This window comes from Paenibacillus sp. MDV22-iso6 (assembly GCF_058408365.1).
This window is the reverse complement of sequence record NZ_JBZVDZ010000008.1, coordinates 1-57,671: the sequence shown is the minus strand read 5'-3', so window position 1 is coordinate 57,671 and position 57,671 is coordinate 1. Positions and strand designations below refer to the sequence as shown.

Here is a 57,671-nt window from a genome sequence, read left to right as displayed (position 1 = left end):
ACTCGTGATCCGAGAGACTGAATTGAAAGCGCTTCAGGCACAGATTAATCCACATTTTCTATATAACACACTGGAATCGATCAACTGGCTTGCCAAAGTGCAGAAGCAGCATCAAATCTCCGAAATGGTTGAGGCCCTCGGATTTCTTCTGCGAAGCTCAGTGAACATGTCCGAGAAGTGGATTACTTTGGAAAGGGAACTGGACATCGTCCGCAGTTATGTGACGATCCAGCACACGCGATTCGAGGAAAGACTTGATTTTGACATGGACATTGCGCCCGAAGTGGGAACTGCACGCATTCCGAAGTTAACTCTGCAGCCATTGGTGGAGAACGCCATTCATTATGCATTGGAGCCAAGCATAGAACCTTGCCGTATTCGGATTAGGGCGAGAGCGGATGGAGACAACGTTGTAATTGAGGTGGAGGACGACGGTCCGGGTATGACTCCCGAATTTCTGGAGCAATTGCAAGAGGGACGCGTACAGACGAGGGGACAGGGGATCGGGCTGTCGAACATCAAAGAACGGATCAGATTGACCTTCGGCGAAGAAGGCGAAATGATCATGAGCAGCAATCCCGGATCAGGGACCGTAGTATCGATCAGAATACCTTGGGTTAGAGAGGACGATGACGATGTACAAAGTGATGCTCGTAGATGATGAACGTGTCATTCTGGAGGGGATTTCGCAAGTCGTGGATTGGGCTGCAGCGGGGACAGAACTCGTGGATACCGCGAGAAACGGGATTGAAGCGCTGGATAAAATCGGTCATTCCAGACCGGATATTATCATTACGGATATTTCGATGCCGGGCCTGGATGGTCTTGGACTCATTGAAAAAGCATCTGAGGCTTACCCTGGACTCCGCTTTATCATGTTGTCTGGCTACAAAGAGTTCGAATACGCTCGCCGGGCGATGCAATATGGAGTGAAGCATTATCTGCTCAAACCATGTAACGAGAACCAGATTCACGATGCCTTGTCTGAGTTGCTTCAGGAACACCAGGATGCCCAGGTAAAGGAACATGTGGCCGGAGAGATGAAGCAGCGTCTGCAGCGGGTGCTGCCACATGTGAAGGAGCAGTTCCTGCTGGAATTTATGACGAACCAAACCTATGGTCCAGTCGATCTGGAGTATTATCAGGAGCTGTTTGACCTGGAGCTGGAGGATAATGAAGTTCGGCTGCTGCTGTTCCGAATCGCAGATGAACATGATTATAGTCATTTATTTGCGATCAAAAATATTGCCAGTGATCTGCTGCCCCATGTTCTGTTAAGCACAACCATTGAAGGTAAACTGTTAATTCTGTTGGGGGACTCTGCCGATTCGGTCGGTCTAAAGGAGAGCATCGAGGAAGTGCGGACTGCTTTCACCAGACTATATAAACTGGAAGTTACGGCTGCCCTCAGTGAAGCAGATCGAATGATCCAGTCCCGGCGTTTGTTCCGTGAGGCGCTGCAATGCCTGAACCATCGCTTTTTTATCGGCGAAGGCAAGCTGATTACCAAAAGTGATCTGGAGCTGGCCGGGGAATGTGATGGTGTACATGTTGAACAAGATGCAGAGCAGTTATGTCAGTTGATTAAGTCAGGCAATACGGAAGAAGCGGGCGCTGAAGTGGATCGCCTGTTCGAGCTTTTGTCTGGTCAGCAGCTTGAAATCGGGATTACTCGGTCGTATGTGGTGCAGTTGTACTCCGCAATGATTCATGTTTGTCCTCCTGAGGAGGCAACGGAATTTACTCAGCGTATGGCAGAGCTGCCCCATATCGACACATTATCTGGCTTAAAATCCTTTGTTGCCAGCAGCGCAGCCCGGTTAACCTCCGGTTATTACAAAAACCATATTAGCCGTCAGTCTTCTGCTGTGGAGAAGATGATGGATATTGTGGATCGCCATTATGGCGAGGCTGATCTCTCGCTTAACGGGGTTGCCCATCAGATGTTATATATGAATCCGGATTATCTCGGCAAAATTTTCAAAAAAGTGACGGGTGAAAACTTCTCCAACTATGTGAATCGTTTGCGCATTGAGCGTGCCTGCGACCATATTCGCAGAGGTGGAGATGTGAAGGTCTTTGAGCTTGCCGAATTGTTTGGCTTCGGGGGGAACTCACAATATTTCAGTCAGGTGTTCAAAAAGTGGACCGGCATGACACCTACCGAATTTCGCAGAACTGGCTTATAACAATTGACTGACGATTATGGAATCGAAATATGAGGGGGACGAACAGCGCCGATAGAGGTGCAGTTGTCCTCCTCTGTTTTTTGAACCAACAAGACGGTTTTGTGTATTCAACTATGGCCACACATTTGCGAAAATGACAATATAAAGTTCGTGAAAGCGTTATCAGAAAGTGGGAGATAACTCGTTCACACAACCATTTCAACATAAAAGGGGAGATTGGCATGGTGAAAAAGGCAATATTCCTGATGATGGCGGCATTGCTGGTATTAACAACGGCATGCAGCAGCAGCGGAGAATCGGGCGGAACATCTGGGGATGGTTCGGTAACACTTCGTATCGCATGGTGGGGATCAGATGCACGTCATGAATACACACAGAAGGTCATTGACCTGTACAAAACGAAAAACCCGAATGTCAAAATTGACGTGGAATACGCCTCATTCGATGACTACTGGAAAAAGCTCGCTCCACAAGCTGCAGCGAATCAACTGCCGGACATTGTTCAGATGGATATTTCCTACATCAGCCAATATGCAAAGAACGGACAGCTCGAAGATCTGTCCCCGTATCTCGGAAACCAGATTAAAGTAGACGACGTATCCGAGAACGTAATCAGCACAGGCGTTATCAACGACAAACAATATGGAGTACCTGCTGGTGTTAACGTACTGGGTTTCCAATATGATCCGGCTTTGCTCAAAAAAGCGGGTGTGGATGCCATTCCCGAAAATATGACTTGGGAATCGTATGAAGAGCTTGGCAAGCAAACGGCTACCAAAGGACTCTTTTTGGATGGGGGCGTAGCGCCGGATATCTTCTTCCACTATTTCCTGCGGACCAAAGGACTGTCCCTCTACAATGCTGAAGGAACGGGTCTTGGCTATGATGACGACAAACTATTCGTTGAGTTCTTCGGACTCATGCGGCGGATGATTGAGCAGGGAGCTGCACCTTCACCGGATCTGGTTAACCAGACGAAAGGCATTATTGAGGAATCCGATCTGGTCAAGGAAAAAGGAATTGGCGTATGGCAATGGTCCAACCAGTTTGTGGCCTTGCAACAGGTAGCTAATCGTCCTTTGGAAATTGCACCAATGCCAGGACCGGATATGGAAAAAGGACTTTATATGCAGCCAAGTATGTACTGGGCTGTAACATCGAACTCGAAAGTGAAGGAAGAAGCGGCCAAATTCATTGATTTCTGGGTGAACGATGTGGAAGCTAACAAACTGATCAAAGGCGAGCGCGGTGTGCCGATTTCGGGCAAAATCAAAGAAGCTATCGCTCCTGAGTTGAGTGATGCAACGAAACAGGTATTTGACTTCGTAGCGTCCATGGAGCCTAAGGCTTCGCCAATGAGCTCACCACCACCGGTAGGTTCGCCGGAAGTCATTGCTTCTCTGGCGGATGTTGTAGAGGAACTGAACTTTGGTAAGGTTACACCGGAACAAGCAGCAGCGACATTCCGCAAAAATGCCGAAGCCGTTCTTGCCAACAATAAATAACAGTTGAATGATCGCTTGCTCATCCCATTACCGGGATGGACGGGAACAGGGCTACTCGCATACCGCGAGGGCCTTTCCCCGTCCAGTAGCTCGAAGCAAGGTTGCGGAAAGCAAGCAGATCAATAAAGGAGGTTCGTTCCGTTGAGGCAATATTCGTCGTTGCGTAGAAACCTAACCGGGTATGCTTTTATTAGTCCTTTTATCATCGGCTTTCTGGGCTTTACGCTTATTCCGATGTTTGTATCCCTATACATGTCGTTTACGAGTTATAACCTGTTCACTTCCCCACGGTGGATCGGGATGGACAACTATACCAAAATGTTCTTTGATGATCCGAAGTACTGGAATTCGGTTAAAGTAACGTTTCTGTACGTGTTCATTGGTGTACCTCTAAGGCTGGTCTTCGCACTTTTCGTAGCCATGATCCTGAATACGGGATCCCGTATGGTCGGAACGTATCGTACCTTGTACTACCTGCCATCCATTATCGGTGGTAGTGTGGCTGTGTCGATTATGTGGCGTAACCTTTTCAGTAATGAAGGTGTCATCAACAGTGCATTAACGGCAATCGGAATTGGGCCAATTAGCTGGTTTGGTGATCCGAATGCGTCTCTGGTTATGCTGATCTCGTTATCTGTTTGGCAGTTTGGATCTTCCATGCTCATCTTCCTGGCCGGTCTGAAAAATATATCTCCCGAGATGTACGAAGCAGCAGGTGTGGATGGTGCCAACCCGGTACGTAAATTTTTTGGTATTACCTTACCGTTACTCAGTCCAATCATTCTGTTCAACCTTATTATGCAAACGATCGGTGCATTTATGACCTTCGTACCTGCATATATCATCTCTAAAGGCGAGGGCGGTCCAATGGACGGTACGATGCTTTACTCGCTGTATCTGTTCCGTCAGGCCTTTATGTTTAACAACATGGGTTATGCTTCGGCCATGGCCTGGATCATGCTTATTATGATCGGTATACTCACAGTCGCGGTGTTCCTGACATCCAAGTTCTGGGTGTTTTATGAATCCGAAGGAGGGAAGTAACGATGGTTTGGAGAAATGTGAAATGGCCCATCTATCACCTGTTCGTTGCAGCTTTGGCCCTCCTGATGCTTTATCCCGTTCTGTGGATGCTTTTCAGCTCATTCAAAGAAAGTCGTACCATCTTCGTAACTGCCGAGTCCTTGTTCCCTACGGAATGGATCTGGAGTAACTACGCGGATGGCTGGAAAGGCGCAGGCGGAAGACCGTTTATGGATTACATCACCAACTCACTCGTTATTGTGGTCATCTCTACGATAGGTGCCGTGTTATCCTCATCGTTGATTGCCTTTGGTTTTGCCAGACTCAACTTCAAAGGACGTAACTTTTGGTTCTCCCTGATGATGTTAACACTTATGTTGCCGCATGACGTTGTACTCGTACCCCAATATATTATCTTCACGAAGCTTGGTTGGTTGAATACCATTCTACCGATAGTTGTACCTACGTTCTTCGGGATGCCGTTCTTTATCTTCCTGATGGTACAGTTCATTCGTACGATTCCGAAAGAGCTGGATGAGGCGGCTACCATTGATGGATGTAACAAGTTCAGACTGTATGTACAGATTATTATGCCGCTCATCAAGTCATCACTTGCAACGGCTGCGATCTTCTCCTTCTACTGGAGATGGGAGGATCTGCTCGGTCCAGTACTGTATCTCAACTCGCCGGATAAATATACGGTCTCCATGGCACTGAAAATGTTCCTGGACAGTGAGTCTGCCTCCAACTGGGGAGCGATGTTCGCGATGTCCATTGTGAGTCTCGTACCCGTTGTAGCCGTGTTCTTTATTTTCCAAAAACAAATTGTACAGGGCATGAGCACCAGCGGACTGAAAGGATAAACGATATTCACTGGATCCAAACCTGGATTAGCATATTGAACAAGGGGGTTGTTCCTATTGAATAAGGCCCAGGGTAGTCAGGCTGTTGCCACGGAGGTAACGGCAGAGGGCGGTGAAGAGGCCGTTACCCACTGGAAGTTCAATTTTGGACCGGACTCTGGCAGTGCAGGTGAGGTTGAGGGTTATTTGAAAGTGTCTGCCAGCACTGCATATGAAGAACAGGGAGAATACGGTTTTGAATCCGGCTCCCTTGTGTATGAGAAACAACGGATAAGTGAAGACGAAGTATCGAATTCCAGTAGGGCAAACAACGGCAAACAAGGGCAGACCAATGTGTCTGCCCGATTGCGTTCAAGCTTTTGTATTCCGCTCAAGGCATCTTTCATCGTTGATGTACCTGATGGAACCTATCAAGTCTTGTTAATTGCAGGGGATGAATTGGCGGAGACGATCACCAGAATCAAAGCCGGAGAGGGCAGGCTGATGCTGCCAACCATTCGTACAGTTCCTGGGCAATGTGCAGAGGTTCGATTCTCGGTTGTGGTTCGTGGCGGAAAGCTCCGACTATCCTTCTCCGGTCCTGCGCCGCGGATTAATGCATTGGAGATCACGCTTGCCAATCAGACGATGACTGTATTTATCGCTGGTGATTCTACCGTGACGGATCAGCCGGAAAGTGGATATCCATACTGTGGCTGGGGCCAGCTGTTGCCTGCACAGTTCAAACATGATGTTGCTGTGGATAACCATGCCCAGTCTGGACGCAGCTCCCGCAGTTTCATCAATGAAGGCAGATTGGATGCCATTCTGGAGAAAATTAAGCCGGAAGACTTTCTGTTTATTCAATTTGGACATAACGATGAGAAGCCGGGCCCTGACCGGGGAACGGAGCCTTTCACAACATATAAGGAATATCTGAAAAAGTATATCGATGCCGCCCGCGAAGCTAAGGCGCGTCCGGTGCTCGTGACACCGGTGCATCGGCGTTACTTCGCTGATGACGACACATTGACCGACACCCATGGCGATTATATCGTCGCTGTGCGTGAGCTGGCGGAAGAGGAAGGTGTACCGCTGATCGATCTGGCTGAGCGAAGCCGTATCCTGTTCGAGCAAGCGGGCGTTGAAGGGAGCAAGGAGGATTTCATGTGGGTGCTGCCGGGTGAGTACGTGAACTTCCCAACAGGCGTGGAGGATAACACGCATTTTCAGGAGCGCGGTGCCCGTCGCCTCGCCATGCAGGTGGCGGAAGCCATCCGCGAGCTGCGACTGCAGCCGCTGCAAATGTATTTGAGGTAAGCAGCGGAGGAGGGCGGAATCGGAGCAGAGGGAGCGAAGCGTCCGCCTTTGGAGCGGGATTTCCCCTGCTGAGGGAAATGATAAGAAATCCCGAGCCAACAGCGGCCCACAGCCCGATCCGCCCACCGAAGCGTCCGCCCCGCAAACAGCCTTTTTATTCAGCGAGTTAACGAAGTAACGAGCATCCCAAAAAGTTGCCCAGCGAACATAGCGAAGGCAAAAAGCCTTTAAAAAGCCATGGCGAGCGTTGCAGCGGAGGAGGGCGGAATCGGAGCAGAGGGAGCGAAGCGTCCGCCTTTGGAGCGGGATTTCCCCTGCTGAGGGGATAAAAAAGAAATCCCGAGCCAACAGCGGCCCACAGCCCGATCCGTCCACCGAAGCGCCTGCCCCGCAAGCAGCCTTTTTATTAAGCGAGTTAACGAAGTAACGAGCAAGGTTGCTCTTAGGTTGCCCAGCGAACATAGCGAAGGCAAAAAGCCTTTAAAAAGCCATGGCGAGCGTTGCAGCGGAGGAGGGCGGAATCGGAGCAGAGGGAGCGAAGCGTCCGCCTTTGGAGCGGGATTTCCCCTGCTGAGGGGATAAAAAAGAAATCCCGAGCCAACAGCGGCCCACAGCCCGATCCGTCCACCGAAGCGCCTGCCCCGCAAGCAGCCTTTTTATTAAGCGAGTTAACGAAGTAACGAGCAAGGTTGCTCTTAGGTTGCCCAGCGAACATAGCGAAGGCAAAAAGCCTTTAAAAAGCCATGGCGAGCGTTGCAGCGGAGGAGGGCGGAATCGGAGCAGAGGGAGCGAAGCGTCCGCCTTTGGAGCGGGATTTCCCCTGCTGAGGGAAATGATAAGAAATCCCGAGCCAACAGCGGCCCACAGCCCGATCCGCCCACCGAAGCGTCCGCCCCGCAAACAGCCTTTTTATTCAGCGAGTTAACGAAGTAACGAGCATCCCAAAAAGTTGCCCAGCGAACATAGCGAAGGCAAAAAGCCTTTAAAAAGCCATGGCGAGCGTTGCAGCGGAGGAGGGCGGAATCGGAGCAGAGGGAGCGAAGCGTCCGCCTTTGGAGCGGGATTTCCCCTGCTGAGGGGATAAAAAAGAAATCCCGAGCCAACAGCGGCCCACAGCCCGATCCGTCCACCGAAGCGCCCGCACCGCGAGCCTTACGCGCGTTTAACTAATTATTGCATTAGCAAAGGAGGAATTATTAATGGCACAGGATCAGACGAACACTTCAGCGCATAAAACATCTTCCACTGCGACAGGTCACACCTACTGGGTGATCCCCGATGGTTACATTCCACCGGACAGCTCGGGCTCACTGGAGAGTCACGAGAGCATTTGTGTATTAAATACAGGCACAGTGGATGCACAGCTGCAAATAACGATCTATTTTGAAGATAGGGAACCGCTCGAAGACATCGTGGCTGAGGTGCCTGCGCGGAGAACAAAGCATATTCGGACAGCGTCGTTGAGATCGGGTGAACAACTCATCCCTCCTGGAGTACCCTATGCAATTACCGTCTCCAGCGATGTTCCTGTTATCATACAGTACAGTCGTCTGGATACCACTCAGCCTGAATTGGCACTCATGAGTGTTATGGCGTTTCCACTGGGATAAGACGTTAAGTTAATTATGAAATGAAAAGACGACCCGTAACCTTGCATGGACTGCAGGCTGCTGATCGTCTTTTTGCGTTACTCATCGTATTTATACGTACTGGCATTGAGGATTTTCACATGAACCTCGACCTTACCGAGTTTAAACCCCTCAAGTGGGTTGGCCCGTTTATATACCGCCTGTCTCCATAGGGGGAGATCATGCCGATATAGATGTTCCACAAAACCGTAGGAATCAATCTTGCGTGATTTGGTTTTCTCAAACGTATTGCGAATTTCGGACTCAATCTGTTTCTCCGCTTCCTTTTCCATAACATGGGGAGAGCGATGAGAGTTATGATCCTCGATGATGGCGCTTTTAACCGACGTAACCAGGTCGAATGTTACACCGTTTCCTTCTTTCCTCGCCTTAATCGTGGTCTTTGGGTGATTAAGCCTAAGCGTCAGCTCCGGCGTTTTGCTCCCGTTGCTGTATACATACAGCGGATATTGAAAGACGCGGTCATAATTCACGTATCGTGTGCCATCAGCGTCTTTACCCGTTAACCTGCCTTGACTTTTACCATTTGAAATGACGTAAAACCCATCCATCCTAATAAGCGGGGGGGCTTTTTCTCCGTTAAACCAGGTCTCATTCTGATTGGTAATGGAAGGCAAAAGAATAACTGAAGCAGGCTCCCGAAATCCGTCAAGGAGCTGATGAAGCCGGATGGGTTCATAACCGGAATGTTGCTTATACAGCTTCATCGGTTCAAACAGTTCTATGGTCTGGGCGGATTGGTTCAGCAGTGCAGAGGGAGCGAGTACATCTGTAATGTTACGCTCTGTACCGTAGAGCCATGGGGTATATCTCAGTTGGCCTGAATGCAACAGTGTATTAAAGACATCTTCCAGCCGTCCATTCAACACATTTTTGGATAAGACAATCGCTTTTACATGGGTCCATAACGTTTGTTGCTGAGAAGTTTGATATAGATCATCAATAGCCATACTCAGCGTAGAACCCTCACCCCGTCCGATCCAGATATCACTTGCTTGCCTTGAAGTTGGCCCTTCCTGCTTGGCAATACTGGAGAAATCAATGAGTTGGGCGTAAGCAACATATTGGTTGTCTACATAATCTATTCCTACAGCCGTGATAAAGTTAATGCTCTGAACCTCTTTGGAATCCCAGCACCCGGTCAGCAGGATAAAGCAGCTTATTAACAAGCTAATTTTAGCCATCCATCTTGTCACGAGCCTTTCCTCCGGCGAGTGGAATCCTGTGTATGGAGTACAGCTGGGCGCTTGGTCCGTTTCATAGAAGGGGGCATGGATACGGCTTGGGTGAAGTCGCCGGGAATATAAGGAGAGACAGGTGACAGGTATGAGACGCCATAACACTCCAAGGATACGAGGTGCACCAGCAGACCCAGTAGTCCAATCATGAAACCGAATAATCCAAGAATGGAAGAAATGACTAGCATCCCAATCCGGACTTGAGCAGTAGCCCCACTAAGCACGGTATTCACCAAGATATAGCTGGAGATTACTGAAATAGCCACCGTGACAATGATCGTGGGGGAAGTAATTCCTGCTCGAATAGCTGCATCTCCGATAATAAGCCCACCTACGACGCTGACGGTTTGTCCCAAGGCTCGTGGGAGTCGGCGGCCGGCTTCATTAAATAGCTCAAACATAAATATCATTAAAAATGCTTCCAGCGTTACTGGCATAGGTAGACCCATCCGTGTACCCGAAATGGTTGCAAGCAGAGGCAAGGGGATCTGCTCCACATTAAAACTAGTCAGGCCGATATAGAAGGCAGGAAAGAAGCAGGCAATCAGTAATCCGGAAATGCGCAAAATTCGCTCAAAAGTAACAATGAAAAATGGGGTACTCTCGTCTTCCGGCGATTTTAACTGATTAAACAGAGTGGTTGGAGCGATAATGGCTACTGGTGAACCTTCAATGAGAACCGCAAATCGCCCATTTAAAAGGGAGTCCACGACATAATCGGGTCGCTCCGTATTATCCGTGAGTGGGAAGATGCTGCGAATTCCCCCCATAATGGCACGTTCCATAATAGAGGTACCAAGAATGCCATCGATTTCAATTTGGTCGAGATTTTGGCGTGCTTCTTTCAGAATATCCGGGTTAATGATGTCTTTGACGTACAACAGACCAATAGCGGTCTGGGTACGACCACCTTTAACATATTTCTCATAACACATGGAAGAGGTTTTCATTCGTTTGCGAATGAGGCCAATATTCACGGATAACTCCTCAGTGAACCCATCCCGAGGTCCTTTAATCGATGACTCGATCGCCGACTCCTCAGGGGTTCTTCCTGGTATACTCGCGATATCTAGACTGCAGGATTGATCACCATTTCCGAAAATGAGCAGTAATTGTCCGCTGAAAATCAGCAGATTTAAATTCTCTGTATCTGAGAGATCATCCACCGGATTCAATGTTAACCCCAATTCTTTGGGATGTGCTTCTTCTTCATGTAGAGAATGCTGTTCCAGCCGTGGGATAATAAACTGATTGATTTGTTTACCATCGACCAAACCGTCGCAATAGAGCATAATCACCGACATATCGGTTTCATCTTTGGCAGGAAAGCTTTGAATAACAACATCTGCGCAGGGACTGAACTGCTCTTCGAAAGAGGCAAGCAGCGTTTCATGGGACGTGGTGTCAATCGTTTGGTGCTCCATGATGTTTCCTCCTCTGATGGCGTGAACTGATGTATGCAACTGCTGTTGCAACCACCGCTAGTCCGCTCAGATACACGAGATTGAACGGGAATATGTATTGGACAAGCAGTTTTTCGAATGTCATATCATCCAGAGGATACAGCATGGTAAGAATAAAAAAGACGCCAAGAGTGGCACAACATATGATCCTTCTGGAGGCGCTCTTAATATTCCAAATTTCTACTACAATATACATGGCCAGACTAATCCGGGTAAAAGAACCGGCGAGCCACTGATAAATGGAAAAGAAATCAGTCTGGGCAATATATTTGCCCAAGGACGCAATTCGCCATTCTTCAAAGGCGGGATATCGCATTTTGGCAGCTTCAAAAGGGTCAAATTCCACGATCGCCCCAATGAGCGGACCGAGTGTCAGCCCAAGGATAATGATCGCGAGCATCAGGTACTGCCATACACGTATCCGTTTGGAGAGGTGGGGCTGCAAGTACCAGATGAACAGCAACTCAAACATGCCTGCAAGACTGTAGACTGTGCCATGAAGCACGGGATGCCAGCCATGTTCAAGCACAGGCAGCAGACGACTGTAATCCTTGTATTGTGTATTGACGATAGCTACATAGAAGCCAAGCAGCACAACCAGGGGCAGGATTAATCCTGCTGTAAATGCCAGAGAGCGTATTCCTTTATAGGCCGCATAGGCACAGAGAGACATCAGAGCAATGCTTGTAACCAATATTGGCGTCTCCGTCAGGTAATTGGTTTTGGCCCAAGTGGTGGTATCATGCAGAGTGAAGTAGATCACGGACAGAAAAAAGAGGCTGTTTCCCACCCGAAACAGCATGCCAAGAGGCTTGCCAAGATGGGAAGTCAGCCATTCATGCAAGGTTTGGTGCTGGAGAAAACGAGAGACATAGGCAAGCATTAGAGTGAATAAAAGATAAGGCCCTGCAGACAACAGAACGGATATCCATGCATCTCTTTTTGCCGAAGACAAAAGGGCAGGGATGATCAGGACGTGACTGATCAGGCCGACAGATAACATCATTAACATCATGGCTTGCAAAAAGGAAGGCTGTGTTGGTTTCATGCTGAGGGGACCTCTTTTCCCAATATACTGTTCTCAGCAGTGTTAACGTGATCAAGCCTTCTCATACCGTCAGTCGAAATAACGTATCCCCATCGCTTCACGAACCTCAAGCATCGTCTCACGTGCAGCCTGACGGGCCTGGCGTGTGCCTTCCACGAGGATTTCTTTCACTTCATGTCCACGTTGTTCATAGTAATTTCGCCGTTCACGGAAAGGGGAGAGCAGTTCGTTAATTGCAGTGCCTGCAATCATCTTGCAATCCTTACAACCAATGGTGCCGTCACTACAGCTCGCATGAATCTCAGCGGCCTGATCCTTTCGAAACAGCTGGTGATAGGCAAATACCGGACAAATATCCGGATGTCCCGGGTCAGAACGATGAATGCGGGCAGGATCGGTTTTTGCCCTGGCCAGCTTGGCATACACATCATCAGGATGAGCATTCAACGAGATGGCATTGCCCATGCTTTTGCTCATTTTGCCCACGCCATCCAGTCCGCCCAGCCGTTCTCCGGTCAGAATACGTGGTTCAGGCAGAACGGGCGAATATAATTCATTGAACCGCCGGACCAGTTTCCGCGCTGTTTCGATATGTGGGATCTGGTCTTCCCCCGCCGGAACAAGGGTTGCTTTGCAGAACGCAATATCCGCAGCCTGACTGACAGGATAACCGAGAAATCCGTAATAGAGATCCTTATAGCCACGATCACGCGCTTCGTTTTTAATCGTGGGATTATGCCGAAGACTGTTCACCGTGATAAACATGGAGAATATGACTGTCAGCTCGGCAATTTCCGGAATCATCGACTGGATGAACAGAGTGGCTTTATTGGGATCGATACCTACGGCAAGATAATCAAGTGTCACTTGATGCACGCTGTCTGCAATCAGTCCCGGTTGATCATAGTGGGTCGTAAGCGCCTGTACATCAGCCAGTAAAATATACGTTTTGTACTCATCCTGCAATTGCACCCGACTGCGCAGGCTGCCAACGTAATGGCCGAGATGAAGCTGTCCGGTTGTCCGGTCTCCGGTTAAAATAATGTCTTTGTTCTTGTTCATGGTTCATTCTCCTTTGATGTTGTGATTTTTCAATCCTTAATTGCTGACGCCACCAGCCGTCTTCCACGACCATCACCTCCTTTCAGCCTGCAACAGTTTTGGGTACATACATAAATTAAAAAAGCCTCGTCCTTCATCCTGTTTCCCAGACGGGAACAGAATAGAAGGACGAGGCTTATGCTTCGCGGTGCCACCTTAATTGGCCGCTGGTTGCGGCCCACTTGAGGGATACGGATAAATATATGCAGGAAGCCCACATAATCCTTATCGATATCCTGTCCATGGATAACGGCTGAACATGCCGCCTTGCCTACTGACGATCCGCGCTCCTGAGTACAGGTGGCAGAAAGGGTTCAACTCGGAACTCCGAAGCCCATTTCCACATGACCGATACACCTGCTCACACCATCCGCCGGCTCTCTGAGGTATCCTGTCCTGTGTACTTCTCTTCATCATTGTTGATAACATCCGTTTATAATTTTTCACATTGTATCATGCTTTATCTGGATTGACCAGCTTGTATTTTCTTCCGCTCATATTGGTGCCAAGTACACCTGCGATGATCAGCAAGGCTCCAACAAAGTGGTATCCATGGACAGGTTCATGCAATATCCAGGCTCCGCCAGCAATCGAAATGAGTGTGGACAAATTACTGAATACACTCATTTTGGAAGCTTCCAGATGAGTCAGGGCATAACTCGCCAGCAGCGTGGAGAACATGGTGGAGAGGACAGCCAGATAGGCCAGTGCTCCTAGGTAAGATGCATCTAAGAGTGGCTTCACATAATCCATCATGGTTCCGCTAGACGCATGACGAATCAGAGAAGCTGCGTTGAAGACGATAAATCCAACCATCAGGGTCACCCAGGTCAATTCCATCGGTTTATATTTCTGCGCTAAGGGTCTTGCCAATACACCATAACCTGCAAAACACACCGTGGAGAGCAGCAGTAAAGCAATACCTTTAAAGTTGCCTGCCGACATCCCGCTCCCTTTCATCAAGAAAATAAAGATTACACCTGCCACGGACAACAGCAGGAACAGTTTTTGCAAAAGGGATGTACGTTCTTTTAGAAAGATAGAGGCCAACACAAGTGTGAATACGGGGGCCATCGCCTGGATAATTCCTGCTTCCGATGAGTTGGACGAGACTAGCCCGAATGCCTGAAAGGCAAAGAACAAAACAGGAGAGAGCAGCCCTAACGGAATGATACGCCACAGATCACGAAGGGTTAGCTTGATCTTGATCCATCCGAAAATGACAGGGATGCTGACTACGAGTAATGACAAAGCAAAACGATGTGCAAGTACATCAATTGGATGTGCAACACTCACCGTCATTTTGACAAATAAAAAGGATAAACCAATAATGGCTGCATATAAAATAGCTGCTACATATGCGTATGTTCTAGTTTGAGTATTGTTCATGGGTTTCCTCCAATAATACGGTTTTTCTTTACTACTACAACGGCGCATATGTTGCTGCGTACGCTGTCTGACCTTATTCAATATACTGCCAGACCAATAGTGGTACAATAGACAAAAATGTTTATTGTACCGGTACACTTAAGGTAATGCTGAAGTCGGAGGAGTTGCAGAATCCAATGAGAAAATACGAAATCATCGCCGAATCACTTAAGCAATGGATTCAGGACCAATTGCGGCAGCAGAATAGTGGACAATGGCAGGACAAAGGAATCAAACTGCCGGCTGTGCGTGTTCTGGCTGAGCAGTATCAATGTAGTGTGAGTACAGCCATACGTGCGTATGAGTGGCTGGAAGAGCGGCATCTGGTCTACGCCGTGCCTCAGTCCGGGTATTATGCGGTACAGAATGGAGCCGAAGTGGAGGATGGAGAGTGGCAGGGACCACTGGATTTTGCCTCCGCAGCTCCTGATCCGCGAGTATTCCCTTATTCCGATTTTCGCCATTGTGTGGACCAGGCAATGGAGAAGAAACAGGCGGATTTGTTTTTATATGGAACCGAGAGAGGCTTGCCTTCCTTGATTGAATTGCTGCAGAAGCAATTCGCCGATTATCAGGTGTTTGCCCGGAAGGAGCAGTTCTTTATCACTTCAGGGGTGCAGCAAGCTCTAGCTGTGCTGGCGTTAATGCCTTTTCCAAATGGGAAAAAGCAGGTGATGCTGGAACTGCCGGGTTATCATAATATGCCTTCTCTTTTACAAGGTCTAAATGTACCTATTGCAGGTGTCAGACGCTCTCTGGAGGGCCTGGATTGGGACGCGCTCGAACGACAGTTCCGCGAAGGAGACATCAAATTTTTTTATGTTATGCCACGGTTTCACAACCCGATTGGGACTTCCTTGACGGCAGCTGAGAAGAAAAAATTGATCCGCCTGGCGCAGCGTTACGATGTCTATCTGGTAGAGGATGATTTCTTGGCTGATTTGGAAGAGAACACGAAGCAGGACCCATTATGGTCCTATGATACAGAAGGGCGAGTCATTTATCTGAAAAGTTACTCCAAAATCCTGTTTCCCGGCCTGCGGATTGGCGTGGCTATTCTGCCTGCAAGTCTTACTGCATCGTTTAGTAAATACAAAAAAATGCTCGATATTGACACTGCAGTACTATCCCAGGCAGCACTTGAAGTCTACATCCGTAACGGGATGTTTGCCCACCATGGCAAAGTCATCCGCAGTCGTTATGCTGCCCGGATGAACAAGCTGTATCAACAGCTTAATGCTTACCCGGACTTTGCTCCGTTTGTGAATGCACCACGCACAGGAGGGGAGCATACGGTTCTGCCACTGCCTAAGGATATGCCACTCAAGGTCTTGCTGTCCCGGTTGGAGCAACGGGGAGTGATTGCCGATACAACAGAACGATATTTTCCGGAGGGTGCACAGGAGGTACATCAGGATAAAATGCTGCGGTTAAACATATCCAATGTACCTAAGCAACGGATCAAGGAAGGGCTGAGGATTATCCGTGAGGAGATAATGAAACTGCAAAAGGCGTCCACACAAGCGGAATAATCGCTTGTGGGACGCCTTTATTTCATGTGATTAATTTAATTTCAGTGACATGCTATGCTGCGACTTGTGAATTGTTAGATAACGGTTTACGCCTGAGCCATAGCTTTGAAGGAAGCTTCTGCGGCTTCCAATGTTTCTTGAATATCCTTGTCCGTATGTGCAGTGGTCAGGAACCAGGCTTCATATTTGGAAGGAGCCAGATTAATGCCACGATTCAGCATATGACGGAAGAAGGAAGCGAACAGTTCCCCATCGGTATCCTGGGCTTGATCATAGTTCGTAATCGGATGGTCACAGAAGTGGGTGGAAAAGGCACCACGAATTCGGTTAATGGTTAACGCAATGCCATGACGATCCGCAGAAGCCTGAAGGCCTGTTGTCAGATCAATCGCAAGACGTTCCATCTCCGCATATACACCTTCGCCTTGCAGAACCTCCAGACAAGCGATACCCGCAGAGATAGACGCAGGGTTACCAGCCATCGTTCCGGCTTGATAGGCCGGGCCGAGTGGAGCAACCTGCTCCATAACCTGTTTACGACCGCCGTATGCACCGATGGGCAGACCGCCGCCGATGATTTTGCCAAGTGCAGTCAGATCGGGTTCGATCTCCGCATGATTGTCCAGTCCCGCGTACGTCTGTGTGGAGCCATAGTGGAAACGGAAGGCTGTAATGACCTCGTCGTAAATAACGAGTGAGCCGTTATCCCGAGTCATGGCACAGAGTCCTTCCAGGAAGCCAGGTTCTGGCATAACCATACCGAAGTTGCCGACAATCGGTTCAACCATGACTGCGGCGACATCATCGCCCCAACGCTCCAGAGCTGCTTTCAGGCTGTCCAGATCGTTGAAAGGTACCGTGATGACTTCATGCGCAATGCTCGTTGGAATACCTGCACTATCCGGAATACCCAGCGTGGAAGGCCCCGAACCTGCTGCCACAAGGACCAGATCGGAGTGACCGTGATAACATCCGGCGAATTTCACGATTTTATTACGTTTGGTGTAGGCGCGGGCAACCCGGATGGTGGTCATGACCGCTTCTGTACCGGAGTTTACAAAACGAACCTTGTCCATTGAAGGAATGGCTTCCTTCAGCATTTTGGCGAGCTTGATCTCAAGTTCCGTAGGCGTACCGTACAGTACACCATTGGCTGCTGCCTCGGTAATCGCTTGGGTAATATGAGGGTGAGCATGTCCTGTAACAATTGGGCCGTACGCTGCGAGATAATCGATATAACGGTTGTCGTCGACATCCCAGAAGTGCGCACCTTGCGCCTTTTTCATAAAGACAGGTGCACCGCCACCCACCGCTTTGAATGAGCGGGAGGGACTGTTCACACCTCCTACAATATGTTGAAGTGCTTCTTCGTATAAAAGCTCGGAACGGGAACGTGATGGATTCATAAGATAACTTCCTTTCGTATTAGATAAACCAAACACAGCGAGAGGGCAGCATATGGGCTGCCCTCTGCGTGTTGCGATTCATTACTGTGCGGGTTGCTTGGAGTTTTGTTCGTCACCACTTGCCGTTTTGTCTTCGGCTCCAGTAGTACTGCCTTCCTCTTGAGCAGGTGGATGAATGATATCTTGAATATATTGCTTAAGTTTTTCTTCACTGGTTACCGTCAGCACCTCAGCTCCGCCCGGTGTACGCTCTTCCTTGAGCATTTTCATTGGCGGGATTTGCTCGCTGCCGTTCATGCTGCTCTGATATCCGAGTCCGCCTAGCTTCCACATGTCGGAGAGGGTCAGATTCGTATCTACATAAGGATTAACTTCTTCCAGAATGGAAGGCAGTTTGGCAATGGTTGTCGTTGACTGCATTTTCGCTGCTACAGCTTTCAGGAATTCACGCTGCCGCTCGGAGCGGGCATAATCCGACATGGCATCATGACGGAAGCGAACGTACATGAGAGCCGTATCGCCATCCAAATGCTGGTAGCCTTTTTTCAGATCAATATCGTATTCATTATTGTCCGCTTTACTTGTATAGTGCATGTCCTTCTCTACGTCAAAATCCACACCGCCAACGGCATCCACCAATTTGATGAATCCTTGGAAATCGGTATACACATAATACTGAACAGGGATACCCAGCAGGTCTCCAGCAGCTTTCATTGCTACGTTGGGACCATGGGTAATAGCAGTATTGATTCGTTCCTTGCCATATCCGTCAATGTTGACGTATGTGTCACGCAGAATGGAGAATAGATTAATTTTTTTGGTGAGTGGGTCAAGCGAAACGACCATCATGCTGTCAGAACGAGGAACTTCCCCCTTCTCCAGCCCGCGGGCATCAACACCCATAACGAGAATATTAACCGTTTCGGTGCCTTCCCATTTCGGAGGATCCGGTGTACTTACTTTTTCAACATTTTCGATACCGGCAAACGGCGATTCATCGCCTTCCTTTTGCAAGCCATTCAACTGATTGAGAATAGAACCGAAATAAAATGCCGCAGCGCCTCCAACAATAAGCACGAAGGCGGCAAGAGAAATCCAAATGGTTCTCTTCGTCTTTCTGGTCATGCTAGCTCTCCTTTGTATTCAAAATAAATGAAGATGAGTCCAAATTGATTTAGCCCGGGCTTTCCGTACACGACATATCTGTGAGATACAACAGAGGACGCGGCCTCAGACTATTTTTTAAAGCTTGCTGAATTTTGACTGATACTATTATAATTTCTTTTTGGGCTACAAGCAATTTCAACAAAATCCAAGTGAGGTATAATCATGCTGGCGATTGATGTCAAAGATTTACGCAAGTCGTTTAGCGTCCAGAAAAGTCGAGGAGGGCTTAAGGGCGCATTTCAGGATCTGTTTGCACGTCAATACCAGGAGGTCTTGGCTGTAAATGATATTTCATTTCAAATTCCGCAAGGCGAAATATGCGGATATATTGGGGAGAACGGTGCCGGTAAATCAACAACGATTAAGATGTTGACCGGCATTTTGGTGCCTACTTCAGGGCAAATATCGGTTGGTGGATATGTTCCGTATCAGGAACGTGAGAAGTTTGTGCAGAATATTGGTGTCGTATTTGGTCAACGCAGCCAACTCTGGTGGGATATCGGTGTTATTGAGTCCTTCCATCTGCTGCGCAAGGTGTATCGAGTAGGTGAGGTCGATTTCCGCAAACGTCTGGATGAACTGGTTGAGCGGTTACAGCTTCAGGATTTGCTGAACCGTCCTGTTCGTAAGCTCAGTCTTGGACAGCGTATGCGCTGTGAGCTGGTCGCTGCGCTGCTGCACAATCCAGATATTGTTTTCCTGGATGAGCCTACCATTGGTCTGGATATTGTTGTGAAATCGGAAATCCGTGAATTTCTGAAAGACATGAATAAGGAACACGGAACAACCATTTTGCTGACAACCCACGATCTGCAGGACATCGAAGCTTTATGCTCTAGAGTTATTATGCTCGATGCGGGCAATATCATCTATGATGGCGGGTTGGATCATCTGAAATCCCAGTGGGGCAAGGAACGGGAGATCCGGTTCAAGTTTGGCACTGCTCATCCCATGGAACAAATGCTGGAGTGGACTGCTGCGCTCCCTGTTCGCTGGACGGTGGAGAATGAACTGTCCGCATCGGTCTGGATTCCACTTGAACTCAACGTGTCGGATGTGCTGGGACGCGTCGTTGGACAGGCAGATATTACCGATATTCAGATTATTGAGATTAACACGGATGAGATTGTGCGCAGTATTTACCAATCCGGTTCCGCCGAGCGTCCCGAGATTGTGGGCGCAAAGAACGAAGCGGTGGGTGTATCCTAAGATGAATAGTGCATTTTTTGATTTTATGCGCATCCGGTTCCTGACGATGCTTGCATACCGGGTGAATTATTATTCCGGCATTTTGATATATACGCTGAATATCGGCGTGTATTACTTTACGTGGCAAGCCATTTACGGCAGTAGTGGTGAACTGGGCGGTTTTACGGCAGCTCAGATGACGACATATGTGGCTGTATCGTGGATGGCGCGTGCGTTTTATTTTAACAACCTGGACCGAGAAATAGCCGCAGACATTCGGGATGGCTCCATTGCCATTCAATTCATAAGACCGATCAACTATGTCATGGTCAAAATGATGCAGGGTCTGGGCGAAGGTATTTTCCGTTTCCTGCTGCTTATGATTCCTGGAATGCTCATTGCGATTCTGTTGTTCCCGGTTGAACTGCCCACGGCGCCGTCCGCGTGGATTGGCTTTCTGGTCATGCTGTTCTTCAGTTTCCTCATTAATTCCCAGATTAATGTCATTACGGGGCTGGCCGCATTCTTTGTGGAAAACAATGAAGGCATGATGCGTATGAAACGTGTCGTGGTTGATCTGTTCTCAGGTCTGATCATTCCAATCAGCCTCTATCCGGGCTGGATGTCCGCAGTGATGAAAGTATTGCCTTTTCAGGCCATTACGTATCTACCCGGTTCGGTTTTCACCGGAAGAGTGGAAGGCACAGGCATCTGGAGCGTACTCGGCATTCAGGTGTTCTGGTTTGTCATACTGCTCATTCCGATGATGCTGATCTGGCGTCAGGCGCGCAAGCGTCTGTTCGTGCAAGGAGGATAACAGAGTGTACTATATGGGTCTGATCTGGGAATATTTAAAAAATTACATGAAAACACGTCTCACGTACCGCGCCGATTTTTGGGTTGAAATCCTTTCGGATTTGCTGTTCCAGGCAACCAATCTGATCTTTATCTTTGTGGTTTTCCGACATACGGATAATTTGGGCGGCTGGAGTGAGAGTGAAGTCCTTTTTGTTTATGGATATTTTATGGTGCCTTACGGCATCTTCAGTTGCTTTATCAATCTGTGGGGGTTCAGTGAACGGTATATTGTCAAAGGCGAGATGGATCGCATATTAACACGACCTGCGCATAACCTGTTCCAGATTTTACTTGAAAATGTGGACCCGCCTGCACTCGTTGGTTCGTTTATCGGTCTGATCATTATGGTCATCAGCGGTGCGGAGATGGGGCTTGTGCTGGAGTGGTGGCATATTCCGGCCCTCATTATTCTTACTATTAGTTCAGTGCTAATCTATGCAGGTATCTATATCACCTTGACGTCGTTATCATTTTATTCGGACGCGCCTACAGGTATCCTGCCATTAATGTACAACATTCAGGGATATGGACGTTATCCGGTAACCATCTATAACCGCGCGATTCAGGTCCTGTTAACGTGGGTCATTCCATTTGCCTTCGTGGGCATTTATCCGGCAGCCCTGTTCCTGGAACGATCCGAAATGCATCGTATGGCGATGTTGACACCTGTGATGGGATTGGTGTTTGGCTCCATCGGTCTTCTGCTATGGAATTATGGCGTGAAGAAGTATCGCGGAGCAGGATCATAACAGATATCCATTGAAAGTATAGACGAGATATAGGAGGAAATGAGATGACATTAACCGAAGGCAAGCTGGCACCAGACTTTGAACTTCCGTCCAGTACGGGAGAGACGGTAAAACTCTCCGATTATCGCGGACAGCGGGTGCTGATATATTTTTACCCGAAGGATATGACTTCTTCCTGCACACAGCAGGCATGTGATTTCCGTGATCGTCATGAGGAGTTCAAGGGATTAAATACAGTTATTCTGGGGATTAGTATTGATCCGATGAAGCAGCACGACAAATTCATTGCCAAATACGGCTTACCATTCATCCTGTTATCCGACGAAGAACATCAGGTTGCCGAACAATACGGCGTATGGCAGCTCAAAAAGATGTATGGCAAGGAATACATGGGGATGGTACGCTCCACGTTTCTTATTGATGAAGAGGGTATACTGCTGAAGTCGTGGTCTAAAGTGCGAGTCAAAGGGCATATTGAAGCAGCACTTGAGGCTTTGCAGCAACTTTAGGAAGGTAAACTCGTCTGTTCTCTATACAACAAAAAAATGTTCACTTCATAATAAAGGCTGTATTCGCGGGTTATACCGTTAATACAGCCTTTTTATGTGGGCAATCGTTCTGGAGGAGACTGATTTTTTCTGTTCTTGCCAAAGCGAATGCGATGAACAAGTAAAAGCAACAGAGGAATAATAAAACTGCAAGTAATGTCCCAATCCACCCATGCAGGCATGATGGTTTCGATATAAAAAATGACATTGGGGGAGATCAGGATGGCCAATGCAAACATGAGCAAGGATGAAGGGAGAATGAGTGGTTTGTATGTTTTCAACTGAAACAGCTGAGCTAGTCCGATAACAAAAGCGAACATGTACAGCAGGCTTTTGAAATAGGTCGCAATTAACCAGGCAGTAGCCATGAAGGCTTCAATTCGCTCAAAGAAGTTACCGATATTAATTTTTTGAGACAGGGTGTACGAAATGAAAATATTATGCTGGGTTAGGAAAGGACCCACAACCATAAGGGAAAACAATAGCAATACACACAGGAGCAGACCTCCGCAGAAAGTGGCAAGCAACAAGTCTCGTTTAAGGTGCGGCCCTCGCATTACATAAGGAAGAATCATAGTAAGCACGAGCAGCTCCCCGAAGGCGGTAAAGGATCCGCGAATAACGGTTTCAATCAAATGAACCCGGCTGATGTTAAAGATAGGCTGCAGATGTGAGACATCTATTTTGGGCAGCAAACCCACGAACAGGAGAACCATAAAAACAAAAACAATAGGAGTCAATAGTTCACTGGTTGCTCCCATGGTTTGCAATCCTTTCATTAGGCCCCAGATCAGGGAACACATGAGCATAATCAAAATGACACGGATGGGGGTCTGGAGGTAGATTTGAGTCGTCATGAAGTCTCCAACTTCCCGGATACAGATGGCAGCGCCTATAGCGAAATAGAACAGGTAACCAGCAGACAAGACTGATCCAATCCATGGACCAAGCAATTTCTTGCAAATTTCGATTAAAGATAGTTCAGGGTAGGTTTGTTGTAGTTTGTACAAAATCCAAATGATAAATAGACCGATGGGCTGACTGAGGAAAGAGCATATCCATGCATCCTGTTTACCCAAGGTTGTGACCAACGAAGGATAGATCAGAATCATATCCCCAACCATGACAAGAAAGGTAAGCAGGGCAAATTGCCGAATGGTAATTTTATCTTTAATTATCATGGTCTCCAGCCTCCTTCCTGACATATTAGAACTCCAGCATTGCCTTATCCCGAAGGCTTGTTTTTCCAACCCTTTTTGAACATATGCACCAACAGTAACAGCCCTGGCAATATAATGCTCAATGTGGTATCCCAATCTACCCAATATGGAACGACGGTAATGACGATGAAGGTCAAATTGGGCGAGACCAGATTGGCAAGGCCAAATATAAGCAATGTTGCAGGTAGGATGAGTATCCGATACTGCTTTAGCCTAAATAGTTCGGCGCATCCGAGGATAAATGCGTACATATACACCATCGCTTTAACATACGTGGAGATGAGCCAGGAAGAAGCCATAATGGCTTCAATACGCTCAAAAAAGCCACCAATGCTAATCTTCTGAGATAAAATAAAGGAAGCATAGATGTTGTGCTGTGTAAGGAAAGCACCTAGAACAAGCAGGGAGATGGTAACCAATATAGCCAGCAACAAGTTGCCAAGTCCTGCCGCCATAAGAACATCCCGAGTTCGGTGAGCCTGTTTTAGCGTGTAGGGAATAATCATCATAATGGGGACCAGTTCACCTACGGGATATATGATACTTATGAGAATACCCTGCAGGATGGGAACAACGCCAGTATCTGTAGCAGGCTTTAAATTGCTGGGATCAATCTGAGGTAGTAGACAGAATGCAAGCACGAGAATAAACACGATAAGGATAGGCATCAGCAATTCACTGCTTCTCCCCATCGTCTCCAGACCATGATATAACCCCCAGCCAACTGTAATAACAAACATCAGAATGATGACTCGAATCGGGGTGTACTGAAAGATTTGGGAAGTTAGGAAATCTCCGACCTCTCGGGTGTGCGTAGAGGCACCTATTACAAAAAAGAATAGGTAAAATGCGGATACAAGACTGCCTGGCCAAAATCCCAGAATGCTCCGTGAAATCTGTATCAGATTTTCCTCCGGATACAGACTGCACAGCTTTAAAAACATGAGCGTGAGGGCCATTCCCAACGGAACCCCGACAAGAGCGCATATCCAGGCATCTTGTTTGGCATAGGATGTGATGACCGAGGGATAGATGAGCATCATATCCCCGACCACCATCATAAAAATGAGGATGGACAATTGTCTTGTTCCGATGCGACCCTGTTCAAGCATAATGTCCCCTCCTTTTTTCCTTAAGTTCCAGTCAAGTGTGCCAGAAATTGATTTACAGGTTCATAGATCCATATGATGAGATACAGTGGGCTTGGGATTTCCCACAGGTTGGCCGCAAAGACACTGAGAATGGTAGCCAAGAGCAGTAAGACACTGTAAACAGCCAATTCTTTCCATTCCTTGCTACGTATGAGCCCCGGCAGATCGAACCACCCAATGACCCCTGCGGTCACAATGACACTAAGTGTAATTAACACCTGTCTCACTCCCTAATTTGATCTTTGAACGAATCATCCAGTGTACCTACACGTTTGATTTGAACATTGACATCGTAATGAACATCCAGATTTTCCAAATAACTATCCCAATCTTTCTCCACCTTTTTGAAGAACTTGGGATCAGCATGGTAGACCTCTTGCCCGAATCCGAAAATATCAACGTGAAACTTGCGCTGTACCGATTTGATGGATTTTTGCATCAGTTCTACAAGCCGTTCCTCACTGTCCTGTTCCAATTCCTTGAGTACTTTCATTGAACCGATTTTGATTCCACATTCAACGGCACCTATGGAAGATACATTTTTGATTTTAATATTGATTAAAGGGTGATCTGCTACGACTTTTGCTTTCCGTTTGGTCGTTGTACGAAGTGTTTTGAAGGTAACATATCCTTCTTTTCGGCAGGGAAGATGGCTGATGGTGGATACCACATTGTTTCGAATGTAGTTATATCCCTTGGATTCATCCTCGGTTAGCCACCCAATCAGCTTGTCTCCCTTGAATACAGACAGTCCTGTTGAGTTGAGGCTAGCAGGAGCTTTAATGGTCGCAATGTTAGCTTGACTTCCACTTTTCTCAGGTTGACCAACAACCTCCACTCCGGTAATTACAGGCTGTATTCCAGGAGCCAAAATGTATTCCATTAACTGATCCCCAGTTACGGTTGTTGTGGGTGACCAAGTCTTGGTGGATACATCCAATGAATTGAACATCTTCTCCGCAGGTAAATTTTCAAGTGGTGTCAGCACATCTAGCACCTTGGAAGCTGTTGTATTTCGTGCAACCATGACGTAATAGTCAGGACGAACCGTAGGCTCGCGCATTAATGCTTCTGTGATATCATAAATGCCCACTTTGCGAGCATACTCTTCGCCAATGACCATCACGCGGATATGTGCCATGAATATACGACGTGGGCTAGATTCCGTTAACTTTTGAATGGCTTCAAACAAGGTAGGCGCAGAAGCCTGATACTGAGTCACAGGCGTTCCTTTACCTCCTCCTGACTTGGAGGATACTTCATTGGGAACAACCACTTGAGCACTAACCTTAATCATATCGCCATCCTTGTCTACACCAAGACCCAGCATGATGCCAAGCTCATTGAGTTCCTGTCGATCCCAGCATCCGGTAAGGAGAGGGAGCAGAACGGCAAAAGATAGAATCAATTGTAAGCATTTGTTCATACACGTTCTCCTTACCGATTATCGCTTCGTTTTTTTGTTAGCTTGTCTGGTTTCGTTCACAGTTCCGGTAGAGAGCGGACGGGTTTTCATCCGGGTCCAAGGCACGCGGAATATGGTATCTTTGAGATCCTTCCCGATGTAAGGTGCGAACGGGGACATATAAGACACACCAAAAGATCTTAAACTGCATAGATGGGTTACTGTAATCAGTAGAACCATCAGAATTCCGTAGAAACCAAAGGCAGCAGCCAGAATCATCAGGACAAATCGCAGAATCCGTACAGAAATGGAGAGTCCATTTTCCGGAATAACATAGCTGGATATCGCTGTAATGGATACGATAATAACCATGGCAGCCGATACAACGCCAGCATCTACTGCGGCCTGACCAATAACAAGGGTACCTACGATGGAAACGGCTTGACCGACGGTCTTTGGAATACGGATGCCGGCTTCCCGCAAAATTTCATAGGTCAGCTCCATCAATATGGCTTCGATGAATGCCGGAAATGGAACACCTTCTCGCTGAGCTGCCAGACTAATAAGCAGGTTGGTGGGCAGCATCTCCTGATGAAAGGTAGTAATGGCAATATAGAAGGATGGAGCGAGCAGCGCAATAAAGAACGCTAGATAACGAATCATTCGAATCAATGAGCTAATATCGGCCCGTTGGTAATAATCTTCGGGGGACTGAAAGAAATGAACAAACAGAGCGGGAACAAGCAGTACGAAAGGAGTACCGTCTACAATGATCGCGACCCGACCTTCAAGCAGTGCGGCGCATACGGTGTCTGGTCGCTCACTGTTATAGACCGTAGGGAAGATCGTACCTGTTTTGTCCTGCACGAGCTCCTCGATATATCCACTTTCCAGAATAGCGTCAATATCAATTTCATCAAGCCTTCGCCGCAGTTCTTTTATAACCTCTTGATCGACGATATGCTCCAGATATACCACGGCTACCCTGGTGTTGGTGACTCGGCCAAGCTCCCTTTCTTCAATCCAGAGATGGGGGTCACGAATTCGTTTGCGGATCAAGCCTGTATTCGTTCGCAAATTTTCATTAAAGCCCTCCATGGGACCGCGAACAACCGTTTGGGAGATGGGTTCGCCGACGGCACGGTCTTCCCAGCCCGCTGCTGCGATTTTCAGGCCTTGATTCGATCCTTCAAGCAGCACAACGGCAAAGCCTGCCAAGAGAGCATCAAGGACGTCTTTCATCTCCTCGATTAATATTACGTTGCTGGCCACCAAGACATCATTCTGGAGATAGATCAGATGCTCATTTTCCGCTGAGAAGTCAGGCAGCTCACGGGTTTGTAACAAGGATTCCAGGATGGAATGATTCACAATCTGCACGTCTACCATCCCATCGATGTACAACATGACAGAAGGCCATTTGTGCAAACACTGCAGAGGACGAATCATCAAGTCTTTGCTATTCCCCATCACCTTCTTACAATAATCCGTATTTTCCGTAAGATTCGGAGATATTCTCTGATCCTGGCTGCTCTGCGCTGTTGTACTCATTCCTTCACCCCTTATACACCCTATATTTGCAAATTAGTATGACCTGGATGAATCAGGATTATCACAAAAGTGTTATTAAATATCCCACAAAATAAAAAAAGGACATTGTCAATCCTTATATATTAGAATATTATCTAATTAGATTAATATCTAATATTAGAGAAGAGGATATGTCATGCTATTTAGATCTTCCATTGTGATCCTGCTACAAAAAGAATCGGAGTACCGCAAGTTCTTTGTCGCGGGACTAGTGAACGGCATAGGTGACCGTTTTTGCCAGGTGGCCATGCTTTCGTTAATTCTCAGCACAACAGGATCTGGACTTGCAGTAGGACTAGCCCTTGGTCTGCGTGTGCTTCCATTCCTGTTGCTTGCCCCGGCAGGTGGCATGTTAACCATGCGCTTCTCACGGCGAAAGATTATGCTGCTTACCAATTTGATAAGGGTGCCTCTTGCTCTAAGTTATTTACTCGTAAACAGTGTAGATGATTTGTGGATTCTATATACAGCGAGTACTTTACTAGCCTGCGCCGAGGCTCTTTATGCGCCGGTCCGTAAATCAGGCATACCACTGCTTGTTCAGTCGGAACATTTGCTCAAAATTAACGGACTTGAACAGGTCATGAACGGTACGGTGCTGATCGTAGGCGCCTTTCTTGGAGGGATCACCTCATCAGTGATGGGGCCGCAGGCTGCTTTTATAACCAATGCACTGTGTTTTCTGATGGCTGCTGTTTTGATCCGAAAAGTCTCGTTTCCATCGGGAGTGGGTACTGAATCAAATGGGAGATCGCTTGAAAATGTGGAGAGCTCAGCCGTTTCAGCTACTGGTAATTTTTCAGTGATTACTCGCGCTAATGGTGCAGTTTATGTTCCTTCGGTAATATGGAGGCTGGTTCGATCCTCTGTAGCATTACAGATCATCATCCTGTTCGAGTTATGGGTACCGGTCATCAACGGGATCGACAATGTACTGATCAGCGTATATGCAATTGAAGTGTTTGCCCTTGGGGATTGGGGTGTAGGTCTGTTCTACGCAGCGCTTGGGACGGGACTGGTATTAAGCAACTGGTGCTCTCGTTATTTTCAGCATTGGCTGCTCCCGGGAGTAGTCATGTGTCTGCTCGTGGAAGGGGGATTGCTTGTGCTGCTTAGTATGGCTACTCTGCCAGCGATCGCAGTTCTGATCTATATTCTGTTGGCTCTTATGTCTGGGGTAGGTAATGCTTGTCTGGATACACTGCTAATGCGTGAAACACCTGAGAAATACCGAGGGCTCATCTATGGTTTGGTGACGGCTTGCAGTAGTAGCATGTTGGGGTTATCCATGTTTGGTGCAGGTTTGTTATTAGAAGTGGTAGAGCCACGGAAGCTTGGTTTCGCAGGCGGATTGGGTTTTGCGGCAATTGCTGTTTTGCTTACAATCTATGGATGGCTAAGGGCACGTGAGGCTTTTAACATTAGACGTATAACCAAAAAAACATGAAAAAAAGGAGCCGCAATATGCAGCTCCTTGCTAGTAACAGAAATTATATCTTGGAGGTTCCGCATCTAATGGGCAGAAAAACCTTTTGTGCTCAAATGTGATGTATTTATACATTGATATCATCCATAAATATGTGAGTGATTAAACGTTGTTAAATGAAAGTTTTAGGGGTGGTTAAATACTCAGATCCGCAATGCTTTCACCAATACGAGCTGCCGCCTGCCCTTGCATACCACTACCATTTGTAAAACCTACTTTGTAGGTACCAGTACTCCAAGCTTTATCACTCCAAATATTCCACGTCTCGCCTCCTGGAATGCTGTGAGGACCGTTTTTGTCACCAGCAATACTTACAGTAATAGCCGAAGAACCCGTATTTTTGATCCAAATTTTCCAGTAAACATATGTACCGGACAATACGATAGACTTGTCTAAACTTGTATTACCACCAAAGTTACTAACAACAAATCCTTCAGTTGAAGCCATAGGAGATGGTCCTTCAGGGACTATTTGAGTATTATCTGGAAGTCTCTCATAGTAGTAAGTGCCATCAAAGAGGATATCACCTACTTCTCCATGGATAGCATTGTCATTGACGGAAGTATCCACCGTAATAACATTGCCAGGAATATCTTTTTTAGGTGAAATTTTTGCTGCAGCGCTTGATTGCAATGCTGGATCTGCAAAAGCAGAAGAAGTTGTTGCGACTGCGGCGCCTAATACAAGCGTCCCTAGTACCTTTGTAACCTTGTTCACTCGGTTTCCTCTTTTCTAAATATTGTATTTTATTTCAATATATTTACATTTAGAGTGTATCAACCATTGTATATATATGTAAACTTATTATTTTAATAGACTTGACTTGTCTTTTGTAGTCCAGATCCAGAAAGAACTGATCCTCCAAACGGATTAGTTCTTTCTGGATCTCGACCTTGGACTTACCTGTGCTAATTGTCAATTAATGCATCGATGGCATTCTTCTGCGGGCATGAAAGTAGTTCTACACTATTCGGTGGGTTTTGCGCTCAAGATCTCAAAGGAGGGTAATTAGGGTGAATAAAGCTAATAATATGGTGATGGTACGGATGATGGATGTGCTTGGCGTCCCACTTGAATATTTTGTTGATGATTCTAATCAACGTTTGACTTTCAAGGAAATAGAACACTGTTTGTTTCGTTCCTCTATGGGGTGCCTTACCTAATTTTAAAATTGTTACTTTCATCGAAGCACCACAACAGAGTTTGAAAAGAAGCAGACTCATAGTAAGGATAAGCGCTGCGGTTTGCTAAGATCATGGCAGAGTACCCGCTGCATCACAAAAGAAATGGGCCGAGCGGCTTGAAGTATCTCAGTGCCGAAAATGAAGTTCTGAAGCAAGGGCGTTCCTGGTTTATATCGTTTATTTTTGTCTTTGCCGAATAGCGGCAGGCTTGCGCAACGATCGGGCAGCCAACGCTTTTCGATAACGGTACAGAACGGCTGCAATCAGCAACAGTCCGATCCCCGCCACGATGTAAGGTGCATATTGATGAGCAAGCTGGAACACCGCGTTCCATTGGGGGCCGAATATTTTACCGATGCCCAGGAACAGCATGACCCACAACAGTGCGCCTGAATAGGCATAGAGAGCGAATTTACGAAAGGGAACAGCGGCTATACCCGCAAAATATCCGGTGAAATGTCTCACTCCCGGAATGAAATAACCGATGAAGATCAGGGCATTGCCGTACTTGGCAAACCACTTTTGCGTTTTATCCAGCTTGTCCTGTTTCATTAGAAACCATTTTCCATATCGTGTAATGAACGGCAGACCTGCTTTGGCCCCAATAAAATAAGTGATCGTCATGCCAATCGTCGTTCCCAGAAAAGCAAGGATGGCAAGTATTCCGAAGTCCAGATGACCCTTGTAGGACAGAAACCCTGCATAAGCCATAGTCGTTTCTCCCGGGAAGGGAAGGGCGATGAATTCCAGCAATAAGCCAAAAAACAAAACGCTGTATCCGTAGGATCCAAACAGATGCTGGACCTTCTCAAGCAATTCCAATAGACTTCACTCTCCTGCAGACAGGGTGGGAGGAGATACGTACTCTCCAAGGAGTTTTGTTCATGATCCTACCTGTCCATTATGCTACCTAATCCGAAGCGAAGAATCAATCACGAGCCATCCCAAATTGTGAAAAATTATAAAACAAAATCGCGTCTTTTTTCAGCGCGTCCTCCATATAATTCTAACAAATCTGCTGAAGTCTATCAGCAAATTCACTAGAGACGTTGGAGGTTGATTCGAACATGGTAACACCAATACATACAATTTTATCTGGAAAATGGTCTGTGCTTATAATTCGCATTGTAGTACTGCTGTGTGTATTCGCTGCATCTGCAGGCACAACTTACGCTTCTTCTGTATCGGGGTCTGATGCATCCGCCTCCAAAGAAGATAATCCTCAAGAAAAGGTAGTCTATTTGAGTTTTGACGATGGACCGGGTAACCATACCCGTGAAGTATTGGATATTTTGCGCAAGGAGCAGGTTTTGGCTACATTTTTTGTGCTTGGTGAGCAAGCAGAACGTTATCCTGAGATGATCCGTGCGGTTGTGGAAGATGGACATGCTTTGGGCAATCATACGTTTAATCATAATTATGAACAGCTGTACAGTGATTTCAAAGTGTTCTGGAAGCAGATCAAACAGACTGAGGCGATAGTAGAGCGAATTACAGGATTTCGGCCGAATCTGGTCCGGGCACCGGGCGGTACCTATGGACATTTCGACAAGAGTTATTTTGATTTGCTGAAATTGGGCGGATACACCGTTATGGACTGGAACGTAGACAGTGGTGATTCCAAACGAAAGGGTGTTCCGGCCAAAGAGATCTTACGCAATGCGACCAAGGTGCCTGCCGGGGCACGTTCGGTCATTGTATTGATGCATGATGGAGGCGCTCATGCTGAGACGGTAAAAGCACTACCTGGCATTATCAAGTATTACCAGGATCAAGGTTTTCGTTTTGACACGATGAAGGCCACGGATCAGCCTGTTCAATTCCGCATCGATTCCAATGGTAAATACAAGTCTCGCAAAGCTCCGGGTAAGGAATGGGTCGCAGAAAATGTACAGGAGAACAGCAACCTGTGGTTGGCTGGCAAAGAATTGAAGGTGGAAATTGGCTTGGCAGCAGCCACGTTGAAGCAAGGAGAATTTCGCGTGGAAGATCAGCGGATCATGGTGCCTTTGCGGACCTTTATGAAAAAGTTCGGTGGCAGCGCTCGCTGGAATGCAGAGACCCGGACAGCTACAGCCATATGGAAAGACCGAACCATCCATGCAGACAGTATCAGCGGAGACCTGACAACCAAACGTGCAGACCAGATGAATGACAGAACGACAGAGGGAGTCGTGCAGAGCCAGGGAGGAACGATCTGGGTTCCGCTGCGGGAATTGATGGAGCATATGGGAGTAACCGTTGATTCACTAAAGGCTAATGAAAAGGAATGGATGGTTAAAGCCAGCGTTCCTCTGGCAGCAACTAACAGTATGTATTTGGATAAATTGATCTGAATAAAGTCGTTCGTACAGGACTATTCTCTCTACTTCCGGGCAACACTGAATCATAGATTAGTATGGTTCAGGAATGCCGATGGATGGAAGGAGATTAGAAGAAATGTCTTATATCCGAATGGAACATGAACATGCCGTAGAATTGCTGAATAGAGTTATGAAGCGAGTTGAAAGTGTGATCATTGGCAAAAAACAAGAGATTCGTTATGTGTTAACTGCAATGCTTAGTGGAGGTCATGTACTTCTGGAAGATGTACCGGGTACAGGTAAAACGATGCTGGTTCGCGCCGTCGCTTCTGCGCTGGATTGCTCCATGGGACGAATTCAGTTCACGTCGGACGTGATGCCGGCAGATGTGACGGGCACGTCGATGTATCATCCGCATACGGGAGAATTCAAGTTTCGACCAGGACCCGTCATGTCCAATATTGTTCTGGCTGATGAAATCAATCGAGCTTCCCCTCGTACTCAGTCGGCACTTCTGGAAGCGATGGAGGAACGACGCATTACGGTGGATGGCACAACCTATGCTTTGCCGCGCCCATTCTTTTTGCTGGCGACGCAGAATCCGTTGCAGTTTGAGGGCACCTATCGTCTGCCTGAAGCGCAGTTGGATCGTTTTCTCATGAAGATTGGACTGGGGTACCCTGATCCGGAGCAGGAAGTCGAACTGTTAACCCGGATGCAAAGCAGAGAACTGCTTGATGAGCTTCGCCCTGTCATGCTTGCTGAAGAAGTTGTAGCCATGCAGCGTGAAGTAAAACATGTACATGTGGATCCTGTTGTCAAACAGTATCTGGTTGCTGTTGCCGTTGCCTCAAGAAGTCACCCAGCGGTAAGACTGGGAATCAGCCCGCGCGGAACATTGGCCTGGATGGCTGCTGCACAATCGTTTGCTTACCTCCAAGGACGCAGTTATGTCATTCCCGATGATGTGAAAGAGATGGCTGTACCGGTCCTTTCTCATCGCGTTCAATTGAAAGCCCAGAACAGAGCCGAAATCTGGGCACAGGCGCAATTGATTCAGGAAGCTCTGTCATCGGTTCCTGTACCTGTACAGATGGCGGCACAGGGAAGGGGACGGCGTCAATGACTGCGCTGGGTCAACGAATGTTGGGTGCTGTCCTGGTCGTGGCTTTTGCCTCTTTATATGTATGGCATGGCGGCAAAGCCGCGCTATTTCTGTCCATTATAGCGGCCTTGATGCTCGCAAGCGCACTGATCATCCATTTTTTCGGTCCGCGCAATATTAACATTCGGCGGCAAATGCATGCGAATCGGGTTGTGGCAGGCGAAAGAACGCGGGTGGCAGTGGAACTGAAATTCGACTGCCCGATTCCACTGTTATGGATCATTCTGTGTGAGAATACACCTGCCGGTGTACATCGTAAATTACTATTTCCGGGAACCCGTCGCCAGTTTACGTATCAATATGAATTATCGGGTTTGCGCAGAGGTGTGTACAGATGGGAATCAGGCAGATTGTACTGGGGTGATGTTTTCGGATGGAATACGGTCTCCGCAGAGACTGTGAATCATACCTCGCTAATTGTTGTTCCCCAAGCTACGGAATGGGGTGAGAGTAATCCTGGAGAATACTCGGCCGTGGGGGAAGATGCCCTGTCTGAGCGAAGAAGCAGTCAGGGGAATCGCAGTCCTGAGTTCCGGGAATATCAGCAAGGAGACCCACTGGGGCGTGTTCATTGGAAAAGCACAGCCAAAACGGGTCGACTTCAGACTTTTTTGCCTGAAACCTCCGATTCTGTCTCGCTGGGCATACTGGTGTATGAAGGTGCATCGGGTTATGAAATGCGGCAGTCAGAGAAGAGGGATATGCCTGCTTTTGAACGTGCGGTCCGTGCAGCTGCTCGTTGGGTTCATACCGCTGAACGGGACAACATTCCTTATCAAGTGTGGACGGAAGGCGGTGGGTCAGGATCTGCTCTTCGGGAGAAATGGAAACAAGAACTACTGCATTCTCCTGAAAACCATGCGTTAGACAAGCTGGCGCAGGCACGAATTGCCACGGCTCAAGTTGTACCTCCTTCGCTTCGCACAGAGATGTTGGATAGAATGGCGATCGGGTCACGAATTGTGGTTCTCACCGGCAGAATGGACGAAGCTCTTGTGGAGTGGGTAATGTGTGCAATTGGGTTGGGATACAGGGTAGAGGTTCAGTTAACGGAGTTCATGGCTGGAGAAGATCCATCACCTATATCGCGAGCGGAATCCCTCAGCAGCAATATGGCTCAGAAGCGAGGAACTCAAGGTGATGCGACTTCTGATACCACTGTAGTTTCAGAAACAGCACAGTCTATTGCAATAGATCGAACCATTCGTGACATTGGCAATGAAAGTCTGGAACAGCTTCGTCAATGTGGGGTACAGATCCATTGGATCACAGACAGCTCTTTACCTTCAATGAGAAAGGCGGAGGTAACGGATGTGGGAGCATAATGGAAACCCTCAAGCGAACTCCACTGTGGCTGACAGAGGGCATACCGCCAGTTTGGGATTAGAGTCTGTGCATTCCATATATAAAGCGGAAACCAGGACATCTGGAGTAGATTTGAAGAGTCATGGCCAAAATTCGGAGCCTCTCCTTTACAGAATCGGTCTTTCTGCCATTTTGCTTATATTGTCCCTGGAGTGGATTTATCCGGTTACGTCAACGGGTCAGCAGGGCAGTGAACGATTCTTGTCCGTGATGGCAGGATTAACAGGAACCTTGCTGCTCGCGGGGTTGCTTCGTACCGGCTGGATCACGGGAATACTGATTAGACTCCTCATTGCTCTAGCCGCATTATGTTGTATGTATGGAGGTAATGACCCTGCTGGATGGGCTGTTACATATCCGGCCACTCTTTCTGAGGATATGGGCAGTTTCATGAGTACCTGGCGTGTTCACTCGATTAGTGTGGAGACAAGAGGTCTGCTCATGATGTGCGGTTGGAGCATGCTGATGGCTTCCGTGCAGTCCCTTGTACTGCTGCGACGAAGTGTGATGCTTTTTGGCAGTGCAACATTGGTCTATTTGCTGCTGCTTGAATCCTTTGCCGGACTGGATGTATATGCTTCGGTGATACGTTCTGTGCTGTGGATTCTACTCATCCAGGCCATGTTACAGTTGCTTCGCCTTAATGGCGGGGTCACCACACCGATCTTTAAGCAGAGTCCTTATGGCCGTTGGTGCACGGTAACGCTTGCGGTGTCCGCAGGTATGGTACTTTTCTCAGCGATCCCTGGTCAACTTGCTTCCATTCCTCCACCGGAACGTATATCCCTTGAGCAGATGGGTGAACGGCTGGCCCGCTGGGCAGGCTATACACAGCACGGAAGTATTCCTGCCACAACCGCCGTCACAGGATATAGTACAGCGGATGCACCAATGGGCGCACCTTTGGTGCAGGGAGACACGATCTTTTTTACGGCGAAAAGTCCGGAAGCTACGTATTGGCGGGGCGAGACCCGTTCATATTATAACGGAAGCACCTGGAGTGATCCTGTGCAGAGCTTTGAGACGGCAAGTCCATCTGGATTGGTGCGTACCGATGGTTGGGAGTATCCAGCCTATTGGCAACGTATTCGTCAAACGGTAACGATGAAGCGAGAATGGAGAGGACCCAATCCCCTCTTTACAGGTGGAATGCCAATCAATCTTTCGTTCCAGGACAAGAACAGGGATAATCAGAAGAATAAACGTTTATTACTATCAAATGAAGATTCCGCCACGTTATGGCTGGCGGCTACCTATGACAATCAACCGGTCAAAAGTTATACGGCAGACATCATGATTCCCGTGGCAACACCTGAACAACTACGCCTTCTGGGAAAGAAGTCCAACATGAAAGATCCGGCGGCAATTCGCAGAACGTATTTGCAGCTACCAACTACGCTTCCCGGACGTGTGCAGGCTCTTGCGAAGGAAATCATTCAGGGAAGTGAGAGTCGTTATGATGCCGTGCAAGCCGTAAAGTCGTATCTTGCGGACCACGCCGAATATACACTAGATACCCGTATGCCACCACGAGGAACTGATTTTGTGGACGATTTTCTATTCGTTACACGGGAGGGGTATTGCAATCATTTCTCAACAGCTATGATTGTGCTGCTACGTGCAGAGGGTATTCCGGCACGCTGGGTGAAGGGATTCGGGCCCGGGGAAGCGGATGCGGACGTATCTGGGCAATACATCGTAACCCAAGGAGATGCACACTCCTGGGTAGAAGTGTATTTTCCAGGAGCGGGCTGGATGCCGTTTGAGGCTACGCCGGGCTTCACCATGACGCAGGGTGAAGGCCAAGATGCCGCTGCGCTCAGCGGGCAGCAGCCCGTTGCCGTAACCCCGCCGCAGACGGACGGCGGGGTAGCTCACGCGGGCGCATGGCTGCTCGCCCGCGCACGGGCCATTGCCGCGCACCCATGGCTCGCGGCAGCCCTTGCGGCAGCGGCGCTGCTGTGCGCCGCCGGGGCCATCCGCATGCGGCGGCTTCGCCCCGCGCTGCGGCTAAGGCTGCTGCTGGCGTGGCCGCGCAGCAGCTTTCCGGACCGCGAGCGGCTGCTCAGCGCCGCCGCTCCGGTCTGGACCGCGCTCGCGCGCCGCTACGGCCCACGGCCGCCGGGAATGACGCTGCGTGAATATGCAGCGTCACCCGCCGTGGCCGCGGGCACGGACGGCGCGGACATCGCGCGGTTCGCAGCCGACTGGGAACGGCTGCTGTACGGGCCGGACCGTCCGCTGCGTGCGGACAGTCTGGAGTTCCTGCGCCGGGCACTTCAACTGGCCCGGCGCATGCAGGCGCTGTAACACGAAGTACAGCGCAGCGCCAAACATAGGACGCCTTTCTCGCCCCATAAAGCGAATGAGGCGTCTTTCCGCGATCATACACCGTGAGCTTATGCGGAAGATCTCTTTTATAATGAAAATAGTGCGTCAACCCTTTTTCTTATATTTCCGATCGGAAATATATATAATGGAGGCGAGAATATTCGACTAAATATTGTAATCTCAGGCGTTGAATATGCCATGTTTTGAGATGTCGAAAAAAGGAGTTTCGCCTTTCCTTGACGGTATGTTTTGTCGTTGCGTATAATTAGTTTCATTAATTGAGGGAGGCTCGGTAATGAATAAGCAAAATGAAATAGTGGTTGTCCTTGACTTTGGGGGCCAATACAACCAGTTAATCGCCAGAAGAATCCGGGATCTGGGCGTATACAGCGAGCTTTTGCCGTATAACACACCGGCGGAGAAAATCGCAGAATTATCACCAAAAGGAATCGTATTCTCGGGCGGACCATCTAGCGTTTATGCAGAAAATGCACCACACGTAGATCCGGCCGTTTATGATCTGGGAGTGCCAATCTTCGGAATTTGTTACGGCATGCAGCTTATGGCGCAACAGCTTGATGGTAAAGTGGAGCGTTCCGAGAAGCGTGAGTACGGTAAAGCGGATATCGAGTTTGCACCAGGTTCTGCTCTTGCACAAGGTATCGAAGGTGAACATACGGTATGGATGAGTCATGGTGACCACGTGGTTGCTCTTCCTGCTGGATTCAAACTGGATGCAGGCACGGAAAGTGCGCCAATCGCAGCGATGAGCAACGATGAGCGCAAATTGTATGCTGTTCAGTTCCATCCAGAAGTACGTCACTCTGTTCGCGGTAATGAAATGATCAAAAACTTCCTGTACGAAATCTGTGGTTGCGAAGGCAACTGGAGCATGGAGACGTTTATCGAAGATACGATCAAGGATATCCGTGAAAAAGTGGGCGATGGTAAAGTATTGTGCGCACTTAGCGGCGGTGTAGATTCTTCCGTTGTGGCTGCATTGCTTCACAAAGCCATCGGTGACCAACTGACATGTATGTTTATCGACCATGGTCTGCTGCGCAAAGGCGAAGCGGAGAGCGTAATGGAGACGTTCGTCGGCAAATTCGACATGAAAGTTGTCAAAATTGATGCACAAGAGCGTTTCTTGTCCAAACTGGCAGGCGTGGATGATCCGGAACAAAAACGTAAAATCATCGGTAACGAGTTTATTTACGTATTTGACGAAGAGTCCAAGCAGTTTGATGATTTTGAATTCCTGGCGCAAGGTACACTGTACACGGATATCGTGGAAAGTGGCACAGCGACAGCTCAAACCATCAAATCCCACCACAATGTGGGCGGATTGCCTGAGGACATGAACTTCAAGCTGATCGAACCACTGAGTGCCTTGTTCAAAGACGAAGTGCGTAAAGTCGGCGAAGAGTGCGGTCTGCCAGAAGCAATTGTATGGCGTCAGCCGTTCCCAGGTCCGGGCCTTGCTATCCGTGTACTTGGCGAAGTAACGGAGGACAAGCTCAAAATCGTTCGTGATTCGGACTACATCCTGCGTGAAGAAATTATCAAAGCCGGTCTTGATCGCGAGATCTGGCAATACTTCACAGCCCTGCCTAACATGAAGAGTGTTGGGGTTATGGGTGACGCGCGTACGTATTCCTATACTGTAGGTATCCGTGCTGTAACATCCATCGATGGTATGACAGCTGACTGGGCGCGTATCCCTTGGGACGTATTGGAGAAAATCTCCGTGCGGATCGTTAACGAAGTGGATAACGTAAACCGTATCGTGTATGACGTAACTTCCAAACCACCAGCAACGATTGAGTGGGAATGATTTGGGTATTTTTCAATTGATTAATGACTGAGAAGCCTTGCTGTATAGGGGTTCTTGGACAACGATTGAAAATCTTATTTCATTCACCTGCAACTATTGGTCTTCAAAAATTGCTCTCTTTTATTTGTGTTATTTAACAAATAGAGGGGAGTTTTTTTTGTGTCAAAAATCAATGAATTAATTGCTGACTTTAAGCTAAGCCAAGAAATCCAAGGAAGAAAAAAAGAATATATTACTGGTTGTATGTATCGCTTGCATCGTTGGATGGAATTCACTAAGGAGCAACTAGAAATTGAGGAAGCGGAAGAAGTGACTTCAATGCATATTAAGAAATACATTCAGCATTGTCAGAGTAGAGGTAAAGAAGCCAATATTACAATCAATGGTCATATCGCTACGATTAAAGTTTTCTTCCAGACTCTTGTTGATGAGGAATATATAGATGAGAAGGATAATCCTATGCGAAGAATTAAGAACCTAAAGGAAGATAAGAGGGTTATCATCACATTTAATGATGAAGAAGTAAGGCGCATCATTAATGATGTGAATGAAGAGACCTACTCTAATCTAAGGGATAAGTTAATTCTTATTATGCTATTTGATACTGGGATACGTGTTTCAGAACTGTGTAACATCAAGAATAATGATGTATCAAGAGCGCACATTCTAATCCACGGTAAAGGCTCTAAGGAGCGTCTAATCTACATTAGCAAGATAATGAGAAAGTATATGCGGAAGTATGAGGAAGCAAAGCAGGAACGCTTCAAGCACAGACTAGCTGACGAGATAGAGGATTATTATTTCCTAGACCAATCTGCTGAGCGTTTATCACGTTCACGTATTAATAAGATACTGAAAGAGCATTGTAAAAAAGCAGGAGTAAGAAAGGAGGTACGGTGTTCACCACACGATTGTCGTCATTATTTTGCTCAGAAACAATTAAAGAACGGAATCGACGTATACAGCCTGAGCCGCCTCATGGGGCATTTTGATACTCAGATTACTTCTAAATATTTAAGAGGATTAGAACAGCACGATATATTAGAGATAGGGAGAGTGTATAGTCCACTGAATAGAATGCGAATATAAGTACAGAAAACTATACTTTTAAAAACACGATGAAAGGTAGCGTTTTGCTATCCTTTTTTTTATTACTGTCATATGCTCATAATTTGCGCTATTACTAAGTTGTACGAGCGGTCATCATTATTTTTGGAACGCAAGGTCTGATTCATCAAATATGCAAATCAGACGGAGACAATAAGCTCTATGATTGATTGAATGGCTTATATTGAGAAGTTGGAGATGTTAAAGTGAAAGTTGCTCTGTAGTACCGTGGAATGCGTTAAAATTGATGTGGTTTTTTTATATCTATCTGTACAATTTGCGGGGGCAATTATTATTATAACCTGCTTCCATGGACATCCACTGTGAACTGTTCCGAGAAAACTTTTGTGTCAATTATTATGCGATACGAAAGAGGGGCAATCACACTCTTAGATTGAAATGTATGATTAAGCACTAAATTAACTGGAGCTGGTTAAGATTATTTAAAGGTATGGTATCTGAGAGTTATTCTATAATTCTTTTCATATAACTATAATTATGTGAAAAGGCTTGACAAGTGACGGGGGGATATTTAACAGATGAAAACCAATTTATTTCAAGAATTAGTCCCCGTACACATCCTCTCAGTAAACTGACCTCGATCTGGCAACGATGGGTATACTGGAACACTCACGATAAGTCTCTATCGCATTGACGACAAATCATGTTTGAAGATGTTTTATAAGAGGCTAGAGAGGCTGTACAGGGATTTTAATTCTTGTCTACTAAAGTCTATTACAATAGAACCAGAAGCCCTTAGAACGATTTCTGGGGCTTCTGGTTCTATTGTAAAGATGGAATTCACTGATTCAGTTCAGGGGCAGTAGCTATATTATCTTGGTCACTGATACAATTTTCGAGTATTTTTAAAACCTCATTGTAATCATTCCAATCGACATCTGAAACATTCGTTATTTTAGCTTTATTTTTACAAATGATCCGTTCGCATCTCGATTTAAAGCTATAGCCATTCATTCTAGATGCAGGATTAGACCTTGATTGCATACTTGATTCTAATTCAACGAGTGCATAATTTATGAATCCAATACACTCCTTATCCCATTCCAGATGGTCTAAACAGAGTTCAACATATTCAGATTCTTTAGATTGAAACTTACTATAGTTATCATATTGTGAACCTGCGTCTGTTTTAAAGAACCAAGATGATACTCCAAAAATATATTTTTTGAACACATCGTTACTATTAAGTATTCGCAATTTTCTTTCATCTGGTGTGAAAGAATTAATTAGATCGATAGTTCTACTAGTTACAATCTTATCAATAGTTACCTGCGTTTTGTAATTATCTAAAATTTCAACTAGAACAGCCCAAAAAGTATTTCCGTAATAATATGTGTAATAAGGTTCATTTAGCCAACTTGATAGATCGTTAATAATAAATTTTGTATTAAGAGATCGGGACAGTTCTAGTAATTGAGGGAAATAATTATAGAAGTTAAAGAAAAATTGAGCGTCGTTTGAGATTACTTTTACTACTCCATCTTTTATATTGTCATGCCTCGACTCTAGTATATCTCTCCAAAATTGCTCATTTGCATCATTAACCAACCCTTCGCTTCTTGCAATAACCCTTAGTTTCTTAAATAATTCCTCGAAAAAAATATGAGAGTTTTTATTACAGATTACATTCACATCACTTATTAAATTACTAACTGTCTCTGGCTGAACTATATCGGGATAATCGTAATACTTGTATGTATTTTCTAACTCTCTTAATAAATATTCTTCACCACCAAGAACATAAAACTTGCTTAAATTATCCACTAAATAGTTCCAGAAACACTCTACTGTCGAACTGTCAATTGTTACATATCTTTTCGCATGTGCACAATCATTTCTAATGTTTTTCCAATTGTTATAAGCTGTTTTAACCTGTTCGCCATTTGTAAAATGTAAGATCGCTAAATCTTTTTTGTTATTTTTATCTGCACAAGATGCTTCTACAATTGAATTTAAGTGACCTTCCCAAAGATCATCATTCTCTAATTTTTTTATAACTTCATCTTCCCAAAACCTAGGATTAGACTTAACAAGTTCTTTACCATATGTACATTCCAAAATTCTATTTCTAATAGTTGTTTTAAAGGCAAGATAAGACATTATAAAAGCAGACTTATATGCTCCAATTTTGTAACAACGAACAGATTCCTCAAAGAATTCATATGCTGAGTCTGATTCTTTGAAAGGCTTAGTTTCGTCTACCCATTTTTCAATTTGAAGTTTCATACAATATTACCTCCATAATTTAGTGGTTTCTTAGAGTAAAACTACACTATTTTTTATTAAAAGTAAAATTATGTTTTTATAAGTAGTTCACTAACTATCTTTAGGGGATTACTCTCTTTTAAAAAAAAATGGAAAAAAATAACCCAAGGAGGGTGTCCATGGGTTATTTTGTCAAATAATCATATGTACCTAGCACGTCTTTAGCAAGGCGAAGTACAAGCTTTACTTCCTCAATATTTCTGCCCGACAAGAACGAGTTAAGAGCATCAGTTAATTCTCGTCTACTAGACCTTTCTTCAAGACCTTCAACTCCCTCTATTCTGAACAGTTCAACTGGATTAACATCTAGTGCATTTATTATTTTTTCGAGTGTTTCCATTGAAATGTTTCGTTCGCCGCGCTCAATGTCTGATATATAAGTAGAATGGATGTCTGCTTTTTCAGCAAGAGATTCCTGTGTAATATTTCGTTCTTTTCTCAAAGTTCTAATGCGGTTACCAACCATTCTCATGAAATCTGACGTCACTAGCGCTCACATCCCTTCTATACAAGCGTATGAAAGGGAATATTCAGTTTACAGGGGGTTATATTAGGAATTTATTCTAAAACTTATATTTAATTAGGGATTCTGTGATAAAATAATAGAGTGTAACAAGGGAGGTGCAAACGTGTGAAAATAAAGAACTACATATTAGGAATTACATGTATTTGTTTGATTTTAATGGGTACAGCTTGTGAATCAGAAAGTGATAAACGAAAGGCAAGATTTAAAGAGTTAGATAAGGAAATTCTACAGCTAAAGAAAGAGAACAATTTAATGAATGAATATCTTGATGTTTGTGAAAAGGTAAACAAATGTTAAGTTATACTACAGTTTTTGGGGGGATAAAATGTATCTTGGTTTCGGAGGCTCCTAAGCAATCCTTGCTATTATCATGTTTTTCATTGTAATTGGTGGCGGCGGTGATTATCCGATTGTATCGTGGGCTCTATTTATTGGATCTGGACTTGGTTCATGGTACTGCAATGTGGAGCATAAAGAACTTGAAGAAGAGAAAGTGACTCAGAAATGGCACGAAACGGACAATAGGTTAAAGCGTATTCCCAACTACAAATCGTCACAAAGCTACCCTCAGCGAATGGAGATGTTACATTATCAATTGATGAAACTAACAAACAAATCTCATTCATTGCCCTTAATTCATACAAAGATAAAGTTTACAACTATCATGACATATTGAAATTTGAGATTTTGACAGATGGTATTAGTGTTACTTCTACGAAAAGAGGTAGCCAAATTGGTGGTGCATTGTTAGGTGGCATACTTGTTGGTGGTGTTTGGGCATTGATAGGAGGACTTTCTGGCTCGACAACAAGTCAAGAAAAAGTCAAAAAGATTGAATTGAACGTAATTGTCAATGATACTAAAAATCCGATTCATAAGATTATATTTTTGGATTCAGAATTTTCTGCATTTTCAAAGGACAGTCAAGAATACAAAGAAGGCTACAATACAGCGTATCATTGTCATCAGCTAATGGGGGTTCTTATTAGGCAAGCTGATGAGGAAGATAAGCGAAAAGAGATTTCGACAAATGGTAATAATTATCAAGGTATATGTCCGTTGCTGATGAACTTAGAAAGCTTGACCAGCTAAAAGAAGAGGGAATAATCAGTTTAGATGAGTATGAATCTCAAAAGAAGAAGCTCATAGGGTAAAAAATACTGTTAAGCTTCGGCACTATAAAACGAAAGAGATGATAAATATGAACTTACTGATAAACCTATTTCAAAGAGTCAAATACAAAATTTTACGGAAAAGCAGAGTGGCTAATTAGCTACTCTGCTTTTTTTAGTACATTATTCAGCTTTCATTAAAAGGGGGGAGAGCCAAATTAGATAAGTAAAAAACGAATTGGAGGTAAAACATTGATTGATTTTCCAAGTTCAATTGAAGGTATTCCGTTGTTTGAGTTAATTGGTAAAGAAGTTATAGTGAACTACGTTAACAAGAAAAAACCAGCATATTTTAAAACAAAAAATGATTCTAAACGGATATCTGGTGATCGAAAGCCTGAGATACTTTGGGACATTGAAAGTATTCCGCAAACAGATGATTACAAAATTATCATTCTCATTTTAAATCAACCTAAAAGATATGATGAGGGGACTTCTTACAACCCATACAGATATGAATCTAGATTGTATGTGTGTAACAACTCAAATGTAAAAATTAGCCAAGTTGTTAATGGCAGAATCCTTAATATATTTACACCTGAATGGCATCAAGAACTTAATTACTTCCGCCAGTACACAGAAGAAAGACAAAATGAAATGGATAAATATTTTGAATCAGAATTAGCCGAAGAGTAATTTAATAAATACACTCAATGGAATCGATATTTCATTGACAGTAATAGGAAAAGATGAGGTAGAAAAATGAATATAGATGATACACTTGAAAATAAGATAGACCAACTTACTGAAGAGATTAAGATTCTCTCTGAAAATGTGAATTCAACTTCTTCAATTACGAATGAGAGAATTATTGCAGTAGAAAAACTGATGTGGAAAATTGAAAGAAAACTGGTAGATCAAGAGAAATTCTTAAAGTTACTATCAAGAAATGAACTTATAGATAGATTGGTAACGTTGAAGTATGGACAAAGTAAGATTAAACCATTCCATTTGCAGAGTGAAGAATATCAAAGGTCAAGTGCTGAGGCTATGTACGACGATGATGATGATGATTAAGATAATCCTTAAACTATAGTTTGATATAAGTAGGCACTCCGAGGCAAATAACACTAATTGGAGTGCCTATTTTAGTATGAATTAGGTTGGGGATAGTGTGTAATCATAAGAAAGGTGATGGTATACTACCATAAAATGCCTCGTTAGGAGTTGCGTAGAATGATTAATCAAGAAAAAAAGATTGTTGTATTACAATGCAGGAAAATTATAAAAGATATAATAAGTTACAGAGGTGACTGGTATAGAGTGGATATTTTCGAAAAATTCGTTGATGACTTAAACCTGTCATCTCAACAATTAGGACTCAGTACATTTAAATTTAAGAACTTTCATTACTCTTCTACTGGTAAAACTATTAATGACAATGGATATGAGTCTTTGATGAATCATATTGATTTTTTGGAAGAAATGCTATCAACACTTGATAACGAAAATGAACTACATAATAAAGATCATATTGGCGCAATTGAATCAAAGAAAGTTTTTATTGTTCATGGGAGAGACAACATTGCTTTATTAGAAACTGAAAACATGATCAGCAGACTAGGATTAGAACCGATAGTCTTAAGTAGAATGGCTAATAGCGGACAAACATTGATTGAGAAGTTTGAAAGGCATTCGGATGTAATTTACGCGGTTGTTTTATTAACGCCAGACGATGTCGGAGGGCTTTACATTGAGAATGAAAAACCCGATCTAAGGTTTCGGGCAAGGCAAAATGTAATATTTGAGTTGGGATTTTTCTATGCAAAACTTGGAAGATCAAAAGTATGCTGTATTAATAAGTCGAGCGTAGATATACCGTCAGATATAAATGGAGTAGCATACCTTCCTTACTTGAAGTCGGTCGAAGAAGTGGAGCTGCCCTTGAGAAAAGAGTTGAAGGAAGCTAAGATACAAATTAATTTTCTTTAAGAAGTTAGTTGGTGTTATCAAGAGTCGGAGGGGAAGTTCTAAAACATCTTGGTGGAAGTGCCATCTGAATGAGAGTCTCTATGGTCACTGTATAGAGGTACAACTTTCTAATAGTATCGAGAAGGCTAGTCCGTAATAGCGTGTTTCATATGGATTAAATAAGAAGCTCATCATCTTATGGTGAGCTTCTTATTATTGAAAAATACCATTATTGCTGTAATTACAGCTTATATATTCTCCTTTGCCACCTATGCTTAAAATCAAATAGAAATGAAAACAGATTTGCTGTTAAAGATAATGTTGCAAATAGCTGAAATAAATTAAATTTACAAGTGTTATTTTCCGTTCCCCTTTTCTCAATAAAATCTCCAAATTCAAATTGTTCAATCCTCGAAATAGATGAACAAAATCGAATGTAAATAGCTTTTCGGAAATTTTCTATTCTGATACAATATTATTCTGACAGATAGAAGGAGGTTGTATTTTTCGAAAATACTGTATGGATTCGTACAGTTTGTTGATAAACAGTGTAGGAATTTATACAAACGGCAAGTGAAGATTCAAAAAATATGTATGCTCACGTACAATTTCTTTAAAGTAGATACCATAAAAAGAAATAACTTAAAAACATAAACTAACATAAGAACATGAGAAGGAGTGGTGCTGTGCGCAATAAGGAGTGCGATGTTAATAATGAAAGAACCCTATGTCCCTATCCCCATGAAGATGTTTGCTCATGAAACTCAATACTTTGCTTCTGACGATGAGTTCCTTGTCTTTTTTCATATTGGCAGATTAGTCAGTGCTAGGAATCCACTTGTTGCAATTGTGAATGTTGAATTACTCCATCCTATAATTCAATTCGATAAAACAAATGACTCTCGAAATAAAAAGCGAATCCTAAACGCAATACTTGGTTTGCAATCTAAAGGTTACATTAACATTGATTATCCTATAAAGGATGTAAAATATACAACATACTTGGAAATCACTCTGCCGCGTGTTGATGATAACATTTACACTAGTCCAGTTTATAGTGGTGGATCTAAGTACAGTGGTTACATATCTGCAACAGATAAGATGTTTACTAAAACCGATTCAGCCAAAGAATTTAAAGTTTTAATATACACCGCTTGGCGAGAGAATATTAACTACAGTATTGCATTCAGTGAGTGGGCAAGTGTACTTGGAATTTCAAGTCAAACTGCTGTTACTGTAATTGAAACATGCAGAGAAAAGGGGATTATTTCAAAGCAAAGAGGAGAATATTACACTAAACCAGACGGTTCAAAGCGACAGAAAACGAATAGGTATTCTGTTCAAGATAAAAATAAGAACGAATGGAATCCTAACAAAGAGATGAATACAGCATTGAAATCTATGGTCTCAGAACAGAAATCAATTGAAACGAGAATACATAAGTGGTTTACAGATGAATACTTAGATAAAGATGATATGTATGTATATTTGACTACCAAGTGTGATGTGCTTAAAGAACATGCGATAGCACGAATTAAAGGAATATCACAATCACCTTCAGGTAAAACCAAAATGGATGAACTTCATAGTACGGCTATGAAGAAGGTAGAACAAGAAAAACAGGCAAGGGTTGTGCAAGATGCTTTAAGCACAGAACAAATGAGAGATATTTTTAACAGTGAAATAGATGATAGTGGGAATAGAAATTGGAAACAGAACAAGGAAAGACATGACTCCAGAGATTATAGCTTACTGCTAGGAAGTGACTAAACTCTTTTTTACATAAGTAGTTTTTCAGGGGAAAGATCAAATTAGGTAAATTGAAAATCATAAAGAATAATGAACTTGGAGTGCGTAATTGACAAGCAAGGGTTAGGAATTTTGAATTTCAAAAGTATCAATCTTTTCGTTTATCAAACGTGAGTAGAAGTACATTATAAGAAAAATGAATGTAATATAGAAATTCTTGAAGTTATTATCAAGAAACGAACTCATAGATAGTTTGGTAACGATGAAGTATTTGGATAGTGAGATTAAGCCTTCCCATTTAGAAAGTGAAGAATTTCAAAGGTCAAGTGCTGAGGCTATGTACGACGATGATTAGGCATATTAAATTTATATTTACAAGCACGTATATCTGATAGAAGAATAAAGACGAGTCCATCCCTCAGATATAATGGATGGACTCTAATTAATTTAACCTCACACAATATTGAATATATTTTTATTATTGAAGAGGGGCGATTTAGTTATACATACATAATCGGAACAACATAGTATATTTAGGATGTTTTCGGATGCTAAATAGAGGGCACTCAGTTAAGCTTAAATAAAGGGAAATTGTTTGATAATATCGAATTTTTATTATAGATTAAAAGGTGGATATAAGCGAGGGATATGTAAATAATATAGGTTCTAAAAGTAGTAGAGAAAGTGTGATAAACATGGATTATGGTTATTTAAATAAATTTTTCACAAAGAAGGCTCTACTTGATACAGTTTTCTCTGTTGATTTTGATTCCAACACTTATTTATGTGAAGTAGAAAGAAATCACCAAATATTAAGTGACAGTTATAGAAATGAATTTTTCTTTAAGAATGTTTTGTTTAACAAGCTAGTTTTAGGTAGATACAGTCTAAATACATCTGCGGCTTTTAGCGAGATGGTTATTAACAATTCTAAAGCCGATTTCGTGTTAATCAATCATTCTAATGGAACTGTTTTTGAAATAAAAACTGATCTAGATAATTTGGATAGATTGATTTATCAGATTAATGACTATTATACTGTATTTAGCGAAGTGTATGTTGTAACATCAGAGAAAAACTACTATCCAGTTTACAGGCTCTTAAAAGAAGACTGTCCAAATGTAGGAATTATCGTGTTAAATAAGAGGAAGTATTTAAGTGTTAGAAAAAAGGCTATTATTGATGATTCATTATTAAATTATGAATCAATCTTCAAGTTATTACGTAAAAAAGAGTATGAAACTATACTATTAAATCATTTTAAGTTTCTGCCTGACACAAAGCCAGTGTTTCACTTTAGAGCATGTCTTACACAATTCAAAAAGTTAGATATTGGTACAGCTCAAAGATTGACATTTCAACAACTAAATAATAGAAATAAAATGCTTGATTATGGAATGTTAAAAAAATTGCCCGATTCCCTTAGGTGGCTGATTTATTCAGGCAATTTTTCTATACAACAAATAAATGAAATATTCATTAGATTAGATCATGAGGGGGGCTAGGTATGTATTATCCAATTATCAGAGGTAGACAGTATGACTTACTTGCGCTTAGAGAATTAAAAAGTAAAGGAAGGTTGAGTAATAAAATAATACCAATTATCGAACCGATCAAGTTAAGTCCCACTCTAATATCAACTGTTAATATCTTCGTTGAACAAGGAGATAAGATTATTGTAATAAGTAATCCTAAAGTAGGCTCACTATTAGGAGAATTAGAGTTGTCTACTAGCAAAGCCAATTTTGAAACCATACTAAGAAGTGAAGGGGTCGTTGTAGCTCACCACTTAAATAAGATTTCTGATAGTCAATTAAATTCATTAATTAAAAGTTTGGATATACGATTGAATGATATTGTTATTATTCATTCAGAAAAGAACCTTGTTAACTTATACAAAGATAAGTTCGCTGATAACAAACCATTTTTAAATTTGATTCCGACGGATAATGCCTTTAAAAGACAATTAAATAATGTAAATATAGTCGGATTAGATGATAAGTTTAACAAACTTACACGAAATGTGGATTATTTAGAAGTGGAAAATGAGTTCTTTTCTGAAGAACATCTGTACTTTCGAGAGGAAGGCTATATTGGCTTTTCTGATTACTCAGTTGTTGGAGCGGAATATAATGAGGGAGGATTTGCCCCGTATGCAGTAGCAATTCATATTGTATACCCTAATCAAGAGAATGCGTTAGAAATAAGACATTTTGTCTCAGACTCTAACGATGATACTAGTGATCCAGCGGGGAAATTTTCTGAAGCATTAGAGAAATTGATAGCATGGTATTCTGCTTATTTAGAGGATTCTAGAATGAATACCTTAGCAATGGGGATTTTTAGTGAACATTATAAACATGGAACATACCCGGGCTTACCAACTATAAAAAAGTTATCTATTATGCACCACTTAGAATTAATAGGGAACCTTCTTGAGGAGGGGGTCTAATGAATTGTTGTGAGAATTGTTTCTTATCTGAGGAAATAAAAAGCATTATTAAAAGTTTGAAGAAAATAGGAAATTGTCATTTTTGCAATAGTGTAGAAGTACATGTATATAATACCTCAGAAGACTCAGGTCTTGATGAAAGATTTAACGATATTATCAGCATATTTAAAATTGCAACTGAGCTAACTACATACAATTATTCACAATATAAACTAATAAGTATTAAAGATGATTTCGAAAAGAACTGGAGCATATTTAATAATTTGAGTAGTACTAAGATTCATGAGTTTTTACATGTTTTATTGGAGGCTAATTATCCAGATAAACTGCCCTTTTTAAGTAATCAAGTTGGAATACTAGAATGGAAGAATGAACAGTATCTTAATGATTATGCAGTTTTAAAAGGGAAGTCATGGAATGAGTTTGTTCAATATATCAAACATGAGAACAGATTTCATTCAAAACACATAAATTACAATGTGTTAGAGGACTATCTTAGAAGACTAACTTCAACTTTAGATGATGATGTTTTCTTTCGTGCAAGAATTTCTAATAGAGGGGAGCTCACACTTGATAAAATGGGAGCTCCTCCAAAAGAATTTGCTACCGCTGGAAGAGCAAATTCAGAAGGTATAAGTCATTTGTATCTTGCAAGTGATACTTCAACAGCAATTTCCGAAATCAGACCTAGCAAGGGTGATACAATATATTTAGGTAAATTTCCTATAAGGAGACCTTTAAAAGTAGTAGATTTTAGAGTTTTAAAGAAATTAGACGTATTTGTATTTCAAGATCCTGTGATATATGCAATTAATCTCGAAACTTTTAATCAAATGAATAAAGATATTTCAAAGCCTGTAAGAAGTGGTGATAGCAAATTGGATTACCTACCAACACAATTTATTGTAGACTTTATCAAAAGTCTCAATGAGACAAGAGGGGCAGGGTACGATGGAATTGTCTTTGAAAGTACTGTAAGTACCACAGGATATAACCTTATGCTATTCGATCCTGAAATACTTAGTTGTAATCGTATAGAAAAACGAATTATTGAATCTTTAAGCTACAGTCATGTGGAGGTACAAAGATAACCAATGTTTTGCAAAGAACGTTCGTTTTTCTTAATTAAAAACGAAAATTAGGCTGAAGCTGATGAATTGCTTGCTAACAACAAAGTTGAATTCGTATCACATACATATACATCACGCATGAATGGATCTGTAATAACAGACGATTGTCTCAAAGGCTCGGACAGTATTTTTTATTTACATGAAATGAAAGCTATAGATGGAGGAGAGTATCTGGATGTTGTTGAGTTGCTCAATATTCAGCAGTAAGATTTCATTAGAATTCACTTAAACTATTGACATTGATGATCGAAATAGTAGATTTCACCATTGATTCGTTATGGATTTGAAATAGAATACTTCTTGACTTTGTTCATAACCAGTTAACCGTAACCTGAACAGACGAGTAGATCATCGCCGTAATTCCCTTTACCGCCAAGAACTGTCTAAGATCTCTTTCAAACATCATGCTGCTCATCAGTCATGCATCACCAATTTACCATACTTGCTGAGGGGGCTGTTGAAGGAAGGCTAATAGAAATACGCGACCAACTCCGAGTTACGTGGCTAGATCAAGAATTTAAGGGTTTTCTTACGACTTCTTGCCAATTTTCACCTCGATTCTATTGGGATATGGTAGTTCTTTATGAATGCGCATAAAAAAGGGGGAAACGTAATGTCTAATTTTGAGGATAATGATATTGAAGATACTTCTGGTGAGCGCCTAGTGTTTAAACTTCCTAAAAAAGGCGAGAGGCTATTCAAAGGAACAAACAACTATTATCACTTCTCTCATTTTGGATGGGGTTTGAAATCTCAGTTCTATGGCTACATTAAAGGTTATAAATCGGTTAGTGATGCCGCTGTGGTTTTGGCGATCACATCAAAAGATATAGCCAAATTGGATACATACGTCTTTCCAATCATCTTCAATTATAGGCAGTTCTTAGAATTATCGTTGAAATCACTTTATTTGGACTATTCGGATGATGAACCAAAAAAGAGGTTGGAGACAATCAATAAAGTAAGCCATAATTTAATTAAAATATGGAATAAGGTTGAGCCAATCTTATTAAGCACAAGTGATACTATCCATCATAAAGAACTGGTTAACGCAGTTAAATCCTATGTTAGAGAATATCACGATATGGACGAGGGCTCTTTTAACTTTAGGTATCCCATCACTAAACAATTGAATCCAGTATTCAATAAAGAAGAACGGATTGATATTGTGAATCTAAAACAACGTATGGAAGAAATGAGTAACTTTTTTGATGGCATGGATGGAGCATTAGATGACTTGAAGCAGCAAAAGGCTGAAGGGGAAGAAATTCAAAGAGAGATGGAAGCTGAATGGCTTGCTGAAGCAAGAGCTAATATGGAACGTGAATATCAATAGGTGTTGAACTATCTGATACTTGATGGGATGGTCTTTAGTGAAAGGACAAAATGAAATTCTAAGTGAGAGTGGGCAGATTAGCAGTTGATTTTACCATGTTCACCCGCTACAATTGATCTATAAAATAACACAATAATAGACATGTAATGACCTAATATTGAAGCAGGTTATGGGTGACGCGCGTACGTATTCCTACACTGTAGGTATCCGTGCTGTAACATCCATCGATGGTATGACAGCTGACTGGGCGCGTATCCCTTGGGACGTATTGGAGAAAATCTCCGTGCGGATCGTTAACGAAGTGGATAACGTAAACCGTATCGTGTATGACGTAACTTCCAAACCACCAGCAACGATTGAGTGGGAATAGAAGTTATCTATACAGATTTAATAACAAGGGATCGGAGTTTCCGTCAAAGGAGCTTCGGTCTCTTTTTTCTTTTCATTTTGTGTTTGCGCCAGACGTTATTTATACTTTGGTTTAGATAATCAATGGACCAACCAATAGATATTACGAAGAAGAAACTCTGTAAGGAGGAATAATAGCGGATGAAGGAAAGAATCGAACTCAACTCGGGATGGACTCGTGAGGAGGTTGTCGCATTTACGGCTCATCCTGAGCTAAAGATTGTTCAATACAGCGAGCACAATATCCCGGATGTGAACCTGATGCAGATATTGAATGAGGAGCTGTTTGCCAACAGACCCGATGTTACTTTTCGCATATATGGCTTTCATTCGCAATCTGGCGACTTGTCTGGTCTAAGATATATGAACCATGTAGAAAAGCTTGTGATTGATTGTAATAGACGCGTTCATGGGATTGAGGGCTTAGGTGAAATGCTAAGGTTAAAAGAATTTGCTTTTGACGTATTTGAAGCGGAATCTCTTGATGTATTAACACTTGTACCTAACACTTTAGAGCAGCTCCACATCGGCAAAACTAAAACAAAGAAAACCAATTTGTCCGTACTTAACCGCTTTACCGAGCTTAAAACGCTGAGTGTGAATGGTCATACAACTAACATCGAAACGATCGGAACATTGTCTTCACTTCGGTCCCTCTATGTTTCGGGAATGCCATTAAAGGAATTGGGATACTTAAAAGATTTAACGGGTTTGCGCGAACTTCATCTCAGTTTTGGTGGAGCAGAGAATCTGGATAGCCTTGCGGGCATGGATTCCTTGCAATTGTTGAAGCTCCTAAGGGTGAAAGGATTATCTGACCTATCCGTATTGCCTGAATTGAAGGGATTGCGCTTATTAGGGATAGAGGACCAGCCGCATCTAACGAGTCTGGCGTCTCTTGAAAATCTGACTGAATTACAGCGTGTTTTCCTGAACAATGTGAATGTGGAGAATATTGACTGGGCAAAGACTTCCAAAAGTCTGAAAGAGCTCGCTCTTCTGCAAATGAAGCATATTAATGCCGAAGATATCGAATCCCTGATTTATCATAAATCCTTGGAAAGAATGATCGTTCATTTGAAAAGTGCCAAACAGCAAAAAGTGGCGAAGCAGGCGATAATGGCAGCAGGCATGTGGGATGAGAGCGGATGGTGGTATAACGATGAATCTCTGAATATTTAATTTCTTTTTTAAGTTCGTTTCATATTATTTTCATGTCGGGCTTGTACACTAAGTACAGAATACGGCTATATGGCAACTGAAAGGAGAATTGAATGTATGCGTAAAACCGACAATATGAGCAAATGGAAGATGGGCATTGGAAGTGCGTTTCTGATGGTGATGCTGGCAGGATGCGGCTCGGGTATGCAGGACTTGGCTCTTGGTGCGGGAGATTCTTCATTTGTGAACTTAGAGGCAGCAGATTCATCTTCCGATCAAGCACAGAATCAGGAATTGTCTGAGGGATCGACCGATAATACAGGTCAGGAACAACAGCAGGCACAGGACGTGCTTCAGACAGAGATTTAGAATATATGGCGTAGGACCTATCAAAGCTTTTTGAATATCCAAATACATGATCCTCATCACATAACCATCTTCTTGGTAACGGTAACCCATGAAGCTACCGCAATCAAAGTGTGCCTGCCGCCTTTGATTGCGGTAGCTTTTTGATTTGTGAAACCTCAGTTTAATTTGGGTGGTAAACCGCTGAACTGGTTCATTTTGTTAAATAATACGAACGATTTATATGATGAGTGATAATAATATTCGTTTTTCTCATTGACAAACTAGAGGTAACCCTCCTAAAATAGTGATTGGAAACACACAAATAGCGCATACTACTTCGTATAATCCCGGGGATTGGCCTGGGAGTCTCTACGAGATCACCCTAATGATCTGGCTACGAAGAGGAGAAGGCTGAGCACATGAATTCTACATGATTGCGTCGGGCATGACATCACGCACATTAGAATTTTTTTTGTTCTCCCTAATTGGCACCGTGCCACTCCTCATCAGTTAAAACCCTGGGTGATGCATTCATCTCAGGGGTATTTGTCGTTTTTCAAAAGGCTTCAACATCTCTAAGGGGGAATTATTGAATTATGGATCGTTTCTTTAAATTAAAAGAAAACGGAACGAACGTTAGAACGGAGATTGTTGCGGGTCTTACTACCTTTATGACAATGGCGTACATTCTTTTCGTAAACACGTTGTTCTTGGGATCGGCCGGAGCCGGTATGTCGGACAATGCAGTATTTTTTGCAACAGCTGTAGGTGCTGGTTTGATGACCATCATTATGGGATTGTTCGTTAACATTCCGATCGCCCTTGCACCAGGTATGGGTTTGAACGCTTACTTCATGACCGTGGTTCTGAGTTCCAACGGTGCGATTTCCTGGCAGGCAGCTCTCGGAGCCGTATTTATCTCTGGTATCGTGTTTATTATTTTGACAGTAACCAAAATTCGTCAAATGCTGCTCGTTGCAGTTCCAGACTCATTAAAAATGGCAATCACAGTTGGTATTGGTCTCTTTATTACCATTGTAGGTTTCAAACTGGCTAATCTGGTCGCTGTAACAGTCAATGTTGCACCTGATGCAGATCTGAGCCAACCGATTCCTGGCAGCAGTTTTAATCTGTCTTTGGGTAATTTCATCACTCATCATGATGCGTTACTGGCACTGATTGGACTGCTCATTATTGCTGTACTGATGGTTATGCGCGTCAAAGGTGCACTGCTAATCGGTATCATTGCTACAACGTTGATTGGTATCCCCATGGGCGTTACGAATCTCAGCGGTTTATCCGGTGCAAGCTGGTTGCCTAACTTCAGCGATCTGGCGGTTGGACAACTGGACTTGAAAGGTGCAATTAGCCTTGGATTGTTTGAAATCATCTTCATCTTCACCTTTGTAGAGCTGTTTGACACATTTGGAACAATGGTGGGTACAGCAACACGAATGGGGATTATGAAGGACAAGAAGAAAGGCGAGAAAACAATTGGTAAAGCAATGCTCGTCGATGCAGTGGGTGTAAGTGCAGGGGCTGCACTGGGTACAAGTACAATTACCGCATTCGTTGAAAGTGCCTCTGGCGTCGAAGCTGGTGGACGTACAGGTCTGACCTCTGTAACGACAGGTATCCTGTTCATCCTGGCTTTGTTTATTGCTCCACTGGCATTGGTTGTTCCGTCCGCTGCAACAGCTCCGGCGTTGATCATCGTGGGTGTCTTGATGATGAATCAGGTTCGTAGCATTGAGTGGGATGACTTCCTGCAAGCTTTCCCGGCGTTTCTTACCATCGTATTGATGCCTTTCACTGGAGGAATTGCAAACGGGATTTCTGCAGGGATTGTATCTTATGTAATCCTGGCCGTATTCGGTAACCTGGTTACGGATCGCAAAGTGAAGATACACTGGCTTATGTGGATATTGGCTATCATTGTTATATGTCGGTATGTATTTATAGGTGGGGAATAAAGGTTTGACTGAATGGATTGGGTCAGATACTTATGATGTATTTATTATTGTACAAATGAAAAGAAGCGGAAGCCTTGGTACATTAACGGGGCTTTCGCTTTTTTGTTTCTTCTATATATGTAGCATGAACTTTGACTTTCTTCTTCCTTCTATATATAAAGGAGGAACATACATGAGTTATGATTTGATGATTTTTTATCCAGCCAAGAGCTCCATTTGATAAAGCGTCGTTTATGAAGATGGTATAGTGAGCATACAAAGTAGTCGAAAGTGGTCGGAGGAGCATTCCTATTCGGGCATTTCTTTCTATGAATGTGGACGATGATGTGTTTGAAGCGATGGAAGGAGCGGGAACAGATAATTGATTAACAGAATACTCTCTTGGAAAAGAAGTGATTTATGCTGCATTCGCATGGTCTGTTGCGTAAGATGCCTGTAAATTGATGCGTGAGTTGACTAAGAAGCATAACGTTGGTTTTCTTTGATGTAAGCGGATCGGATGGTAAGATCATCAGGCCCTATGTGTATACCAAAATAGCAAAATTGAAAAACAGCACGACGAGAATTAAATAGCAGCTGGATATAGCCAGTTTGAAAGACACTCTACTATATATAATAGAAACTATTGTAATGTGAGAGAGTTGCTATTCTCCGAGATTAGAAAGATAGTTGCTGATGAGGGATGAGTATCGTATAAGGTATAAATAGGAGTAGAGAGGAAGAAGAGAACCCCTCACAGATAAATTGAAAATAAAGCTTGCATTCGAAATTTGTACATGGTATATTCTAATTCCGGCCAAGAAAACACGAGAAACACGGTGCGG

At 44.0% G+C, this 57,671-nt stretch carries 51 protein-coding genes, 1 pseudogene, 1 riboswitch and 1 other annotated feature (1 of these 54 running past the window's edge); of the genes and pseudogenes, 35 read left to right on the top strand and 17 right to left on the bottom strand.

What is annotated here, in order from left to right; genetic code table 11:
* The 6 genes from AC4PM4_RS21970 to AC4PM4_RS21945 all read left to right on the top strand — a co-directional run.
* On the top strand, positions 1 to 661 hold the 3' end of the coding sequence (locus AC4PM4_RS21970) for a cache domain-containing sensor histidine kinase (RefSeq protein ID WP_491614590.1). It extends 1,127 nt beyond the left edge of the window; only the last 661 of its 1,788 coding nucleotides appear in the window; its start codon lies beyond the left edge, outside the window; the stop codon is at positions 659 to 661.
* Entirely contained in the window at positions 636 to 2,189 is a 1,554-nt protein-coding gene (locus tag AC4PM4_RS21965) for a response regulator (protein WP_072734837.1), read from the top strand. Before AC4PM4_RS21970 ends, AC4PM4_RS21965 begins: the two co-directional genes overlap by 26 nt.
* 221 nt (positions 2,190 to 2,410) lie before the next feature.
* On the top strand, positions 2,411 to 3,694 hold the full coding sequence (locus tag AC4PM4_RS21960; protein WP_491614589.1) for an ABC transporter substrate-binding protein: 1,284 nt from the start codon (positions 2,411 to 2,413) through the stop codon (positions 3,692 to 3,694).
* 141 nt (positions 3,695 to 3,835) lie between these two features.
* On the top strand, positions 3,836 to 4,738 hold the full coding sequence (locus AC4PM4_RS21955) for a carbohydrate ABC transporter permease (RefSeq protein ID WP_024633027.1): 903 nt from the start codon (positions 3,836 to 3,838) through the stop codon (positions 4,736 to 4,738).
* 2 nt (positions 4,739 to 4,740) lie between these two features.
* Positions 4,741 to 5,580, top strand: coding sequence for a carbohydrate ABC transporter permease (locus AC4PM4_RS21950; protein ID WP_024633028.1), 840 nt, complete (start codon positions 4,741 to 4,743; stop codon positions 5,578 to 5,580).
* 186 nt (positions 5,581 to 5,766) lie between these two features.
* Positions 5,767 to 6,879 (top strand): rhamnogalacturonan acetylesterase, encoded by a 1,113-nt coding sequence (locus AC4PM4_RS21945; protein ID WP_491614696.1) that lies wholly within the window; start codon positions 5,767 to 5,769, stop codon positions 6,877 to 6,879.
* A gap of 480 nt (positions 6,880 to 7,359) precedes the next feature.
* On the opposite strand, the gene AC4PM4_RS21940 is transcribed toward AC4PM4_RS21945, so the two are convergent.
* Positions 7,360 to 7,779, bottom strand: coding sequence for a hypothetical protein (locus AC4PM4_RS21940; RefSeq protein WP_491614588.1), 420 nt, complete (start codon positions 7,777 to 7,779; stop codon positions 7,360 to 7,362).
* 299 nt (positions 7,780 to 8,078) lie between these two features.
* Here AC4PM4_RS21940 and AC4PM4_RS21935 point away from each other — a divergent pair, with 299 nt between their 5' ends.
* Complete coding sequence (locus AC4PM4_RS21935) at positions 8,079 to 8,489, top strand: sensory rhodopsin transducer (RefSeq protein ID WP_491614587.1); 411 nt, start codon at positions 8,079 to 8,081, stop codon at positions 8,487 to 8,489.
* A gap of 77 nt (positions 8,490 to 8,566) precedes the next feature.
* Here the strand turns inward: AC4PM4_RS21935 and AC4PM4_RS21930 are convergent, their stop codons facing one another.
* From AC4PM4_RS21930 to AC4PM4_RS21910, 5 genes are all read right to left on the bottom strand, one after another.
* Positions 8,567 to 9,712 carry a Ger(x)C family spore germination protein gene (locus AC4PM4_RS21930; RefSeq protein WP_491614586.1) on the bottom strand — a complete coding sequence of 382 codons (1,146 nt, stop codon included), beginning with the start codon at positions 9,710 to 9,712 and terminating at the stop codon, positions 8,567 to 8,569.
* An 8-nt stretch (positions 9,713 to 9,720) separates the two neighbouring features.
* Positions 9,721 to 11,190: a spore germination protein gene (locus AC4PM4_RS21925; protein WP_491614585.1), complete on the bottom strand. Its 1,470-nt coding sequence runs from the start codon at positions 11,188 to 11,190 to the stop codon at positions 9,721 to 9,723.
* On the bottom strand, positions 11,171 to 12,277 hold the full coding sequence (locus AC4PM4_RS21920) for a GerAB/ArcD/ProY family transporter (RefSeq protein ID WP_063568161.1): 1,107 nt from the start codon (positions 12,275 to 12,277) through the stop codon (positions 11,171 to 11,173). Before AC4PM4_RS21920 ends, AC4PM4_RS21925 begins: the two co-directional genes overlap by 20 nt.
* Positions 12,278 to 12,346: 69 nt before the next feature.
* Complete coding sequence (gene trpS / locus AC4PM4_RS21915; protein WP_072734832.1) at positions 12,347 to 13,339, bottom strand: tryptophan--tRNA ligase; 993 nt, start codon at positions 13,337 to 13,339, stop codon at positions 12,347 to 12,349.
* A gap of 161 nt (positions 13,340 to 13,500) precedes the next feature.
* Positions 13,501 to 13,804: a binding site (T-box leader), on the bottom strand.
* Between the two features lie 27 nt (positions 13,805 to 13,831).
* Positions 13,832 to 14,767, bottom strand: coding sequence for a DMT family transporter (locus AC4PM4_RS21910; protein WP_491614583.1), 936 nt, complete (start codon positions 14,765 to 14,767; stop codon positions 13,832 to 13,834).
* Between the two features lie 176 nt (positions 14,768 to 14,943).
* Between AC4PM4_RS21910 and AC4PM4_RS21905 the strand changes: the two genes are divergently transcribed.
* Positions 14,944 to 16,338 carry an aminotransferase-like domain-containing protein gene (locus AC4PM4_RS21905; protein WP_090953912.1) on the top strand — a complete coding sequence of 465 codons (1,395 nt, stop codon included), beginning with the start codon at positions 14,944 to 14,946 and terminating at the stop codon, positions 16,336 to 16,338.
* An 86-nt stretch (positions 16,339 to 16,424) separates the two neighbouring features.
* Here the strand turns inward: AC4PM4_RS21905 and AC4PM4_RS21900 are convergent, their stop codons facing one another.
* A complete protein-coding gene (locus tag AC4PM4_RS21900) occupies positions 16,425 to 17,744 on the bottom strand; it encodes a glutamate-1-semialdehyde 2,1-aminomutase (RefSeq protein ID WP_491614580.1) in 1,320 nt (439 codons plus the stop codon).
* A gap of 81 nt (positions 17,745 to 17,825) precedes the next feature.
* Positions 17,826 to 18,869, bottom strand: a complete 1,044-nt coding sequence (locus tag AC4PM4_RS21895) for an LCP family protein (protein WP_072734829.1) — start codon at positions 18,867 to 18,869, stop codon at positions 17,826 to 17,828.
* A gap of 204 nt (positions 18,870 to 19,073) precedes the next feature.
* Here AC4PM4_RS21895 and AC4PM4_RS21890 point away from each other — a divergent pair, with 204 nt between their 5' ends.
* The 4 genes from AC4PM4_RS21890 to bcp are packed head-to-tail and all read left to right on the top strand — an operon-like array spanning position 19,074 to position 22,215.
* Positions 19,074 to 20,120, top strand: coding sequence for an ABC transporter ATP-binding protein (locus AC4PM4_RS21890; RefSeq protein ID WP_063568167.1), 1,047 nt, complete (start codon positions 19,074 to 19,076; stop codon positions 20,118 to 20,120).
* A 1-nt stretch (position 20,121) separates the two neighbouring features.
* On the top strand, positions 20,122 to 20,916 hold the full coding sequence (locus AC4PM4_RS21885) for an ABC transporter permease (RefSeq protein WP_053779604.1): 795 nt from the start codon (positions 20,122 to 20,124) through the stop codon (positions 20,914 to 20,916).
* Between the two features lie 13 nt (positions 20,917 to 20,929).
* Positions 20,930 to 21,706: an ABC transporter permease gene (locus AC4PM4_RS21880; protein ID WP_170867911.1), complete on the top strand. Its 777-nt coding sequence runs from the start codon at positions 20,930 to 20,932 to the stop codon at positions 21,704 to 21,706.
* Positions 21,707 to 21,750: 44 nt separating this feature from the next.
* Entirely contained in the window at positions 21,751 to 22,215 is a 465-nt protein-coding gene (gene bcp, locus AC4PM4_RS21875; protein ID WP_063568169.1) for a thioredoxin-dependent thiol peroxidase, read from the top strand.
* A gap of 92 nt (positions 22,216 to 22,307) precedes the next feature.
* Here the strand turns inward: bcp and AC4PM4_RS21870 are convergent, their stop codons facing one another.
* The 5 genes from AC4PM4_RS21870 to AC4PM4_RS21850 are packed head-to-tail and all read right to left on the bottom strand — an operon-like array spanning position 22,308 to position 27,581.
* Positions 22,308 to 23,435, bottom strand: a complete 1,128-nt coding sequence (locus AC4PM4_RS21870; protein WP_491614578.1) for a GerAB/ArcD/ProY family transporter — start codon at positions 23,433 to 23,435, stop codon at positions 22,308 to 22,310.
* A 44-nt stretch (positions 23,436 to 23,479) separates the two neighbouring features.
* Positions 23,480 to 24,586 carry a GerAB/ArcD/ProY family transporter gene (locus AC4PM4_RS21865; protein ID WP_063568171.1) on the bottom strand — a complete coding sequence of 369 codons (1,107 nt, stop codon included), beginning with the start codon at positions 24,584 to 24,586 and terminating at the stop codon, positions 23,480 to 23,482.
* A gap of 20 nt (positions 24,587 to 24,606) precedes the next feature.
* Positions 24,607 to 24,843, bottom strand: a complete 237-nt coding sequence (locus AC4PM4_RS21860) for a hypothetical protein (protein ID WP_063568172.1) — start codon at positions 24,841 to 24,843, stop codon at positions 24,607 to 24,609.
* A 5-nt stretch (positions 24,844 to 24,848) separates the two neighbouring features.
* Positions 24,849 to 26,051 carry a Ger(x)C family spore germination protein gene (locus AC4PM4_RS21855; RefSeq protein WP_072734826.1) on the bottom strand — a complete coding sequence of 401 codons (1,203 nt, stop codon included), beginning with the start codon at positions 26,049 to 26,051 and terminating at the stop codon, positions 24,849 to 24,851.
* An 18-nt stretch (positions 26,052 to 26,069) separates the two neighbouring features.
* The gene (locus tag AC4PM4_RS21850) at positions 26,070 to 27,581 is read right to left on the bottom strand and encodes a spore germination protein (RefSeq protein WP_491614576.1); all 1,512 of its coding nucleotides are present in this window, start codon (positions 27,579 to 27,581) and stop codon (positions 26,070 to 26,072) included.
* 175 nt (positions 27,582 to 27,756) lie between these two features.
* Here AC4PM4_RS21850 and AC4PM4_RS21845 point away from each other — a divergent pair, with 175 nt between their 5' ends.
* Complete coding sequence (locus AC4PM4_RS21845; RefSeq protein WP_491614574.1) at positions 27,757 to 29,067, top strand: MFS transporter; 1,311 nt, start codon at positions 27,757 to 27,759, stop codon at positions 29,065 to 29,067.
* Between the two features lie 174 nt (positions 29,068 to 29,241).
* On the opposite strand, the gene AC4PM4_RS21840 is transcribed toward AC4PM4_RS21845, so the two are convergent.
* A complete protein-coding gene (locus tag AC4PM4_RS21840; protein ID WP_491614573.1) occupies positions 29,242 to 29,823 on the bottom strand; it encodes a hypothetical protein in 582 nt (193 codons plus the stop codon).
* Between the two features lie 296 nt (positions 29,824 to 30,119).
* Between AC4PM4_RS21840 and AC4PM4_RS21835 the strand changes: the two genes are divergently transcribed.
* The gene (locus AC4PM4_RS21835; protein WP_491614571.1) at positions 30,120 to 30,269 is read left to right on the top strand and encodes a hypothetical protein; all 150 of its coding nucleotides are present in this window, start codon (positions 30,120 to 30,122) and stop codon (positions 30,267 to 30,269) included.
* A 198-nt stretch (positions 30,270 to 30,467) separates the two neighbouring features.
* Here the strand turns inward: AC4PM4_RS21835 and AC4PM4_RS21830 are convergent, their stop codons facing one another.
* Positions 30,468 to 31,112: a DedA family protein gene (locus AC4PM4_RS21830; RefSeq protein ID WP_063568175.1), complete on the bottom strand. Its 645-nt coding sequence runs from the start codon at positions 31,110 to 31,112 to the stop codon at positions 30,468 to 30,470.
* A 245-nt stretch (positions 31,113 to 31,357) separates the two neighbouring features.
* Here AC4PM4_RS21830 and AC4PM4_RS21825 point away from each other — a divergent pair, with 245 nt between their 5' ends.
* The 6 genes from AC4PM4_RS21825 (at position 31,358) to AC4PM4_RS21800 (ending at position 40,377) form a co-directional block, all read left to right on the top strand.
* Positions 31,358 to 32,626 carry a polysaccharide deacetylase family protein gene (locus AC4PM4_RS21825; protein ID WP_491614569.1) on the top strand — a complete coding sequence of 423 codons (1,269 nt, stop codon included), beginning with the start codon at positions 31,358 to 31,360 and terminating at the stop codon, positions 32,624 to 32,626.
* Positions 32,627 to 32,729: 103 nt separating this feature from the next.
* On the top strand, positions 32,730 to 33,719 hold the full coding sequence (locus tag AC4PM4_RS21820; protein WP_079695711.1) for an AAA family ATPase: 990 nt from the start codon (positions 32,730 to 32,732) through the stop codon (positions 33,717 to 33,719).
* Positions 33,716 to 35,083 (top strand): DUF58 domain-containing protein, encoded by a 1,368-nt coding sequence (locus AC4PM4_RS21815; RefSeq protein WP_491614566.1) that lies wholly within the window; start codon positions 33,716 to 33,718, stop codon positions 35,081 to 35,083. The genes AC4PM4_RS21820 and AC4PM4_RS21815 overlap by 4 nt, the downstream gene beginning before the upstream one ends.
* Entirely contained in the window at positions 35,070 to 37,433 is a 2,364-nt protein-coding gene (locus tag AC4PM4_RS21810) for a transglutaminase TgpA family protein (RefSeq protein ID WP_491614564.1), read from the top strand. Before AC4PM4_RS21815 ends, AC4PM4_RS21810 begins: the two co-directional genes overlap by 14 nt.
* 316 nt (positions 37,434 to 37,749) lie before the next feature.
* On the top strand, positions 37,750 to 39,288 hold the full coding sequence (gene guaA, locus AC4PM4_RS21805; RefSeq protein ID WP_090953900.1) for a glutamine-hydrolyzing GMP synthase: 1,539 nt from the start codon (positions 37,750 to 37,752) through the stop codon (positions 39,286 to 39,288).
* A 159-nt stretch (positions 39,289 to 39,447) separates the two neighbouring features.
* A complete protein-coding gene (locus tag AC4PM4_RS21800) occupies positions 39,448 to 40,377 on the top strand; it encodes a tyrosine-type recombinase/integrase (RefSeq protein WP_491614562.1) in 930 nt (309 codons plus the stop codon).
* An 819-nt stretch (positions 40,378 to 41,196) separates the two neighbouring features.
* On the opposite strand, the gene AC4PM4_RS21795 is transcribed toward AC4PM4_RS21800, so the two are convergent.
* Entirely contained in the window at positions 41,197 to 42,642 is a 1,446-nt protein-coding gene (locus AC4PM4_RS21795) for a hypothetical protein (protein ID WP_491614561.1), read from the bottom strand.
* A 163-nt stretch (positions 42,643 to 42,805) separates the two neighbouring features.
* Positions 42,806 to 43,153 (bottom strand): helix-turn-helix domain-containing protein, encoded by a 348-nt coding sequence (locus tag AC4PM4_RS21790; RefSeq protein WP_491614560.1) that lies wholly within the window; start codon positions 43,151 to 43,153, stop codon positions 42,806 to 42,808.
* Positions 43,154 to 43,312: 159 nt separating this feature from the next.
* Here AC4PM4_RS21790 and AC4PM4_RS21785 point away from each other — a divergent pair, with 159 nt between their 5' ends.
* The 15 genes and pseudogenes from AC4PM4_RS21785 to AC4PM4_RS21715 all read left to right on the top strand — a co-directional run bounded on the left by AC4PM4_RS21785 (position 43,313) and on the right by AC4PM4_RS21715 (position 56,847).
* Complete coding sequence (locus AC4PM4_RS21785; RefSeq protein ID WP_491614558.1) at positions 43,313 to 43,504, top strand: hypothetical protein; 192 nt, start codon at positions 43,313 to 43,315, stop codon at positions 43,502 to 43,504.
* 252 nt (positions 43,505 to 43,756) lie between these two features.
* The gene (locus tag AC4PM4_RS21780) at positions 43,757 to 44,299 is read left to right on the top strand and encodes a hypothetical protein (RefSeq protein ID WP_491614695.1); all 543 of its coding nucleotides are present in this window, start codon (positions 43,757 to 43,759) and stop codon (positions 44,297 to 44,299) included.
* Positions 44,260 to 44,361, top strand: a complete 102-nt coding sequence (locus tag AC4PM4_RS21775) for an SHOCT domain-containing protein (RefSeq protein WP_491614556.1) — start codon at positions 44,260 to 44,262, stop codon at positions 44,359 to 44,361. The genes AC4PM4_RS21780 and AC4PM4_RS21775 overlap by 40 nt, the downstream gene beginning before the upstream one ends.
* Positions 44,362 to 44,571: 210 nt before the next feature.
* A complete protein-coding gene (locus tag AC4PM4_RS21770; protein WP_491614554.1) occupies positions 44,572 to 45,015 on the top strand; it encodes a hypothetical protein in 444 nt (147 codons plus the stop codon).
* A 66-nt stretch (positions 45,016 to 45,081) separates the two neighbouring features.
* Positions 45,082 to 45,396, top strand: coding sequence for a hypothetical protein (locus tag AC4PM4_RS21765; RefSeq protein WP_491614553.1), 315 nt, complete (start codon positions 45,082 to 45,084; stop codon positions 45,394 to 45,396).
* A 159-nt stretch (positions 45,397 to 45,555) separates the two neighbouring features.
* On the top strand, positions 45,556 to 46,311 hold the full coding sequence (locus AC4PM4_RS21760) for a TIR domain-containing protein (RefSeq protein WP_491614552.1): 756 nt from the start codon (positions 45,556 to 45,558) through the stop codon (positions 46,309 to 46,311).
* Positions 46,312 to 46,995: 684 nt separating this feature from the next.
* Complete coding sequence (locus AC4PM4_RS21755; RefSeq protein ID WP_491614551.1) at positions 46,996 to 48,060, top strand: hypothetical protein; 1,065 nt, start codon at positions 46,996 to 46,998, stop codon at positions 48,058 to 48,060.
* A gap of 674 nt (positions 48,061 to 48,734) precedes the next feature.
* A complete protein-coding gene (locus AC4PM4_RS21750) occupies positions 48,735 to 49,544 on the top strand; it encodes a sce7726 family protein (protein WP_491614549.1) in 810 nt (269 codons plus the stop codon).
* Between the two features lie 2 nt (positions 49,545 to 49,546).
* Entirely contained in the window at positions 49,547 to 50,491 is a 945-nt protein-coding gene (locus AC4PM4_RS21745; protein ID WP_491614548.1) for a sce7725 family protein, read from the top strand.
* Entirely contained in the window at positions 50,491 to 51,582 is a 1,092-nt protein-coding gene (locus AC4PM4_RS21740; RefSeq protein ID WP_491614546.1) for an RES family NAD+ phosphorylase, read from the top strand. Before AC4PM4_RS21745 ends, AC4PM4_RS21740 begins: the two co-directional genes overlap by 1 nt.
* 652 nt (positions 51,583 to 52,234) lie before the next feature.
* Positions 52,235 to 52,957 carry a hypothetical protein gene (locus AC4PM4_RS21735; RefSeq protein ID WP_491614544.1) on the top strand — a complete coding sequence of 241 codons (723 nt, stop codon included), beginning with the start codon at positions 52,235 to 52,237 and terminating at the stop codon, positions 52,955 to 52,957.
* Between the two features lie 166 nt (positions 52,958 to 53,123).
* Positions 53,124 to 53,327, top strand: a pseudogene (locus AC4PM4_RS21730) (GMP synthase (glutamine-hydrolyzing)); the annotation flags it as partial.
* Positions 53,328 to 53,506: 179 nt separating this feature from the next.
* On the top strand, positions 53,507 to 54,547 hold the full coding sequence (locus AC4PM4_RS21725; RefSeq protein WP_491614543.1) for a leucine-rich repeat domain-containing protein: 1,041 nt from the start codon (positions 53,507 to 53,509) through the stop codon (positions 54,545 to 54,547).
* A 96-nt stretch (positions 54,548 to 54,643) separates the two neighbouring features.
* The gene (locus AC4PM4_RS21720; protein ID WP_064642317.1) at positions 54,644 to 54,895 is read left to right on the top strand and encodes a hypothetical protein; all 252 of its coding nucleotides are present in this window, start codon (positions 54,644 to 54,646) and stop codon (positions 54,893 to 54,895) included.
* Positions 54,896 to 55,191: 296 nt separating this feature from the next.
* Positions 55,192 to 55,291: riboswitch (purine riboswitch) on the top strand.
* Between the two features lie 179 nt (positions 55,292 to 55,470).
* Positions 55,471 to 56,847, top strand: a complete 1,377-nt coding sequence (locus AC4PM4_RS21715; protein WP_063568417.1) for an NCS2 family permease — start codon at positions 55,471 to 55,473, stop codon at positions 56,845 to 56,847.
* Positions 56,848 to 57,671: the final 824 nt, after the last annotated feature.

What these genes read in the sequence shown, in the direction of transcription:
- AC4PM4_RS21935 (WP_491614587.1), top strand. Translation starts at nt 8,079, where the DNA reads ATGGCACAGGATCAGACGAACACTTCAGCGCATAAAACATCTTCCACT.
- AC4PM4_RS21775 (WP_491614556.1), top strand. Translation starts at nt 44,260, where the DNA reads ATGTCCGTTGCTGATGAACTTAGAAAGCTTGACCAGCTAAAAGAAGAG.
- AC4PM4_RS21890 (WP_063568167.1), top strand. Translation starts at nt 19,074, where the DNA reads ATGCTGGCGATTGATGTCAAAGATTTACGCAAGTCGTTTAGCGTCCAG.
- AC4PM4_RS21895 (WP_072734829.1), bottom strand. Translation starts at nt 18,869, where the DNA reads ATGACCAGAAAGACGAAGAGAACCATTTGGATTTCTCTTGCCGCCTTC.
- AC4PM4_RS21755 (WP_491614551.1), top strand. Translation starts at nt 46,996, where the DNA reads ATGTTAATAATGAAAGAACCCTATGTCCCTATCCCCATGAAGATGTTT.
- AC4PM4_RS21850 (WP_491614576.1), bottom strand. Translation starts at nt 27,581, where the DNA reads ATGAGTACAACAGCGCAGAGCAGCCAGGATCAGAGAATATCTCCGAAT.
- AC4PM4_RS21750 (WP_491614549.1), top strand. Translation starts at nt 48,735, where the DNA reads ATGGATTATGGTTATTTAAATAAATTTTTCACAAAGAAGGCTCTACTT.
- AC4PM4_RS21870 (WP_491614578.1), bottom strand. Translation starts at nt 23,435, where the DNA reads ATGATAATTAAAGATAAAATTACCATTCGGCAATTTGCCCTGCTTACC.
- AC4PM4_RS21820 (WP_079695711.1), top strand. Translation starts at nt 32,730, where the DNA reads ATGTCTTATATCCGAATGGAACATGAACATGCCGTAGAATTGCTGAAT.
- AC4PM4_RS21795 (WP_491614561.1), bottom strand. Translation starts at nt 42,642, where the DNA reads ATGAAACTTCAAATTGAAAAATGGGTAGACGAAACTAAGCCTTTCAAA.
- guaA (WP_090953900.1), top strand. Translation starts at nt 37,750, where the DNA reads ATGAATAAGCAAAATGAAATAGTGGTTGTCCTTGACTTTGGGGGCCAA.
- AC4PM4_RS21845 (WP_491614574.1), top strand. Translation starts at nt 27,757, where the DNA reads ATGCTATTTAGATCTTCCATTGTGATCCTGCTACAAAAAGAATCGGAG.
- AC4PM4_RS21885 (WP_053779604.1), top strand. Translation starts at nt 20,122, where the DNA reads ATGAATAGTGCATTTTTTGATTTTATGCGCATCCGGTTCCTGACGATG.
- AC4PM4_RS21865 (WP_063568171.1), bottom strand. Translation starts at nt 24,586, where the DNA reads ATGCTTGAACAGGGTCGCATCGGAACAAGACAATTGTCCATCCTCATT.
- trpS (WP_072734832.1), bottom strand. Translation starts at nt 13,339, where the DNA reads ATGAACAAGAACAAAGACATTATTTTAACCGGAGACCGGACAACCGGA.
- AC4PM4_RS21815 (WP_491614566.1), top strand. Translation starts at nt 33,716, where the DNA reads ATGACTGCGCTGGGTCAACGAATGTTGGGTGCTGTCCTGGTCGTGGCT.
- AC4PM4_RS21965 (WP_072734837.1), top strand. Translation starts at nt 636, where the DNA reads ATGTACAAAGTGATGCTCGTAGATGATGAACGTGTCATTCTGGAGGGG.
- AC4PM4_RS21930 (WP_491614586.1), bottom strand. Translation starts at nt 9,712, where the DNA reads ATGGCTAAAATTAGCTTGTTAATAAGCTGCTTTATCCTGCTGACCGGG.
- AC4PM4_RS21745 (WP_491614548.1), top strand. Translation starts at nt 49,547, where the DNA reads ATGTATTATCCAATTATCAGAGGTAGACAGTATGACTTACTTGCGCTT.
- AC4PM4_RS21715 (WP_063568417.1), top strand. Translation starts at nt 55,471, where the DNA reads ATGGATCGTTTCTTTAAATTAAAAGAAAACGGAACGAACGTTAGAACG.
- AC4PM4_RS21725 (WP_491614543.1), top strand. Translation starts at nt 53,507, where the DNA reads ATGAAGGAAAGAATCGAACTCAACTCGGGATGGACTCGTGAGGAGGTT.
- AC4PM4_RS21960 (WP_491614589.1), top strand. Translation starts at nt 2,411, where the DNA reads ATGGTGAAAAAGGCAATATTCCTGATGATGGCGGCATTGCTGGTATTA.
- AC4PM4_RS21880 (WP_170867911.1), top strand. Translation starts at nt 20,930, where the DNA reads ATGGGTCTGATCTGGGAATATTTAAAAAATTACATGAAAACACGTCTC.
- AC4PM4_RS21810 (WP_491614564.1), top strand. Translation starts at nt 35,070, where the DNA reads ATGTGGGAGCATAATGGAAACCCTCAAGCGAACTCCACTGTGGCTGAC.
- AC4PM4_RS21855 (WP_072734826.1), bottom strand. Translation starts at nt 26,051, where the DNA reads ATGAACAAATGCTTACAATTGATTCTATCTTTTGCCGTTCTGCTCCCT.
- AC4PM4_RS21765 (WP_491614553.1), top strand. Translation starts at nt 45,082, where the DNA reads ATGAATATAGATGATACACTTGAAAATAAGATAGACCAACTTACTGAA.
- bcp (WP_063568169.1), top strand. Translation starts at nt 21,751, where the DNA reads ATGACATTAACCGAAGGCAAGCTGGCACCAGACTTTGAACTTCCGTCC.
- AC4PM4_RS21740 (WP_491614546.1), top strand. Translation starts at nt 50,491, where the DNA reads ATGAATTGTTGTGAGAATTGTTTCTTATCTGAGGAAATAAAAAGCATT.
- AC4PM4_RS21905 (WP_090953912.1), top strand. Translation starts at nt 14,944, where the DNA reads ATGAGAAAATACGAAATCATCGCCGAATCACTTAAGCAATGGATTCAG.
- AC4PM4_RS21950 (WP_024633028.1), top strand. Translation starts at nt 4,741, where the DNA reads ATGGTTTGGAGAAATGTGAAATGGCCCATCTATCACCTGTTCGTTGCA.
- AC4PM4_RS21910 (WP_491614583.1), bottom strand. Translation starts at nt 14,767, where the DNA reads ATGAACAATACTCAAACTAGAACATACGCATATGTAGCAGCTATTTTA.
- AC4PM4_RS21920 (WP_063568161.1), bottom strand. Translation starts at nt 12,277, where the DNA reads ATGAAACCAACACAGCCTTCCTTTTTGCAAGCCATGATGTTAATGATG.
- AC4PM4_RS21825 (WP_491614569.1), top strand. Translation starts at nt 31,358, where the DNA reads ATGGTAACACCAATACATACAATTTTATCTGGAAAATGGTCTGTGCTT.
- AC4PM4_RS21735 (WP_491614544.1), top strand. Translation starts at nt 52,235, where the DNA reads ATGTCTAATTTTGAGGATAATGATATTGAAGATACTTCTGGTGAGCGC.
- AC4PM4_RS21925 (WP_491614585.1), bottom strand. Translation starts at nt 11,190, where the DNA reads ATGGAGCACCAAACGATTGACACCACGTCCCATGAAACGCTGCTTGCC.
- AC4PM4_RS21720 (WP_064642317.1), top strand. Translation starts at nt 54,644, where the DNA reads ATGCGTAAAACCGACAATATGAGCAAATGGAAGATGGGCATTGGAAGT.
- AC4PM4_RS21760 (WP_491614552.1), top strand. Translation starts at nt 45,556, where the DNA reads ATGATTAATCAAGAAAAAAAGATTGTTGTATTACAATGCAGGAAAATT.
- AC4PM4_RS21900 (WP_491614580.1), bottom strand. Translation starts at nt 17,744, where the DNA reads ATGAATCCATCACGTTCCCGTTCCGAGCTTTTATACGAAGAAGCACTT.
- AC4PM4_RS21790 (WP_491614560.1), bottom strand. Translation starts at nt 43,153, where the DNA reads ATGAGAATGGTTGGTAACCGCATTAGAACTTTGAGAAAAGAACGAAAT.